A 57,671-nucleotide genomic window follows, 5' to 3' on the forward strand; every position below is an offset into this window, starting at 1 on the left:
ATTACTTTATTACTTTATTAATCTCATCTTCAACACTCCAATCTTTAAATCTAATAATTATTTTTAATATTTTTCTAAAATAAATTAAAGAAAAAAAAACTTCTGCCGTAATAGAGACTGTAATCATATAAATTCAGCTCCAACCGTGGAGTATTTAGGAGAAATATTATGGCTCTATCAATTCAAACCAATGCAACATCCCTGAATGCACAGCGTCAGTTGGGGCAAACTCAAAAAGCAGTTTCAACTTCAATGGAGCGCTTATCTTCTGGTTTACGTATCAATAGTGCGAAAGATGATGCTGCAGGTCTACAAATTTCAAATCGATTAACATCTCAAATAAATGGTTTAGGTGTTGCTGCAAGAAATGCAAATGATGGTGTATCTCTAGCGCAAACTGCTGAGGGTGCATTACAAGAAAGTACAAATATTTTACATCGTATGCGTGACTTAGCATTGCAAGCATCAAATGGTACTTATTCCAATTCAGATCGTTCTGCAATCCAAGAAGAAGTAGGTCAACTACAAAGTGAGTTAGATCGTATATCAGAAACCACTTCTTTTGGTGATAGAAAGTTACTAGATGGTTCATTTGGTTCAAACAGTTTACAAGTGGGTGCCAAATCATTTGAAACAATTAATATTAGTCTAGGTTCATTTGGGGCAGATGACATTGGCGCACAAACATTTTCATTAAATGCAGGTCAAACTTTACTTGCTTCAACTGGTGCTACAGGTCTAGGTGGAATATCTATTTCTGGTTCAGCTCAGGAGCACGCTTTCTTAGGTTCAGCAGGTACTACACAGACAATTAGTGTTTTAGGAGCGCAAGGTTCTGCAACTGCAACCGTTTCTGGTTCTGGTACTGCTGTGGATGTTCAAGATGCAATAAACCGTGCGACACCAACAACAGGCGTTGAGGCTGATGCGCGTACTGTAGTATCACTTGATTTCGCATCAGGAAATGTATCAGGTAATGTGACAGCTACTACAACGATTACTTTTGATTTACGTGGTGCAAATACTGATGAATCTATAGCAGCACCAACAATAAAAGCTGATTTTACAAATACAGAAGATTTGACTTCAATTGCTAATGCTATCAATGCTGAAACAGGTTCAACAGGGATCGCAGCAAGCATCTCAGCTGAAGGTGAGCTGGTTATGGTAAGTGAATCTGGTGATAATATTCAAATTGCTAATGTTGCTATTTCAGGTGGTGGTGCAGCGGGTACTACAAGCTTGACTATTTCTGCAACATCACATGACTATGAAGGTGATGTTTCTGATGCTACTCAGAACATAGCAACAGCAACTTTAGTTGGCTCTGGTACTGGTGCTGATACAGGTATGTCTACAACTACAAATGAAATAAACTTTATTGGAACTGTGCGCACAACTGCAAACGAGGACTTCGAAGTAGCATCAAGTCAAGCTGAAGTAACAGCTGGTGGTTTATCAACTATTGAAACAATTGATGATGTTGATGTTAGTACTGCTATTGGTGCCCAAATGTCTGTTGATGTTATTGATGGCGCTTTAGCGCAAATAGATACACAAAGAGCTCAGTTAGGTGCGGTTCAAAACCGTTTAGATTCAACAGTATCTAACTTGCAAAATGTAAGTACTAACGCATCAGCTTCTCGTTCGCAAATTAGAGATACAGATTTTGCGACTGCAACAGCTGAAATGACTAAAAATCAAATATTACAACAAGCCGGTACTTCTATCTTAGCGCAGTCAAATCAGCTACCACAGGCTGCATTAAGTTTATTAGGTTAATATTTAAATTAACTTTAAAACAATTCGGTAAAATAAGAGGAGCTAGGTTTTACCTAGCTCCATTTTTCGTTTTATACTCTACTATAGTAGGAGAGCTATAATGAATAATATAAATACATCACCACCACAATTAAATGATGTGCTAAATGGTTTGATGAAGCCTGAAAATAGCAATGTGATAGAAAATGATAGAAAATCATCTGAAAAAGTTGAAAATCAAAGCTTACCCGTTGAAATTACAGAAATAGATAAAGTAGAACCTTTATCTAAAGTTCAGCTTGAAGAGTTGGCAGTAAAATTGCAGGAGTTTGTAGGTGATCTTGATAAATCTTTAAAGTTTGAAACACATCAAGAATCTGGTCGTGATGTTATAAAGGTATTAGATGGTGAATCTGGAGATTTAATTAAACAATTTCCTTCAGAAGAGCTTTTGGGCATAATTACAAACCTTTCTAAGGCATCCGGTTTATTAGTCAATGAAAAGATTTAATTTGTATCATTACAATTTAAATTCGTTTTTAAAGGGGGATATATGAGCTCAATTTCATCACCAGGATTAGGGTCTGGATTAGATGTAAATAGTATAGTTAAGAGTTTAGTTGATGCGGAACGCGTTCCCTTTGACGCAAAAAAAGATGCCGAACAAGAAAGCAATACAGCAAAGATCTCTTCTTTTGGAAATATTAAAAGCACCCTTTCAGAGTTAGATGATATCCTATTTGACCTTAAGCTTCCTTTTACATTTAATGAACGTATTGTCGAGACAAGCTCGTCTAACTATACTGTAGAAGCAGGTTCAGCTTCCCTAACTGGAAATTATGAAATTGAAGTTTTACAATTAGCGCAAGCGCATAAAATGACTTCTGAAGCTTTTACACAAGGAGCTCCTGTCGGTGAAGGTACTATGGCTTTTACTATTGGCAGTGAAACATTTGAAGTCGAGGTTTCTGCAACAGATGATTTAGATGCTGTTAAAGCTAAAATAGCTGATGCGAGTAATGGATTAGTATCAGCGTCAATTGTAACGGCTGATGACGGTCAGCATTTAACTTTAACAGGCACCAAAACAGGTGCAGGTAATGATATATCAATTTCAATTACTGATACTGATGGAGATATAACTGATGGAGCAGGCTTATCTCGGTTAAACCATACAGGTGATCCAAATGATTCTTTTACGGTGCAAAATACAGCTCAGGATGCCTCGATTAAGATTGATGGTTTATTAACAGTTAGTAATGATACAAATAGTTTTGATTCTGTGGTTGCTGGAGCGGTTATTAACGTAACTGGCACGCATACTGCAGGGAGTAGCGATAAGTTTTCTATAAGTAAAGATGAAGAAAGCATAGTAACCCGACTAACGGAGTTTGTTGAAGCTTTCAATAAAGTTGTAGATTCTGTCGATGAAGCTTCAGCTGTAAACTCAGATTTAGGTACGGCAGGAACGCTAACTGGTGATAGCACTGTTAGAACTATGATGAATCAGATTAGAAGTGCACTTTCTACACCTGTTGAGCTGGAAGATGGTAGTGTATTTAGCTTATCTATGTTAGGTATTTCAACTAATAAAGATGGCTCTTTAGATTTAGATGCTAAAGAATTAAAAGATTCAGTGAATTCTAATTTTGATAATCTTAGTGAAATATTTGCATCATCTGAAGGCATAGGTCGAAAATTAAATGACGTTGTTTCTGAATATCGAAAGTTTGGAGGCCTCATTGATCAGAGGATTACAGGATTAGAGGATTCAAATGTTCGTTGGGATGAAGAACAAGTAAAAAATGAAAAGAAATTAACTACTTTAGAAGAAAGACTGTATGCACAGTTTTTATCTATGGATTTATTAGTTGCACAATTAAAATCAACAGGTGATTATTTAACAACTCAGTTAGATAATTTACCTGGGTTTACATCGAAAAGTTAAGATAACTCTTAATTTTTCGATTTCGAAGAGTTAGGAGTTTTCCATGTCAGAAAAAATACTGCAAGCAGAAGCTAAAGAGCAGTTAAAAACAGTTTTATCTTATACTTTATATCAAAATTTACTTGCATTAAAAGAGTATTTTCCTTCCTTTTATAATCGATTTCTAGAATATAAACCAAAAACACACGGGTTAGAGCTCACACCTGATGGCATTTTAAATATCGCGTATCCCGGTGGCTTTATTTATAACGGGGACCCACAAAAAATATGCAATGAGCAGTTTGATAACTATTTTAGCTGCACCTTAAATAGTATTTATACCATTAATGCCGCTGAAGCAGAAAAACCTAACCAATTATTTAAACATCCAGGGTTAGTCGCTGCTGTTTCTAGGGATGGTGATGAGTTCATAGCCAAGTCTTTAACAAAAAAATACCAACCGCCTAGCGTGTATCCTATCTTATCTGTAATTGGGGTAGGGATGGGTTATCACTTAGAGAGATTAGTTGAAAAAAACATTCATCATATATGCATATATGAACCTAATAATGATTTATTTTATGCTTCACTACATACAGTTGATTATAGGAAAATTTTTGAACATTTCACGCAAAAAAATAAAGGAATTACGTTAGAAATAGGTTCTAAACCTGAGTTTTTTATCGAAAGTATTCATAAAATATTACATGAGAGGGGTTTATTTAGAGCTGGCTCATTTCCAGTTTATCGTCATTATGGTAGTGATACTTCTAATGATGCTTTAAAACGCTTTTTTGATAATGTAAGTAATTTCTATAATGGGTTTGGTTTTTTTGAAGATGAAATTATAGCAACGGTTCATACATTAAAAAATATCAAAGCAGGGCATAAATTTCTTCCTAGTAACATTAAATTACCTAAAGCTTTTAATAATAAACCTGTTTTTATCTGTGCAAATGGTCCTTCTTTAGACGATAACATAGAGTTTTTAAAAGAAAATAGAGAACAGTATTATTTATTTTCAGGTGGTAGTGCATTAATGCCGCTATATAAAGCCGGTTTAACACCTGATTTTCATTTCGAGATAGAAAGAACAGAAGGTTTGTTTGAATATGTAGCGGGTATAGAAGATCGCAGTTATTATAAAAATATAACTTTAATTACAATGAACACGGTTTCACAGAAAGTAATTGATTTATTTGGCGATGTTTATATTTACTTTAAACCAAATGATGGTGGTACGGAATTAATGCGTACCGCTTTAGGGCAAGAAGACTTTAATAATTATTTACATTTATTTAGTTCTAACCCTACAGTATCTAATGCTGCATTAGTTTTTGCAATTGAGTTAGGATTCAAAAATATTTATTTTCATGGTGTAGACTTAGGCTATATAGACCCTAATTATCATCACTCTAAAGATAGTTTATATTTTGAAAATGATAAAAAGATAGCCGATTTTGATGGCCATGCACAAAATAATAAAATAGTAGCAGGTAATTTTGTTGATACTGTATTTTCAAGTATGATTTTTGATTGGTCACGTCATACATTAGAGCATGTTTTAAGATCTTCTGATAATAAAGACTTAAATTGCTTTAACTGCTCTAATGGTGTGAAAATTGATAGAGCAAAACCCTTGCCTATTAATGAGGTTAGTTTAGAGCATGGGGTTCTGCCAGATGTTGTTGAAGCTTTATCCCAGATCGTTATTCCAGATATTATGTCATTTAAAGATTTGAGTGAGAAAGTAAAGTTTTTCAGCAGTGACTTATTTAATCTTATGGATGAAATTGTTAATCCTAGTTTAGGTAGTGTGAGCATCAATCATGAGCAGCTTATTGAGCATTTTAATTATCAATATTATAAGACAAAAACAGTAGGAAAAGAAAATAATGTATTTATTTGTAGAATGTTAATTGGCAGTCTTAATTATTTACAAACAACTACAGTAGGAAAGCTACACTTCATTAGAAATCAAAAGACTAGAGATGAATATGCGACAAGTTCATTGAAGTTTTTTTGCAAGTACATGGAAGTTATGAAAGTTGAGTATAATGACAAAGTATTAAATTGGATTGAAGAAGAAAACAAATAAATCTAATCACTAAAACCAAGGGCTAAAATTTAATCGTTTAGCTCTTTTTTTATGCTGAAAAAAATATTTTGGATCGCATTTTGTTCTGTCGTTAGATTAATTATGAATTTAGAATTCATTAAACCCAGTCTATGTTCAGATAGTAAAACAAGCTCATTTTTGAGTTTTTTTTCATCTAAAACAGATTTGCTTTTATCTATTTGATCTAGAATGAAAGGAGATTTTATTTTTAAATTTAGTTGAATACTTAGTATGGGTTTATTTAGTAAAGCTGCTTCAAGTAATAAAGTTGATGACATACCCAGTACAGCATCACTTTGTAAAATAGCCTCAACTGAGTCTAATAAAATTAGTGATACAAAATTAAATTGATTACAAATCTTTGAGTAAACTTCAGTATTCTCCCTCGGATGTGGCTTTATTATAAGCTCTATCATGTTATTTGGTATTTCATTTATGGCATTACAAATCGCGTATAGAATCGACTGTTCAGTATAACCATAGAGATCAAGACCTTTCTCCTTGCCATAAACAGTGGTTATGGGTTCAGATGCAAATAACCAAGTTAGTTTTTCATTATTTCTATTTTGTGAAGTTGGCTTTTTATGTTGATTGATAAAATGTTCGAAATAGGGTTGCCCGGTCACTTTTATATATTTCGCAGGGATACCTTCTTTTATCATTGCTTGTTGAGCATATTCATCCATAACAAATATATTTTTAGGTAAAATATATTCATTTAAATTGTACTTTTCTTTTGATTGATAGCTTCTATGTGATTTTAAAAATCTAAGAGAATAATTCATCCACTGATCTAAAATGGCACCGTGATAAATCTTTCGTTTTTTTGCTGCTAACCAAAGTAATCTTTCAGTAAAATCATCAGCACTAGTGCTCGTTAGAATACCATCAAAATTTTGACTTGATACAAACTCATACACATTACCTTGTGTAATCGTAAAAATAGAGTCTTTAATATTTTTATATTCTAACTCGTTTTTTTGATAGATGTTTAATGAGGTCTCTTTTCCATATATATGAACATCAAAGGCTTCTTTTAACATTGCATGCATAGCAACTATAAGGTTAGCGCCACCAGGATCACTTGAGAATAATAATAATTTTTTCACAATACTTTACAGTATTAATATCATTTCAATAGAAGTTTCAGGGAAGTCAAAATAACCATTATCAGTATGCTCAAAACCTATTTTTTCATATGCTTTTATGGCGGCTATATTGTCTTTAGCAACACCCAAATTTATTCTTTTGATATTGGTATTCTTTTTTAAAAAATCCGTTGAGGCATGTATTACTTCACTTGCCACTCCTTTACCTTGAAAAGATTCGTCACCAATTAATATACCTAAAGTAGCAACATGCTCATGGTTTGGGTGTCTTTCATATTTTAAGTTTCCAATATGCTCTTGATTTTTTTTAGTGAAAATACCATAAAACCAGCAGTTAGGATCTTGGTCTTTTTCAAAAATATAATTTTGTAATGATTTTAAGTCTTCATTTTTATAGGTAATGTATTCAGATGTAGTTTGCTCTGAAAACCAGCTTAGATACTTTACGGATGCATCCTGAATGGTTAATTCACGTAAATGAAATCTTAACGTTTCAAGTTTTGTTTCCATTTTATGCTCCAAGTTCGCTATAGGGCTGCTTTGCTTTTCTGCCACTTCTGATTAAATTTAGCGTATTATCAAAACCATAATTAAAAAGCATATCAATGATACTTAAATGGCTTTTAAACTCCCCAAATAATTGTTCATGAATAGGGTGCTCAAACTGGTGGTAAAATAGGTTTATGTTATGTTTTACCAGTTCTCCACCTGGTGTGTTTTTATTTAAATAAACAGCTGAACCAACAGGTGATAAATAGTTTTTAACATCAAGGTTATTACAAATAGAAACTAGCCTTTCATCTTTTATGCCTTCAACATTATCAATATTCGATGATCTTATAAATTGAGTTTTGATGCCTACTTTAATGCTAATAGCTTCAATAATCGAAATTGTAAAATCACTTAAATTTTCATGATGTGTATTAATTAGCACTTCAAGAAAAGGGTAAACATGGTCAAAATATTTAGACTTCCTATAATTAGCGTAAACAGACTTTAAATGCTTTTTTTGCCAAGGGGCTTTTAGATTAAGTTTAGCTTGGTTAATCATGGTATTCATACGCCCATTAGGTAAAGTGACGTCAATGCTCAACATCGTTTCACCTGATGCTGATTTGATTCTGTTTCTCACATGCCAATCACTTTTTTCAAGTTTTACATTATCTAAAAAAACAAATTTATCAACACGATCTATCAAGTCAAAATATCCACACCAAGGAATGTATGTTGGTTGCATGATCGCACAAATCATACTTTATCCTCTTTATATAAATACATAGTATATTCAAATGGAATACTGCCTTCTTTAACAAGGTAATCATGCTTTAATACTATACGTCTTGTTAAATTTCGCTTGCAAAAATCAAACACTTTTAAAGGATCTGAGTAATATAAGTTACTATCTTGAAAATCGACATATGTTGACATAGCATTAAAAGCAATGCCTTTTTGACTACTGTCAAACATCTTTTTAATAGTCGAAAGCATAAACTCCTCATTATCTTCTTGATTATTATTAAATACTCCGCTCAACAATATATAATCATAACCTTGAGGAATGCTATCGGATAACAAGTCACAGACTTTGAATTGCGCATTTTTATGTTCTTTGAAGTGTTGATTTGAAAGCTCTACGAATTCAGGAATAAAATCTAGACCTAAATATTTACCTTTAAAGTCATTTAAATTTAGAAATTGAAACATATCACCTAAACCGCAACCTACATCTATAACTGAATCCATCTCAGGGGCAATTTCACTAAGAATTTCAAATCTTTTATATTGGGACTCGGTATTGATGTGTTGAACCGCTTCAGGTGAGGGGCCATATTGATTTAGTAAATTTTTATAGTGTTGTTTTAAATCAGAGATCATTGTGCATGCTCATTGATAAAGTTTAAGATATTTAATAATTGGCTTTGAGGTGTTTCTGGGCGAATGAAAATATTAACGATATGCTCACTAATATAGTGTGCATTTTCAAGGTGAACACCTGTCGAAAGTTGTGCTAATGATTTGTAATGAGTCGTTATAGTTATACCATGTGATTGTGCTTTTTTAACTAATTCATCTCTATTATTCTTAATTAGTAAAGGATAGCGCCAATAGGTAATATCGTCATTGTAAGGGAGTTTTGTTATGTTCTTATTTTTTAGTAAGGAATGACAAGTTTTTGTATTTTTTTGTCTTTTTGAGATAAAACTTACCAGCTGAGATAATTTTACATTGAGTTCATTTATTTGCGATTGAGAAGGTGTAAAAGCAAAGAATTCATTATTATTTATTATATTAAGGGCATTAGAATAAAAAGTATGATTATTTGTTGTTAATAAACCACCATAATTACAATTAATTGTTTTATCGTAACCAAAACTGATAATACTTATATCACCAAAGCTGCCTAAAGGTTTACCTTTATAGGTACCACCCATAGCTAAACATGCATCTTCTATTAAAACTAAGCTGTTTTGTTTTGCATATATTTCTAACTCATCAATTTTGCAGTAATGGCCGTAGCTGTGAACTGCAACTATAGCGACTGTATTTTCTGTTTTTACAGCTTCTACTTGAGGCACATTCATGCAGTAATCATCAAGACTTACATCGGCTAAAACAGGTGTAAATCCAGCTAGCTGTATTGCAAATAAAACTGCTGGGCAACAAATTGCCGGCATTATTACGTCAGAGCCTTTAGGAATTTTTGAAGCTAACAGTGCTGTTATTAAAGCTGCACTACCAGAGCTTGTCATTAAAAGGTGTTCTCTACTTAAGTTTTTACTTAGGCTAGAATTTAGCTCAGAGAAATGACTTATAACCAAATTTTTAAATCCTTACGATAATGACCCAATTGAAAGTTTTCCGGTTGTTTTAATATTTCTACTTTTGTCACTTTAGAGTTCTTTTCTAATAAAGCCTTGAGTGTATTTAAATCACAAAAAGTCCATTCAGAGTAGCGCATTATATGTGGTAATTTTTTCTCATACTCTAAGTCACTAGCACCTTTAATTATTTTTTCAAACTGTTTATCTAATAGGTCACCAATTAAAATGATTCCACCTGATTTTGTAACTCTTATAAATTCATTTATTGCTATATTTATATAACTTTCATCTGGAAAATAATGAAAAATACTATAACTTAATACTCGCTCAAATTTATTGTCAGAAAAATTAAGGTTAGCTGCATCACCAACATAAAATTGACCATTTACTATCTGTTTTTTAGCCTCTAATACCATAGATTCAGCATAATCTGTGCCGTAATAGTATTTCACTTTGGGTGTTAACTGAGAGAGTAATAATGCGTTACCACAACCGACATCAAGTATGGAATTTACTTCGCTTGTCAAATTCAGTTTATTACTGATGTCAGCCACCAGTTCCTTCCAATTCTCATTATCAATAGGACGGCATACTTGTTTTTTTAAATCATTTGTATCGAGTGCATTTTGAGACCATTCATTTTTTTTTGTTGTGAAAGTAGTCATTGTGATACCTCAATAATTCTCTGTGCTAATTTAGTTGTAGAATGTGTGGAAAAATGTTTTCTAGTTGAATTTTTTATTTTTAGTAAAATATCTTTATCTAAAAACCTCATTAACTCTTTTTTTATCATGCTTGGATTTAATTGAGTCGCTATACCTAAATCGTAGGTTAAATCTGATGCTGCTAATATTGTTGTATCTTCAGCTTGGCCTATATTTTGAGATATTGAAGCATTGGGAATACAGCAAAAGGCAACTTCATATTTACTTAATCCACCACCTGTTATGAATACATCAGCGAGTTGATAAAGTTCTTCTATTTTTTCGACTAGTGGCTGCACAGTAATATTATTATTATTTGAAATATAGCGTGTTTTAAGTTCAGTTTTTTTATCAATTAAATAAATATTTTTATTTGTGACGCATTCTATCAGTAAGTTAAGAATTTTATTTCCTACACTTGTTTGATCGTTTCCACCAATGAATATTACAATATTGCTAATCTTACTATTTTCATTTTTTAAGTTATGTTTTCTTATATCTATTAATGGTTTTTTAAATGGAAAATAGTCGAGTCCTAAGCAAGTGTTATTATTTGAATAGCTTTCTGACTCAGCACATGAACGAAAATTAATAATTAAATCTAATTGAGATAAATTAAATTCATTAAAATCATCAATTTTAATAAAAGTATTAACTTTAGTTCTTATGAGATCTATATCTTTTTGAGTAATACAGTAATCATCTAAGATCAAAGTTGCATCTTTAAATGAATCTAAATTTTCAGTATTTATTATAGTGAAATTATGATGATTAAGTTGCTCTTTTGCAAAAGTATTAAATTCACCATTAAATATAATTGGAGTACTGCTATTCTGTTCTTTTAAGGTAACAGCGATGTTTAAACATCGCATTAAATGCCCTAAACCAGATAACTCATTAGCATTGCATTGAAAGATAAATCTATGCATTACTTTTTATGTATCTTTGTATCATATTTTTAAAACCTTTCGTTTATTTCATTAAAAGCAGCTTTAATAACATCACCATGAAACCAATGCTTACCACTAAAGCGTCCAGATACCATTACATTATTAAATACTTTAGATAATTTTTCATAATTATCCTTAGTAGCTTCACTAAATTCAAATGTAGGAACTGGAAATGTATTATGAATAGTTTGCCTTAGATGGCTGATTACTTTAGTTTCATTGGAAATAAGCTTCATATCTTTTAATTCATTAAGCATATCTTCAGAAGTAATCTTATCTGAATCTTCCTTTCCTGAAAGCGCTTCAATTGTTAGGTGGTTCGTGTTTTTGTTTTTATCTAAATTCGGGTGCAGGGTAACACGAAAGCTTTTGGCTTTGAGGTCCCAATTCCAAATATAATGAGATTCAGAGTTTAAAATGGGTAAATCAAAATTATAATGGAAAATATTGGCAGTTCTAAAATCTAGTTTAGCTTTTTTACTCGTAATACCTGCTGCATTTAGAGCTAAAGCGGGAGGAGCACTCCAAAATAGAAAATCACAATCTAGGATCTTGTTACTATTAGCTAAATGAACTTTACTAATAGAACCTGTTTTATGTTCAATTTTATTGATGTATTCTTTTGTTATAAACCCAACACCTTTGTTTTTTGCTTGATCTATTAAACCATCAATCCAATATTGCACTCCTTTACCGTTAGTCGGGTAATAATATGTTGGTTCAACTGTTTCATCATTTAATATTCTTTGATCATAATCAGCGGCGCTGTGATAGCCTAACTTATCATCAAATGCGGGGATTTCTTTTAATTTTTTAGTAACTTCAGGGCTTAAGCCTATCACACGACTTAAGCCAAAATAGCTAACTGATGAGTGTGTTTTAAGAGAGCTTGGGTCAACATCTTGACCATATAGCTTTTGAATCAGCGGGAACGCAATTTCAGATGTAAAAGTAGGGCCTAAAGTATCGTTTAAATAAGTTGCTATATCTTCAGCTGTACTTTGTTCTGTTCTTGATAAAAGTTCTAGAATCCCTTTTTGATATACTTGTTCTGGTAACTTTCTTGTATCTACTACTTGAGTTTCAAGATCCCACTTCCCACCAAAATAATTACCTGTTTTTAGTTTTCCTAAACCTTGCCAATGTAGGCTTCTTTCGGGTTTAGGTCCAAAAAGGATATTATCAATTGCCTCAATACCAGTCGTATTTGGTATATGAGTACCTTGATCATAAACGATCCCTAATTCATCTTTTACTGATTTTAGAAGACCGCCACAGTGTTCCTCAGAGTCAATAACATAAACATTTTTAAATTTCTCAGCCAATAAAATAGATGAAAATAATCCACATAAACCGCCGCCTACTACAATACAATTGTTCATATTTATTTGACCTCTATTTATCATCCATAACAAACATTTCTTTAAACATATCTATTACTTGTTGTACTGTTTCTTGTGTAACATGTCGATGATCTGCTTCCCAAGGGTTTTTACTACACTCAGTTACCAGTTCATAGCTTGGCAAGTAATACATATCTTTATTATTTTGAACCAATTCTTCCGCTGCAACCCTTAATACTGCCTTAGAGTGGGTATTTGCTTCGATGACATGATGAGAATTACCTCTGCCAGTTGCCATAAATGGGATGGGAGAAAGAGTGATAACAAGCTTAAATTTTGGATTGAATTCTTTAATAATATCAAAAAACTTCTGAATATATTTTACATTATCCGAAACAGACAGGACTTTATGTTCAATTAAATGGGACATGCCGCTTTTTGGGTTTCTTGATAAAGCAGTGCCATCTTTTAACATCCAACATTCGTTCAATCCGAGTGTAATCACGAATACTTCACAAGTTAAGAATGTATGCCTAATAGCTTTTATATGTGAATCATAGTCTTGCTCGTATGCATCTATGGATTTGAAAAATACATTTTCTCTGTAAGGGTCTGTATATAGTCCCCCAGGAACATGAGCTAATATTTTTTGTGGTTTTCGTTTATCAAAAGCTTTCTCGGCAAGTTGCGTAAAACTAGGACTATTAAAAATAACGCCGTAATTGGCACTAAATTTTACAATTTCATCTCCTGGTTTATAGCCATCAACTATAACTTCAGAATTAGGGTCAATGATTCTTTCTGAAATGACATAATTGTATTTATCTTGCTGTAATACTTTCGATATTTCAAAAGCGAAGCAACTACCGGCAGAGCCAATCGGTGTTTCTTTTGTCATTATTGGGTGTTTGATAACATAAGGAAGCTGTTCAAATTTGTTTTGTGGCGCACTAGGGTGAGTTGGATTTGGCCAAAAAATAGCATTCGGGTTAGGTTTACCTTGGGCATTATAGCAGGTAGTTGATTTTATATTTGATTCTTCAAATTCAGCTAGCTCTAAAAGATTACGCGTATCAAAGCTTTTAAGTGTACCTTCCCAGGGTATAGATGCTTTAAATGAGTTTTTAAGTAGCTGTATTAATTTATTAATATCGGTTACTTGATTGAATGTTGGATCAAATTCTATAATTCTTTGATACATATCGGTAACATAAGCATCATCAGAAAATATATTTTTTAATAAATATCTTAATTCATTTTTTGTCTGAATTTTTCCTGTTCCAGATACCAAAATGGTATCTTCTTTTAGATTTGAATCATCAGGTATAGGCAAGAGAGAAATACTTTTTTGAATATCTTGAAAAGACAAACATTGATGAGCTGGCTGCCAATATGAGTGATTTATTTTATCCCAAGGTAGTGGTGAAGGAACTAAGCATAAACTAAGTGTATATCGTTTTTGACCTTTTTTTGGTACGTCACATCTATGAGCGACATCAAATGGATTAAAAATAATGGCATCACCAGATTCTAAATTAAATTGTTCAGGTACTGGATCAAAACCTAAGTAACTTAATAAAGAAGATATATCTTTTTTTCTATCATGTAATTTACAAAAAATATAGCCTTGCTCTTTTAAAGCTGAAGTCTTTTCTTTTGGGTAGAAAAAAGTATTACCACCATGCTTAGATGTTGCGTTTAAATACACAATTACTTTTAGATGTTTAGATGGGCCTCCATCACAATGCCATTTTGTATAGTAAAAAGGCTCATCATTTTCAGCCGTAACTTCAGTAAATTCATACCATGTGACTGCATATTCAGTTTTGAAATAGCTTTTAATTTGGCTATCTATTTTTTGATTTAATATTTTTGGTAATAAAGTTTGTAATCTTGTTTTATGATTAAAGTTTTCGGATTCTTGTTCTGTGATTAATAATTTACATTCTTCAGGGGACAGTACGTTTTCAATTCTATTAACTGAGTGAGTGATCAAATCATTAGTTTTAGCGAAGTTTTTATTAGCGACACAACGTTGATAAAGTTGATGTCTATCTTTATATCCTTCATTTACATCATGACCAATTCTAATAATCTCAGAACCATTCATTACAAAATTAAACTCTTCGCCATTAATGACTTTTTTAGAGCAAATAATATCCATTTTAAACCTCATAAATATTGACTTAATGATTGATTAAGCAATTATTATACCTAAATTAATAGAATTGATTACCCATTATTTTATAGATATTTGATAGTTATCAATAAAGTGTGGATGATGTCTTATTGATAACTATTTTTTATTTACTTAGATTCTAAAGTTATTTAAAAGATCCTTTAATGCAATCTAAAGTTTAATTGAGTTTTTAATTAACTCTATATTTAAAGTTTTTGAAATAACTTCCGATAAAAGTATATTCACCTACTTTTAGGTTAGCTGTATGCTTTCTATTGCTACTAATTTAAGTTCATTATTTACTCAGAGGCAATTAACTTCTGTAAGTAATGCTACTTCAAATTCGATGGAAAGATTAAGTTCAGGTCTGCGAATTAATAATGCGGAAGATGATGCCGCGGGCATGCAGTTATCTCACAGGATCACAGCTAAAATAAATGGTAATGCGGTGGCTATTAGAAACGCAAATGATGGTATTTCTATGGCACAGACTGCAGAAGGTGCGTTATCTGAAGTGACTGCAAATTTACATAGAATAAGAGATCTTTCCCTTCAAGCAGCAAATGGTACCTATAGCAGAAGTGACAGAGCATCAATCCAAGAAGAAGTTGACCAATTAAAATTAGAAATTAATCGAATTAATGAAACAACAAGTTTTGGTAGTCAAAAATTATTTGATATGGGTGATGGACGTTTGGTTGATATTGTAGAAAGGGATATGGTTAATGGTTTAGCATCCTCTTGGTTAAGAGAGTCAGAAAAAATAATTTTTGAACAATTAGGTATAGATGGTAAAGGGCAAACACTTAAAATTGATTTAGAGCAAGTCGATGGCGCAGGTGGTACCGCCGCTTATGTACAAGCTCAGAGTGTTGCTGGAATTGGAGCGTTTAATCAAGTTATGGTAATTGACTTGGATGATTTTAATGCATCAAATTTACCTAAAGGTGACCCAAATGGACTTGCATTAGACGAAGTCGTTTTACATGAAATGGTTCATGCAACTATGGGGGCTAACTTTGGTGACTGGACTAATATTCCTACTTGGTTTAAAGAAGGTGCTGCTGAAGCTATTAGAGGGGCTGATTCAAGGCTGTCTACAGATATTGCTGTTCATGGTGCAGCGGCTATTTGGACTGAACTAGATACTAATTGGCAAGGTGCAGGAGGTAATCCTGTTGGCGCGTTACCAACAGCTGGTGTTTATTCGGGTGGTTATGTTGTAATGCGTTATGTTGAAAGCAAAATTGGTAGTGATGGTATTAAAGGTTTAATGTCTGAATTAAGTAACGGTTTAACTTTAGATGCGGCCTTAGGGGCTTCTACGAGTTGGGCTAATGAAGCTGCTTTATTTACTGAATTAGGCGCAGCCCCTGCTGTGGGTGCTGAACCGACAGTTTTTGAACAGTATATTGTTGATGAAATGGACTTAACAAATAATGACTCTGGCTCATTAAGTGGTTCTGACGCAGGCGGTATTATTGATTATGAAACTGTTATGACAGGATTAGGCTCTGGAAATTCAGGCGCTAAAAGTTTTACTGAACTTTATGTAACTGGTGATGACGATAGTGATGCTGGGGGGGATTTCAATTCTGGAAATTATAACCTACCTTCAACCAATGCGGATATTACTGAGCAGCGTGTAGAATTATATCAAGCCAATATTAGTGGGGCTGGAGGAAGGGCTGTAGATCTACAAGTTGGTGCAAATGCTTTAGAGATAATTACACTTACGTTAGGCACATTTAGCACTAAAAATTTAGGGATTGATTATTTGGAGGTAACAGATAATCCTCAGTTTGCGGTTTTTGCAGCTGATGATGCAATTCGCATTGTAGATACCCAAAGAGCTCAAATGGGTGCGGTTATGAATCGTCTTGACCATACCGTGAGTAATTTACAAAATATTTCCCAAAATCTAAGTGCAAGTAACTCACGTATTGAAGATACAGACTATGCAATGGAATCTGCTATCTTAATAAAAAATCAAATTACTCAGCAAGCTACTTCAGCCATGTTAGCGCAAGCCAATAGCCAACCAAATAATATCCTCTTTTTATTAAACGCTTAAATTATAAATCTTTGGTTTTATGTATGTTATGGAGCAGTTTTTGCTTGTAAAATAACAATGAAATTGAAAGGTATTTTTTGGAGTAACTATAATGCCGGATAAAAAAAGCTTAAAAGAAAATTCAGGTGCTATGTTATGGGAGCAAGCTAAGAAGATAATTCCCGGCGGGAATCAGTTATTATCTAAACGAGCTGAAATGTTTTTACCTGAATTATGGCCTGCATATTATAAAAAATCATTAGGATGTGAGGTATGGGATCTTGATGACAATCATTATTATGATATGAGCATTATGGGCATTGGCACTTCACCTTTAGGTTATGCTCATCCTGAAGTCACCCAGGCTGTTATAAATGCAGTTTCTGATGGTTGTATGTCTAGCTTAAACTGTTTTGAAGAAGTACAGCTAGCAGAAAAATTGATTGATATACACCCTTGGGCTGGTGGCGCTAGGTTTTCACGAACGGGTGGTGAAGCATGCTCTATGGCTGTTCGAATTGCACGAGCACATACAGGTAGGGATAAAATTGCTTTTTGTGGTTATCATGGCTGGCATGATTGGTATTTAGCAACAAATTTAAAAGACGGAAAAAATTTAGATAATCAATTGTTACCAGGACTTAGTCCATCAGGTGTGCCTAAAGGTTTAGGTGGTACAGTATTACCATTTAATGCTGGAGATATAGGTGCACTTAAAACAATACTTGAAGAAAATAAAGATGAATGTGCGGCTGTAATGATGGAGATCTTTCGTCATGAAGAGCCTGATGTTGCTTTCATACAAGAAATAAAAGCTTTATGTGAAGCTAATGGTATGGTGCTTATTTTTGATGAAGTGTCTTCAGGTTTTAGATTAAACACGGGGGCAGCACATTTATTGTGGGATTTTGAGCCTGATATTTGTGTTTTAGGAAAAGCTTTAGGTAATGGTCACCCAATTTCAGCTGTGATTGGTCGAAGAGATATAATGGATGCTGCACAACTTTCCTTTATTAGTAGTTCATACTGGACTGAAAGAGTTGGATTTGTTGCAGCTTTAAAAACATTAGAGGTATTTGAAAGTGAAAATATTCCAAAAAAACTCATAGAGACTGGTGATTATATTAGGAAGGGATTACTGAAAGTTGCAAATAAAACAGGCTTTGATCTTGAAATATTAGGTGTGAATTCAGTCTTGATTTTATTATTAAAAGGTTCAGAACCGCTTGTGATCAAAACATTATTTACCCAAGAAATGTTAAAGCGTGGATTTCTAGCAAGTAATGTTATTTATGTTTGTGCTGCCCATTCTAAAGATATAGTAGATCTCTATTTTAAAAATGTTGAGGAAGTTTTTAATTTAATTTTAAAAGCTGAAAAAAGTGGTACAACAGAGTCTTTATTAGAAGGACCTGTGTGTCATAGTGGATTTAGTAGGCTTAACTAATGGAAGATAAGAAACATATAGTTGCAGTGATACAAGCGAGAATGGGATCTTCTCGTTTACCAAATAAAGTAATGAAAGAGGTTGATGGTAAACCGCTTATTGGCTATTTAATTGAGCGTTTATCATTAGCTAAACATATAGATAAAATTGTTTTAGCAACTTCAACTAATCAAGAAAATGATGGTCTAGTTAAATATGTTGAATCATTAGGAATAGATGTTTTCCGCGGAGATGAAAATGATGTGTTGTCTAGGTTTCAACAGGTTGCAAAGCTGAATAATGCAACTGACATTGTTCGTATCACTGGTGACTCACCTTTATTAGACCCTGAAATATGTGATGATTTAATAACTTATTACTTAGAAAATAAACTTGATTATGCATTTTTAAGTGAACGTTTTTGCGAAGGTGTAGATTGTGAGGTTGTTTCTTCTAGTGCTTTATTAAAGTTAGAGGACTATGCTCTTAAACCTTCTCACCATGAACATGTGACTTTATATATTTATCAGCATCCTGAGCTGTTTAATTTCTCTTTTTTAGAAAATGGCTGTGATGATGCTAAATATCGTTTTACTGTAGATAATAAAGAAGATTTATTTGTTGTAACGCATATTTTACAAGATATGAATAAAACTAATTGCTTTTATTCAACTCAAAAAGTTAAATGTTTTTTAGATAAAAATCCTGAAGTTTCAAATGTTAATAGTCATATTATCCGTAATGAAGGTTTAGCAATATCTTTAGATTCAGAAAAATAACTAAGAGAAACACTCCACAAATGGAATACTTATGAATTCATTTACGATAAACAAAACACAATTAGGCAATGATAGACCTTGCTATATTATTGCTGAAATGTCAGCAAATCATTGTGGTAATTTTGATAAGGCAATTGAAATTATTCATGCAGCAAAAGAGTGCGGTGCTGATGCAGTAAAATTACAAACTTATAGGGCTGATACAATCACTCTTGATTGTGATAAAGAAGACTTTAGATTGCCGTCAGGTAATGCTTGGGAGAGCCACAATACATTATTTTCTTTATATGAAAAAGCTTATACACCATGGGAATGGCATGAAGCACTGATTGCTGAAGGCGAGAAAATTGGTATAGATGTTTTTTCATCGCCTTTTGATATTTCTGCAGTTGAATATTTAGAAAATTTAAATATGCCAGCATATAAAATTGCCTCTCCAGAAATCACAGATGTTGCGTTAATTAAATGCGTAGCTAGAACGGGGAAACCCGTAATATTATCGACAGGGCTTGCTACCTATGAAGATATTGAATTAGCAGTTAAAACATTAATAGATAATGGTTGTAGTGATTATGCATTATTAAAATGTACAACTGCATATCCTGCGCCACCTGAAGATATTAATTTAAGGACCATTCCTGATTTAGCCGAAAAATTTAATTGTTTATCAGGTATATCAGATCATAGTTTAGGTCTTGGCGTTGCTATCTCAGCAGTAACTTTAGGTGCTAGAGTTATTGAAAAGCACTTTGTTTTAGATAAAAATGAAGAATCGGTTGATTCATTTTTTTCATTAGACCCTACTGAATTCAAGATGATGGTTACTGAGGTGAGAACCGTAGAGAAAGCGTTAGGTAAAATATCTTATGATTTATCTCCTGCCTCAAAAAAGAATTTGTTAGCCAAAAGGTCATTATACATATCTAGAAATGTTAAAAAAGGAGATATTATTACTGCTGATAATATCCAATCTGTTAGGCCATCATATGGTTTAGCACCTAAATATTATGAACAAGTATTAGGAGCTAGATTTACGGATAACTTTTCTAAAGGGACACGTCTTTCATTGGATTTAATTGAAGGTGATTTTTAAGGCCATTGACTGGGATCTATAAACTTGAGTTCATTAATTGCAAATTGATAAAATTCCTCATGATCAATCCTTGTATTTATGGCCTTAGTGAGTTCTTGTAATTGTTCTGCAGTATTAACACCACAAATAATTCTATCTATTTGTGGTGTTTGGTTTATAAATGCTAAAGCGGCTTGAGCAGGTGAAAGGTTTAATGAAAACAGTTTTTGCTTCAAGCGTACCAAGGTCGGTTTAATGGGGTGGAAAAACTCGGGTAATTCGTTTAATGGTATAAACAACAAGCCCTGTAAAAATGCTGAGCGAACATGTATTTCAATATTGTGTTGTTTTAAAAAATCGAAAGTACCGTCATGTAATAATCTTTGATCTAATAGATTAAAAGGAAGCTGAATTAAATCTATATCAAAAGTATTTACCAAGTCTTTTATTTGCTTTTTATTATAAACAGAAGCGCCAACTTTGTTTACTTTTCCTTCAGTTTTTAAAGTTTTCATAGCATTAAATAAATAATGGCCGCCAGGTTTTAACAAATCTTCAGGACCGTGAGTTAATAGGCCATATACTTGATTTATTTGTAAGTTACTTAATGAATCGTTAAAAGAGCGAATGAGCTCTTTAGCATCAAGCTGTTGGATTACATTGCTTTTAAATACCGGAGTTTTGGTAACAATATCAAATCTGTTGGGACTAGCGTAATTACCAATTATAGATTCCGCATTGCCATATGCGCATGAGGTATCCAATAATGTTGTATTTTTAATTTCCGCTAATTGAAGGATCTCTTTAACTTGATCTTGAGAGGTTTGACCCTTTTTATTACTGATCCCATAATCTAAACCAAATTGCACGGTACCGAGCCCCAGTTTCATACTAAGGCCTTTACTTGTTCTATAATATATTCTTGTTCTTGAGACGTTAATTGAGGATGCAGAGGCAATGAAATGGCTCGCTGATAGTACTCTTCTGCATTTGGTAAGTCTCCAGGGCTAAATCCGAGATCTTTATAATAAGGCTGAAGATGAACAGGTATATAATGTACGTGTGCAAATAAACCTTGCTCTCTTAATTTTATGATAGCTTGTTTATGACGTTCAATATTAGCTTCAGGCAGTAGTACTATATAGAGGTGATAAGATGATAAACGGTCACTATTAGGTGCAAGCGTTGTTAAGCTTGTCTGTGAAAAAGCATTGTCATAAATTTTTGCTAATTGGTTTCTTTTGTTAATGAAACTATCTATGCGGTCAAGCTGACTTAAACCAAGAGCTGCTTGTAAATCAGTCATTCTATAATTAAAGCCTAAAGCAATCTGTTGATAATACCAAGGACCATGACTTTGCTCCGTCATTCGATTTTGATCTGATACTATACCATGCGATCTAAATAACTTTAGTTTCTCTGCAATTTTATCACTGTTAGTCAGTGCCATACCGCCTTCTGCTGAGGTAATTATTTTCACAGGGTGAAAGCTGAAAATACAGATGTCTGAATATTGGCAAGAACCGATAGGGTTACCATGATATTGACCACCAACAGCATGAGAGGCGTCTTCTATAATTCTAAATCCATACTCTTGTGATAATGTATATATTTGTTCCATATCACATGATTGTCCGGCTAAATGTACCGGAATAACAACTTTAGGTAGAGTTTTATTATTTCTAGCAAGGATCAACTTTTTTTCTAAAGCAATAACCGACATATTACCTGAGCATAAGTCTATATCAACAAAGTCGATATTTGCACCACAATATAAAGCACTATTAGCCGTTGCAACAAAAGTAATGGGGCTAGTCCAAACAATATCTCCAGGGCCTACATCTAGCGCTAAATTAGCGATATGTAATGCAGAAGTGGCACTATTAACTGCTACAGCATGTTTGGCATTAGATTTATCTGCTATTACTTGTTCAAAATCTGGAACTTTTGGACCTTGAGTTAAAAAGTCTGATTTTAAAACATCTATAACAGCATCAACATCTTGCTGGTTAATGTCTTGCTTGCCATAGGGGATCATAGCTCTGCGTGCTTATTAAAGCTTTTAATTTCTTCAACGCTCATAAAATGTGAATTGTTACGAGAGTTATATTCAAATTCAGGTTTTACCAATACGCCTGATTCATCTAAACCATTTGTTGTAAAATCATTTGTTCGACTGCTAAACTTTATGCTCGGCGCAATTACAAAGTGATCATCAAACTCATATGTATGATATGAATCATCAGCAGGGCACATTATTTCATGTAGTTTTTCACCAGGTCTTATGCCTACTTCTTTTTGTGGCAAATTAGGTGCAATTGCTGAAGCTAAATCTGTAATTTTGATAGATGGAATTTTTGGCACAAAAATCTCTCCACCATACATGCGAGCAAAGTTTTTTAATACAAAATCCACTCCTTGCTGCAGGCTGATCCAAAAACGGGTCATCCCTATGTGCGTAATAGGTAAGTGATCAGAACCATCATTTACCATTTTTTCAAAGAAAGGTACTACAGAACCACGCGAACCAACAACATTACCGTATCTAACTACTGAAAATGTCGTTTTATGACCTCCTGATATATTATTTGCGGCAACAAAAATTTTATCTGATGCGAGTTTTGTTGCGCCATATAAATTGATTGGATTTGCAGCTTTATCCGTTGATAGTGCTATTACTTTTTCAACGTCATTATTAAGTGCTGCGTCTATCACATTTTCAGCGCCATTGATGTTTGTTTTAACACATTCCATAGGGTTGTATTCTGCAGCCGGCACTTGTTTCATTGCAGCTGCATGGATCACAAAGTCAACGCCACGCATAGCCCTATTAAGTCTTTCTTTATCTCTTACATCACCAATAAAATAGCGCATGCATGGTGCATGGAAAACTTGTTGCATTTCAAATTGCTTAAGCTCGTCACGAGAAAATATAATAATTTTGTTTGGCTGATATCTTTTTAAAAGTGTTTCAACATACTTTTTTCCAAAAGACCCGGTTCCACCAGTTATTAAAATATTTTTGTTATTGAACATAGTTATACTCTGCAAAATTAGAAAGGAGTAATTGTATTAAAAGACTTATATCATGGCATTAGCTAGATTCATAGCAATAGTGCACTTTCTGCAGCTAAACTGAACGATACTTAGCAATCGCTTTAGAATTTTGTTTTTGCTTAAGTACTTTCTTCCCTGAATACTCTCTTTTTTGTTCAGCTATTGCTGATAGTTTATTTATATTTTCTTTTAAATAGAGAACTTCACCTTGAGAGGGTTTTGTACTTGGATTTTCACATAATAGTTTAATATATAAATCTAATTCTTTTTGAATTTTTAATGATTTATCATCTTCATTCTCTATTGCCTCATATAATGAGGAAAACAGTTCATTTAATTTTTTGTTTTCAAAATGAAAGTTCATTATTAACCTGCAGCAGCTTGTGCCTGATCATTTTGCCTAATATCTTGAGGAATAGCTTCCCAGCCTTCTTTTATGTTTTTGATGATAGTTGAAACTTCAATTAAACCTTCAATATCATTATTAACATTGGCATTAACCAATTTGTACTGACAATATTCATATAACGAAGCTAAATTTGCTGAAATTTCACCGCCATCATCCATATTTAAAGCATCTTGTAATGCGCCAATTAAAGATATGCAAACAGATATATTATTGCCTTTCTTTTCAATCTCTTTACGCTCAATTGAACCTTTAGCAGCAGCAAGTTTGCCAATGATATTGACAAAAATAAGATTAACTTGTTCGTATGGAGTCATATCTTGAACATTATTAACACTAACTTGACGATATTTGTTTATAGATAAATGTGCCATAACGGGATCCTAAAAATTAACATGTGAAATTAAAAGCAAGAAAAGTGCCATAAGAAATATAAAATTTCACTTTGTACTTATAGTATCGCCCAATTATTTAATTTCTTGAATCTTTTTACTAAATTAAATATTAGTTGAGTTTTGTAGCTAAAATGGAACTTCATTTGGATCTAATAGGTAAGTTAAAATAAATACGTCAAAATAATAACATACGTCAAAAAAATGCCACTAATAACTTGCATCGTAGTTAAATCAGATTACAATCATAAACATAATAAAAATATCTAGTAGTTCTAATATATGACAGGTCCAGCAAAAGTATTAATATTTGATGAAAATCAAAGCAGGGCACAGGCATTGTCAGCTTCATTATCGTTTATTGATGAAGCGAATCAAATCGTAAGTGATAGAGATTATAAAAAATATGCTTCGCCAGTCGATTGTGTAACCGCTTTTATTTTAGGTGCTAGCAGCTCGCTTGAACATGAAGTTATTATTCGTGAAAATCCAGCTATTCCTTTTCTATTATTAGGTGAGACTTTAGAGCCGCTATTATCATTTGCTAATGTAATCGGTTTAATTAGTGAGCCTTTTAACTACGCAATAACCACGCAACTTATCCATGATTGCCAAGAATATCATCGTCTGATCCCTGGAAACAACAATTCAAGTCGTGGCTCAAAGCATTTTGATGGCTTAATAGGTGAAACACCAAGCATTAAAAATGTGCGCTTTTTAATTGAGCAAGTCGCAATAACAAATGCCAATGTTTTAATTTTAGGTGAATCAGGTACGGGTAAGGAAGTGGTTGCGCGTAATATTCATTTATTATCCAAACGTGTAAGTGGTCCTTTTGTGCCTGTAAACTGTGGTGCAATTCCAGCTGAGTTACTTGAAAGTGAATTATTTGGTCATGAAAAAGGTGCATTTACCGGTGCGATTTCTGCGCGTAAAGGTCGCTTTGAATTAGCACAGGGCGGTACTTTATTTCTTGATGAAATTGGTGATATGCCGCTGCAAATGCAAGTTAAATTATTACGTGTATTACAAGAGCGTACCTATGAAAGAGTGGGTGGTAATAAATCAATTTCTGCTGATGTACGTGTCATCGCAGCAACTCATCGCAACTTAGATGAAATGATTGAAGCTGGCTCATTTAGAGAAGATTTGTACTACCGATTAAATGTTTTTCCTATCGAGAATCCCGCTTTAAAAGAGCGAAGAGAAGACATTCCATTATTACTTAAAGAATTAATGAAAAGAAACAGTGAACAGGGGGGTTATTCTGCAAAGTTCACTGAGCAAGCTTTAGATAATCTCAAAGAGCATAATTGGCCTGGCAATGTCAGAGAATTAGCTAATTTAGTTGAACGCATGGTGATCATGTTTCCTGATAAAGTGATTGATGCACAAGATTTGCCTAAAAAATATCAACATTTAGAAGTTGATGCGTTCGTACCTGAATACCCAGAAGAGATTTTAGAGCGACAAGCATTAAATGATATATTTGGCTCTGGTTTTTCTGATGGTGCGGATTATGACGATGATGAAGCTGAGTTTGAGCAACCAGATAATATTATGGGTTTATTACCTGATGAAGGTATTCAGCTTAAAGAGTATTTAGGTGAGCTGGAAGTGAGCTTAATAACACAAGCCTTAGAACGTCATGATTTTGTTGTTGCCAGAGCAGCTGAAATTTTAGGCGTTAGACGCACAACTTTGGTTGAAAAAATGAAAAAATATAATTTAACTAAAGATTAGCGTTTAATTATCTTTATAAAAAAGGGCTATTTATAGCCCCTTTTTATATCCTTCAATAATATCTGCTCTTCTATGGCAATTGAAACTATGATCGTTCACCATACCACAAGCCTGCATATGCGCATAAACGGTAGTGGGACCTAAAAATTTAAACCCTCTCTTTTTTAAATCTTTAGCAAATAATTCTGACTCTTTACTGGTTGCCACATAATCATCGGCTGTTAAAATTTCGTTTACTATGGGTGTATGGTTTACAAATTGCCATTGATACTTAGCAAAGCTGCCAAACTCATTTTGTATTGCGATAAACTTAGCTGCATTATTAATGGTTGCCAGAATTTTTAATCTATTACGAATAATACCTGCATTTTTTAATCGTTCTTCGATTTTATTTTCATCATATTTAGCAACTTTAATAGGATCAAAATTGTCGAACGCCTTACGATAATTCTCACGTTTTTTTAAAACTGTATACCAACTTAGGCCTGCTTGAGCTGATTCTAATGTAATAAACTCAAATAGCTTTTGATCATCAAATAAAGGCACACCCCATTCTTCATCATGATATTTTATATAATCGGTTTTTGTTAAATCTAACCAAGGGCAGTATTCACACATTAAATGGCTCGCTAATTAAATTTTATAGTAATACCTTAACATAGCTAAAAATAGCCTGATATAGCTCACGCCATTTTATTGACCAGTCTAAATTGATGGCAACTCATTGTATTTAAAGATTTATTTTTTGGCACGATCTCTGCTTTAGTCAATGTAGATTTTTATTTTTGTCAGGTTTAAAAGTTATGGCGCTAGCACAAGTATTTCAAAATGATTATACAAGTTCGCAATATAACCCTTGTTTAATGCAAGAGTCATATGTGGGTGAGTTAAATGAATTAAGACAGCAATCAAGTTGGCTTAATCATTTAGTCGATACTTTACCTGCTGGTGTTATTGTACTTGATGGCCGAGGCATGATAGCTCGGGCAAATCAAATTGCTATTGATATGCTAGGAGAACCACTTGAAGGTGAAAAATGGTTAACGATCATTCAAAGATCATTTTGTCCAAAGCAAGATGATGGCCATGAAGTATCATTAAAAGATGGTCGTAAAGTAAAGCTAAATATTTCAGCTTTATCGCCAGAACCTGGCCAACTCATTTTAATGACTGATTTGACAGAAACCCGTTTATTACAAGAGCGGTTAGCGCATATGCAAAGGCTTGGTGCGTTAGGAAAAATGGTTGCATCATTAGCCCATCAAGTTCGTACGCCACTTTCTGCTGCGATGCTATATGCCGATCATTTAGGAAATCAAAACTTAAAAGCGCATTCTAGAGACAAGTTTCATACAAAGCTGATGTCACGATTGCAAGATCTTGAAACACAAGTAAACGATATGCTGTTATTTGCAAAAAGTGGTGAGCAACAAGTTGTTGAAAAAGTGTCGATGCAGCAACTATTAACAGAAGTAAAAGCAAGCTCTGAAGCGATGGTTACACAACATAATGGTGAGTTGAACATTGAATTACCTGAGCCGGATATTGAAATTACCGGTAATAAAACCGCTTTAGCCAGTGCAATTGCTAATTTAATCCACAATAGTATTCAAGTGAAAGGCCCTGGTTCTAAAATTTTATTATCAGCAAAACGAGATGAAATAGAGCCTGATATGGTGTGCATATGTGTATCAGATAATGGACCAGGCGTACCAAAAGAATTAGTCAGTAAGATATTTGAACCGTTTTTTACTACAAAAAGCCAAGGTACAGGGTTAGGTTTAGCGGTTGTAAATGCAGTAGCCAATAGCCACCAAGGTAAAGTAAGTTTAATGCAAGATCAAATTGAAGGCGCTGCGTTTAATATTCATTTACCGATTTTCTTACATGATCTGTAAATAACATCAATTTAGTAGTGATAACAATGAATAAAATGAAGTGTGATAATTGAAACTAATGAGAAGATAGTAAAATGTTTAAAGAGCCAAATTTGATAGTTTCAACAACACTAATTTCAATACAACCCAAAATAAACAAAAGGGTTTTGGAGAAATCATGAGCGACAATAAAATATTAGTAGTTGAAGATGACGCGGGTTTACGTGAAGCACTCATTGATACCTTACAGTTGGCTGGTATAGATTGCATCGAGGCAGACAGTGCAGAACAAGCAATCATGTTACTTAAAAAAGAAAAAGTATCTTTGGTTGTCAGTGATGTGCAGATGGGTGGTCTTTCAGGGATCGATTTACTTAAAAGCATAAAGCTAAATCAACCAGATTTACCCGTTCTTATGATGACTGCTTATGCAACAATCGATGATGCTGTTGAAGCCATGCGTTTAGGTGCTATCGATTACATGGCAAAACCTTTTGCGCCTCAAGTACTACTTAATATGGTAAGTCGCTATTTACCTGAAAAAGAAAAAGAAACAGATGGCCCAATAGTAGCCGACAAACAAAGCTTAGCATTATTAGATTTAGCTCAAAAAGTGGCTAAATCTCAAGCGAGTGTGATGGTGTTAGGACCTAGTGGCTCTGGTAAAGAAGTATTAGCAAGATATATTCATGATCATTCTGATCGTGCTGAATCTCCTTTTATCGCCATCAACTGTGCTGCAATTCCTGAAAATATGCTGGAAGCGACTTTATTTGGTTATGAAAAAGGAGCGTTCACAGGTGCAATAGCTGCTTGTCCTGGTAAGTTTGAACAAGCACAAAAAGGCACTATATTACTTGATGAAATCACGGAAATGGATTTGAGCTTACAAGCTAAATTATTACGTGTATTGCAAGAGCGCGAAGTTGAAAGATTAGGTAGCCGAAAAACAATTAAACTTGATGTCAGAGTATTGGCGACAAGTAATAGAGATTTAAAAATAGCAGTTGCTGAAGGTAAGTTTAGAGAAGATTTATACTATCGTTTAAATGTATTTCCTTTACAGTGGTTACCACTTAAAGACAGACCCGATGATATATTACCTCTAGCGGAACATTTAATTGCGAGACATTGTGAAAGAGCTGAACAAATAAAGCCTAATTTAACTGATGCAGCTAAACATAAGTTATATCAACACTCATGGCCAGGTAATGTGAGGGAGCTCGATAATGTTATTCAGCGAGCTTTAATTCTGCAATCAAGTGATGTAATCGATGAGAATGAAGTATTTTTAGAGCTGATACAACCGACTATTACTGAAAACCAAGTAATAGAAGAAGCTGTAGCTGAAGTAACGGTCGCTACTGTGCAAAATATAGCGCCAACTTTTAGTGAACCTAGCTTTAAAGATGAGTTAAAAGATCAAGAAAACAAGATTATATTGGAAACTTTAGAATCTTGTCAGGGTCGTCGTAAAGATGTGGCTGAAAAGCTAGGTATTAGCCCCAGAACTCTACGTTATAAATTAGCAAAAATGAGAGACTTAGGTATTCAAGTACCCGCATAATATTTAAAAATATATAAAGAAGACTAAAACCCATTTAGTCTTCTTTCTTCAGTTAAAACGCTTTAAATAACCTCCTTACAATTAGCCAGTCTCCAGACTGAGTCAAAACTCTGACAATAAAAACCATACTCAAAAATAAGCATCTAACACATTGAATTATAATGCTATATTGTTATTGGCAAGTATATTGCATTTTATTCGTTATAGTGTTTATAAGTAATGGAAAAATAATGAAAATACCAGCAAATTCGATATTCCAAGAAATGCAATCTATGGCTGTTGAAGCCGGGACTAAAACACAAAATAGATTACCAGTTCAAGGTAATTCTAGTGCAGAGTTTGGTGACTTATTAAAAAGTGCCATAGACAATGTTGCAGGTTTACAAGCAGACGCTAAAGATAAAGTGACAGCTGTTGAAATGGGTGATAGACGCGTATCACTTGCTGAAGCTATGATTGCATCACAAAAGTCGTCAGTGGCATTTGAGGCAACTGTTCAAGTTCGTAATAAACTCGTTGAAGCTTACAAAGATATAATGAATATGCCTGTTTAGAGTAATAATCAATACTCTAAACACGATAAGTGATAAAATAGCGTTAACGAATTAATATGCGTAAAAATATGAATAATATGGCCATTAAATATAGGCTATGGAGTTATTTTGAACCAAGCTAACCAGAGTACAGATCTCTCAATCCCAGATGCTGGCGGCACATTAGATGCTGGCGGTGTGCCAGATTCGGGACAAGAGCAAAAATCAGGGTTTTTAAGTGCCCTCAGTGGAGTTGATGTTTTACGTCAAGTCACATTAATTATTGCTCTGACTATCTGTTTAGCGATTGCGGTATTTATTATTATTTGGGCGCGCCAGCCAGATATGCGTCCACTAGGAAAAATGCCTACCAATGAGTTAATTCAAACATTAGATTTCTTAGATGCGCAAAAAATTGAATATAAACTTGATGGCAATATCGTTTTAGTACCAGAAACAGATTACCAAACGATTAAACTTTTAATGCAAAGAGAAGGGTTAGAGCAAGAGCCTAACTCTGGCACCGATATTTTAATGCAAGATATGGGTTTTGGTGTAAGCCAAAGATTAGAGCGTGAGCGCTTAAAACACGGTAGAGAGCAACAATTAGCACGTACAATAGAAGAATTAAAAAATATAAATCGTGCAAAAGTTTTATTAGCAATACCGAAAGAAAATGTGTTCGCTCGATTAGAAAAAAAACCTTCTGCAACGGTTGTATTAACTTTAAAGCGTGGACGTATATTACGTGGCGAAGAAGTTGATGCAATCGTTGATATTATCGCATCTGCAGTACAAGGCTTAGAGCCATCTAGAGTAACAGTAACAGATCAAAATGGACGATTATTAAACTCGGGTTCTCAAAATTCATTATCAGCTCGTTCTCGTAAAGAATATGATATAGAACTGAAACGTGAACAAGCTTATTTAGAGAAGATAGATACCATTCTTATACCTGTAGTAGGTTTAGGTAGTTATACTGCGCAAGTTGATTTAATGATGGACTTTAGTGCTGTAGAAGAAACGCAAAAACGTTTTAATCCAGATTTACCAGCCATTCGTAGTGAAATGACCATAGAAGAAAATAATATAGGTGGTTTAGCTGTAGGTATTCCAGGAGCTTTGTCTAATCAGCCGCCTGTAAACTCTAATATTCCAGAAAATGCGACTGATGGCAATGCTTCAACAAGTGCGCCAAGTCGTAATCATAAAGAAGCAACACGTAATTACGAATTAGATACAACCATATCTCATAAAAGGCAACAAACCGGAGTAATACGTAGAATTAGTGTTGCTGTAGCAATTGATTATAAGTCAGCAACAAATGCTGAAGGTGCCACCTCTCAAGTGCCTCGTACCCAGCAAGAGTTAGCAAATATTCGCCGATTATTGCAAGGCGGCGTTGGCTTTAATATGCAACGAGGTGATGTACTTGAAGTTGTTACTGTGCCATTTGTAAAAGCAGCAACATCTGAAATAGTAGAATTACCCATATGGGAACAACCATGGTTTATTAAGGTTATTCGCTTAGCGCTAGGTGCAATTGTCATTATTGTATTGATTTTAGCTGTTGTACGTCCAATGTTGAAGAAACTGATTAACCCAGATGATACACTTGAAGAATATGATGAAGACTCGTTAAGCTCTGGTGTAGATTTAGGCGATAGTACTATTGACATGTTGTCTCAAGAATTTGATGAGTCAGCTGTCGGCTTTGCACCAGATGGTACTTTACAGTTACCAGATTTACATGGTGATGAAGACTTATTAAAAGCAGTTAGAGCACTGGTTGCAAATGAACCTGAATTATCCTCTCAAGTAGTGAAAGCGTGGTTGACCGAAGATGACTGATGAAGAAACACAAGAAGCAACAGGTAGTTTTGATGTTGATAAATTAGACGGTGTAGAGAAAGCGTCAATTTTATTACTAAGCTTGTCTGAAGAAGATGCTGCACAAATTTTAAAAAACTTAGAGCCAAAGCAGGTTCAAAAAGTGGGCATGGCAATGGCTGGATTAGCAGACTTAAGCCAAGATAAAATCACTGCTGTGCATAAACTTTTTATCGATCAGATCCAAAGCTTCAGTAATATTGGTTTCCAATCTGAAGATTTCATCAAAAAAGCATTAACAGCAGCACTAGGTGAAGAAAAAGCAGCAAATATTATTGACCAAATTATAATGGGTTCAGGCGCAAAGGGCCTAGATTCACTTAAATGGATGGACTCTAAGCAAGTTGCTAATATTATTAGAAATGAGCATCCTCAAATACAAACAATTGTATTGTCATACTTAGACCCTGAACAATCAGCTGAAATTGTTGCGCAATTCCCTGAAAAAGTACGTTTAGACTTAACAATGCGTATTGCTAACTTAGAAGAAGTTCAACCTGCTGCATTACAAGAATTAAATGAAATAATGGAAAAACAATTTGCAGGACAAGCAGGCGCACAAGCAGCTAAAATGGGCGGATTAAAAGCAGCCGCTGACATCATGAATTACCTTGATACGAATATTGAGGGTCAATTGATGGATTCAATCCGTGAGCATGATGAAGATATGTCACAGCAGATTCAAGACTTGATGTTTGTATTTGATAACTTAATTGATGTAGATGATCGTGGCATTCAAGCTATTTTACGTGATGTGCAACAAGATGTACTAATGAAAGCAATTAAAGGCGCTGACGAAGGTCTTAAAGATAAGATACTTAAAAATATGTCAAAACGTGCAGCAGAAATGCTTGCCGATGACTTAGAAGCGATGGGCCCTGTTCGTATAAGTGAAGTAGAAGCAGCTCAAAAAGAAATCTTAGCCGTATCTAGAAGATTAGCTGATGCGGGCGAAATAATGCTCGGCGGCGGCGGCGGCGAAGAATTCTTATAATGAAGATATTTAGGCGAGGAGCCTCCAAGTTAAATGAAGTTAGGTAAATATCGTAATGGTCACCCTATTCAATCTGAAGAGGCTGTCAGAGAGCTATTAAAAAACTGGTCAGCCCCAGAAGTGAGTGATGAAAGTAAAGAACAAGACTTTACTGGTCGCTCAACTGCTATGGGTACGTCATTAGAAGATTTGTATAATCCTCCTGTAAAACAGACAGAAGTAATTGAAATTGAGGAAGAAGAGCAAGTTGTAGCACCTATGACTTTGCAAGAGTTAGAAGATATTCGTCAAGCGGCATATGACGAAGGTTTTAACCAAGGTAAAGAGGAAGGTTATCCGGTTGGTCTTGAAGAAGGAAAAACAAAAGGAATACAATCGGGATTTGAAGAAGGCTTAACCCAAGGCAAAGAGCAGGGGATTGAACTCGCTCAACCTATGGTTGATGAAAAGCTGGAACAACTAGACACTTTATTTAATGCTTTAAATACACCTTTAAGACACTATGATGAAGCAGCAGAAAAGCAACTAATCGCATTAACAACTATGTTAGCTGAAGCGGTTATTTATACCGAAGTAAAAACAAATCCAAAAGCCATATTATCGACCTTAAAACAATGTATGGATGCGTTACCTTTAATACAACAGCAATGTGAAATACAGCTTCATCCTGATGACTTTACAAATATAGTTTCTAGTTATGGTCAAGATGAGATAGATAAAAGAGGTTGGCGATTAAAATCGGAACCAAGTTTAGAGCCAGGGGGCTGTATTGTTAACGCCAATAACTCATCAATAGACTTTAGCTTACAAAGTCGCATATCTGATACATTAAATAGCTTTTTACATGCTTCAGGCATAGATAAAACATCTGAAGACTAGTTGTATTTTAAGTACTGAGGTAATTCATGCAGTCTATTGACTTGGCAGAGAAGTTAGCAACTTATAAAAAGAATATTCAAAAAGTGCCACCCGCTATTGCAGGCAGCTTAACGCGAGTTGTTGGCTTAACTCTTGAAGCACAAGGTGTAAAAGCACCAATAGGCAGTCATTGCCAAATAGAAACGCTTCATGGTTTAGTTGATGCTGAAGTGATAGGTTTTAATGGCGATACTTTGTATTTAATGCCAAATGATACCATTTCGGGCATGTTACCTGGCGCAAGAGTGATCCCCCAAGTAAAAGATCAAGGTCTGCCTGTTGGCATGGGCCTATTAGGGCGAGTTGTTGATGGTTTAGGCAGGCCATTGGATGGTTTAGGTCCAGTGGTCAGTGAAAAAAAATTAAAATTTGCTCAAGACCAAATTAACCCTTTATCAAGACGACCTATTACACAGCCTATGGATGTTGGCGTTCGTGCAATAAACTCAGTCATTACTGTAGGCCAAGGTCAAAGAATGGGTTTGTTTGCCGGTAGTGGTGTGGGTAAATCTGTATTGCTGGGCATGATGACGCGAGGCTCTACCGCAGATGTCACTGTTGTGGGGCTCGTGGGTGAACGTGGTAGAGAAGTAAAAGAATTTATTGAAGAGATTTTAGGTGAAGAAGGGCGAAAACGCTCCGTTGTTGTTGCAGCTCCTGCTGATTCTTCACCATTAATGCGACTTAAAGGCTGTGAAACCGCAGTAACGATAGCTGAGTACTTTAGAGATCAAGGTTTAAATGTTTTGCTGTTACTTGATTCTGTGACGCGATATGCCATGGCGCAAAGAGAAATAGCGTTAGCGGTTGGTGAGCCGCCAGCTACAAAAGGCTATCCACCTTCTGTTTTTGCAAAACTACCAGCTTTGGTTGAGCGAGCTGGTAACGGTGGTGAAGGACAAGGCTCGATTACTGCATTTTTTACGGTATTATCGGAAGGCGATGATATGCAAGACCCGATTGCTGATGCTGCAAGAGCAATATTAGATGGTCATATTGTATTATCAAGAGAGCTGGCTGATAGTGGCCATTACCCTGCAATTGATATTGAAAAATCGATTAGTCGTGTAATGCCACAGGTTGTATCTCAAGCGCATATGCAACAAGCAAGAGTCATAAAACAAGTTTATTCAATGTATCAACAAAATAAAGATATGATCACCCTAGGTGCTTATCAAAAAGGAACTGATCAGGTATTAGATAAAGCGATTTCAATGATCCCAACTGTAAATCAATTTCTTCAACAAGGTATGACAGATGTCATTCCATATGATGAAGGGCTGCAAGGTTTAGCACAGCTGCTAGGTCAGGCTTAATTACTTAAGGAAAATTAATGGCATTAAAACAACTCAAATTAGTTTTAAAAGTAACTTCTGACAAAGAAGAGAAGTTACGCTTAGAATATATTAAGTCACAACAATACTTGAATGATAGTCAAGAGAAGTTAAACGGTTTATCTGAGTTTAAATTTGACTATATGAAACAATTACAAGCCAAGGGGGAATCTGGATTAACGGGTGCAAACTATAGCCATTATCAATCATTTATAGCTAAAATTGAGAATGCGATGGATCAACAAATTCAAGTTATTAATACCGCCAAACAAGTTGTTGCACAAAGAAAAGAAATTTGGCTAGAGCAACAAATTAAAGCGAAAGCAATTGAAAAATTAATAGAGAAAAAGAATGCTCAGCTATTACATAAATTAAATAAAGCTGAACAAATCAGTTTAGATGAATTTACCACCAACCAATTTATACAACGCCAAAACCGATTATAAAATACTTCAGGTAACACACTGGCTTAGTTATTGCTTTTAAACCTATAGCACCTTTATAAAGTTAAAATTAGATTTAAACCATATTCGTTGAATAACTGCGATTTATAAATGAGGTAAATATGGTAAGCATAGATACAGGACTTCCAATTTCAAATAATTCACTTTCAAAACAAAGTATTGAAAATGGTATTGGCAATAAGCAAGACAGTGACGATTTATTTGCAACTATGTTTAGTGCACATGTAAATGATGACCAAAGTGGCAACAAGTTGCCTAAACCTTCTGATATAGACCTTTTGAAGCTTGATAATGATATTAAAATCCCAAAGGCTCTGATTGCTGATGATTTAAAAAACGATGGGTTATTAAATAAAGCAATAGACGTAGGTACGCAAGTTGAAGCACTTGACGCTAAAGTTGACTCAGATGATTCATTTCTATCGCAAATTCAAGCATCAAATAAAATGAATTTAACTGTGTCTGATGAAGTAGTTGCTAATAATGAGCTAAAAAAAACAAAGTTGAACTTAGGTCAATCTATTGATGTCTCTAAAGCCGCTGTTAAAGTAGTTGAAGAAAAAACAGATGAAACAACAATTATTAATGATTTAAAAAACAGTACCAATACAAAAGAGGCTGCATTTTTAAAAGGTGAATTACCTTTAAATAATAGCAACTTAAATGAGGTCTCACCTTTAAAAGGTACCGATAATTTTAAAGATTCTAGTATTATTTTAAAAAGTGATATCAAGGAAAGTGAAAATAATTTAGAACTAGGGAAACTAGATACAATAAAAAGCGAAGCAGAATCTAGTAGTCAAGCCACTAAAAATGATTTACCAAAAATTAAACTTGATGCTTCACTGAATAATCAATTAAATCAGGTTTTACCAGAACTTTCAGAGGAACAAAAAAATCAGTTAAAGAAGAGCTTAGAATCGGTATTAGCTGAATTAGATAAATTAAATCCATCAACTGAAGTTGTAAGTGAAGTAGAAAAACTCAGTGCTCTTTTATTACAAGTAGATGAGTTAATAACCAAAGATAAAATCAGTCCAGATCATTTAATAAAAACAGACCCTTTAAATGAAGAGTCAAAAAATAAAACTAATGAGCTTGTAAAAGAAGAAGTTCAGATTATTGAAAAAAATGTAAAAACGCAGTCAAAATTTACTGAAAATATAACCTCTGAAAATAGTATAGCAACACCGAGTATTCCGGTTAAAAATGCGACTCCTATAGAGAGCAATATTTCAAATTTAACACCTAAAAGCCAAGAACAAAATTTTGCATTAGGTAAAGATAAAAATGACACTGCAAACCTTCAAAATGCGTATACATCAGAAATTAATGATTTAGTCGCTGAAGAAGATAGCCTAGTTAATATTAAATCTTCAGCTGAATTGAGCAATACAGCTAAAGTAACCAGCCCTAACAGCGACACTACAGCGGTAGCACAAATAAATAAATCAAATGTAAATTCAATTTTTAATGATGTGATCAGACAATTAGAACCTCAGCCTGTTATGGGTGTAGAGTTTGACCCTGTGAGTGATTTAACTAATTCAATCACTTCAACCCAAACTAGCACATCATTAAATCAGAAATTAGAAAATGATAAATTATTACAGCAGCCAATTAATATAGCGCGTTCAGATGCTGCTAAATTGCTTAATGAACGTGTCACATTTATGTTAAGCCAGCATAATCCTCAGGCAGATATTCGGTTAGACCCACCTGAATTAGGCAGTATGATAATCCGAATTCGTACGGATGCAGAGCAAGCTCAAATTAATTTTTCTGTTCAAAACCAAGAGGCTAAAGAGTTATTAGAAGACTCAATGCCTAAATTAAAAGAAATGTTGGCTGAACAGGGAATTGATTTAGGAGAGAGTAATATAGAGCAACAGCAGCAAGGTCAAAACGAGCAGGCAAGTTCAAATGATAATCAAAAATCAGGGCCATTAAGCAGTACTGAAAATGATGAAGCGATAGCGTCAGTGAAAGTTGCAGGAAATAAACTGGGCGGAGTTGATTTTTATGCTTAAAATATTCAATGAAATTGGTATGATAGCCGTTATAATTAATGAATAACACGATAAAACTCTATCAGGGAATATAAATGGCTGAAGAAAATGATTTAGAAATAGAAGCAGGCGGTGGTAAAAGTAAAAAAATGCTTTTCATTATAATCGCTGTCGTTGTTTTAATTGCTGGTGGCGCAGGTGCTTTTTTCATGATGTCTGGTGATGATGCTCCTGAAACAGAGGAAACATTAGCTGAAGAATCATTAGAAACACAAAGTGCAGTACCATCAGGTAAAACTGCAGAAATGGGGTCAGCACTTTATGTTGGTATGCCAAGACCATTTGTTTTTAATGTACCTGGTGCTGGACGAGATCGTTTAGTGCAAATTAAAGTACAACTATTGGTTCGCGGTGATGCAAATGAAGAAGCAGCTAAAAGACATATTCCTTTAATTGAAGGCACATTATTAAGCATTTTTTCTACTGCTAATGCAGATGCATTAAGTACAAGTGCAGGTAAAGCCGATTTAAGAACAAAGTCTTTACAAGAAGTTCAACAGTCACTAAGTGAAATTGAAGGCAATAAAGTTGTTGAAAAAATACTCTTTACTGGTTTTGTAATGCAATAATGAGGATATAGGGTGAGCGATTTATTATCCCAAGACGAAATTGATGCGCTATTACATGGTGTTGATGAGGTCGAGGAAGACGAAGAAGATGCCGGCGGTGAATCCGGAGACGGGAATACGCTACAGTATGACTTTTCTTCTCAAGACAGAATTGTTCGTGGGCGAATGCCTACCCTGGAAATTGTAAATGAACGATTTGCACGTCATATGCGGATCAGTTTATTTAATATGATGCGTCGTACAGCCGAGGTATCGATTAATGGTGTACAAATGATCAAGTTTGGTGAATATATCCATACTTTATTTGTACCAACAAGCTTAAATATGGTGCGTTTTAGACCTTTAAAAGGTACTGGTTTAATTACCATGGAAGCACGTTTAGTATTTATTCTTGTTGACAACTTCTTTGGCGGTGATGGCCGATACCACGCCAAGATTGAAGGTCGTGAATTTACACCAACCGAACGTCGTATCGTTCAGATGCTACTTAAAATTATTTTTGAAGATTATAAAGACGCTTGGGCACCTGTTATGGATGTCTCGTTTGAGTACCTTGATTCAGAAGTTAACCCTGCTATGGCTAATATTGTAAGCCCAACAGAGGTCGTTGTTATTAGCTCTTTTCATATTGAGTTAGACGGTGGTGGTGGTGATTTTCATATTGCCTTACCTTATTCTATGCTCGAACCTATACGTGAATTACTTGATGCGGGTGTGCAATCTGATACTGAAGATACGGATTTACGCTGGAGTAAAGCGTTAAGAGATGAAATTATGGATGTTGAGGTTGACTTATCAACACGTATGCTTGAAGTTGATTTATCCTTATCTCAAATAATGGAACTAGAAACGGGTGATGTCATTCCTGTTGATATGCCTGAGCATATTACGATATTTATAGAAGACTTACCGACATATCGCGCTAAAATGGGTCGCTCAAGAGATAATATTGCAGTTCAAATTAGTGAAAAAATAAAACGACCAGAGTCAGTTAAGTCTGAATTACATGTATTTACCAAAGGCGGCAAAAAGCTTGATTCAGATGCGGAGTTATCATTGTTAGAAGATGATTTGCATTTATCTGAAGGTGTTGATTTAGACTGGTAGCGCACAAAAATTAAGTTTAGACAGTTATTTTAGAAAGTTTTAGAGGTTTTTTATATGAGCGATGATCAAGATACAATGGATGAATGGGCTGCAGCCCTAGCCGAAGCGGAAGGTGATGACGAAGGTGGCCAAGGTGGTGAAGCCGAAGTTGCCCAGTTAGAAGAATTAACCGATGAAAAAGCCGACTTAACTGTTGATGAAAAAAGAAAGCTGGATACTATTTTAGATATTCCAGTGACTATTTCAATGGAAGTAGGGCGTTCTCGCATTAGCATAAGAAATTTACTGCAATTAAACCAAGGCTCGGTTGTTGAGCTTGACCGTGTTGCAGGTGAGCCTTTAGATGTGTTAGTTAATGGCACTTTGATTGCGCACGGTGAAGTAGTTGTTGTAAATGATAAATTTGGTATTCGTTTAACAGATGTAATTAGCCAAATTGAAAGGATCAAAAAATTACGATGATAAAGTACCTCGCTTTTCTTGGTATATTTTTGCAATCAAATTTAGTATTTGCGGCGAATGAAGGCATGCAAAACTTGATGTCGATGGCAATGTCCCTTGCGCTTGTTATTTGCATTATAGTAATTTTGGCTATTTTGATTAAAAAGTTTAACCCACAGCTGACTAATCTGGATGAATTTAAGGTTATTCGCTCTATTCCACTTGGAAGTAAAGAGCGTTTAATTGTGATTGAAATAGACGATAAACAGCATTTATTAGGGGTGACACCTCATACAATTAATTACTTGTATCAGTTGGAAAAACCACTAGAAGCAAAAGAGATACCGCAATTGGCAAAGTCATTTAGTCAATTACTCAATCCGAAAAAAACAAATTTACAACAAAAGAATAATAAAAATGTATAAAATTATAATGGTGACTCTGTTGTTTTTTGTCTGTGGCAATGCCGTTGCAGATCAAGGACTACAAGCTTTAACTATTACTTCAAATCCTGATGGTTCACAAGACTATTCAGTAACGTTGCAAGTATTGGCTATGATGACAGCGCTGAGTTTTATTCCAGCAGCTGTTATTATGATGACATCATTTACTAGAATAATCGTTGTTTTAGGTATATTGCGACAAGCCATTGGTTTACAGCAAACGCCTTCAAACCAAATACTTGTTGGTATGTCATTGTTTATGAGTTTATTTATTATGGCGCCTGTTTATAATCAAATAAATGATCGTGCAATCACGCCGTATTTAAATGAGGAAATGACATCAATACAGGCGCTATCAGAAGCTAAAGAGCCATTAAAAGCATTTATGCTATCGCAAACAAGAATTAAAGATTTAGAAACCTTTGCTCAAATTGCAGGCCATACTAAATTAGATAAACCTGAAGATACGCCTTTTTTAGTCATTATCCCGGCATTCATTACCAGTGAATTACAGACTGCATTTATTATTGGTTTTATGTTTTTCATTCCATTTTTAATTGTAGATTTAGTGGTTGCTAGTATCTTGATGGCAATGGGTATGATGATGCTATCCCCAATGATTGTTTCTATGCCATTTAAAATTATGTTATTTGTTTTAGTCGATGGCTGGGGACTTGTTATGGGCACGCTCGCAAAAAGTTTTGGTTTGGGAGTTTAAATGGAACCAGAAGTTATTGTTGAAATAATGAGCAATGCTTTGTTTTTAGTTATAAAGCTTGTTTCAGTGATTATAGTGCCAAGCTTACTGATAGGTTTAGTTGTTGCAGTATTTCAAGCTGCAACTTCTATCAATGAGCAAACCCTAAGTTTCCTACCTCGCTTAATAGTTACTTTAGTTGTATTGATTGTTGGTGGTCATTGGTTAACCCAAGAACTTATCGACTTTTTTAAAACTATAATCATGAATATCCCTTCAGTAATGGGGTAATTTAAGTATCATGGAATATCCTGTATCTATTATAATACAATGGCTTTCTGATTTTATGTTACCTTTTATACGTATTTCTAGCATGTTGATGGTAATGGCTGGCATAGGTGCAAAAAATGTATCAAGTCGCATTAAAATTTCCTTAGCTATGTTAATTACTTTTGTTGCAATGCCAACAATACCACCCTCTGAATTCACTAATTTAATGTCATTAGAAATGGTGTTAGTTGCCATACAGCAATTGCTGATAGGTGTTGCTATCGGTTTTGCTTCTATTTTGTTGTTAAATACCTTTGTTTTAGCCGGCCAAATTTTGGCGATGCAAACAGGTCTAGGTTTTGCATCAGTAATAGACCCTTCAAATGGTCAAAGTGTACCTGCTGTAGGTCAATTTTATTTGATTTTGGCTACTTTACTTTTTTGGATATATGGTGGTCATTTAATGATGATACAAATGGTAGTAAGTAGTTTTATTATGATCCCAATTGATGGCACTTGGTGGAATATCGAAAACTATAGAACAATTGCTAATTGGGGCGGTTGGTTATTTGCCACTGCTCTCGTTTTATCTTTAGCACCATTAACAGCTATGTTGATCATTAGTATGTCATTTGGTGTGATGACTCGTGCAGCACCCCAGTTGAATATATTCTCTATCGGTTTTCCATTTACCTTAGTAACAGGTTTAGTCATCATATGGGCTACATTAGGTAACTTCACCGCACAGTTTGATCTTCAGTGGCATCAAATGGTCCAATTGATATGTGGCATGGTAGGCTGTAGTTAAAGAGCTAAAAGCTAAAGAATTAAAATTACAGCGTAAGTCAGATCTACAATGGCATCAAATGGTTCGATTAATATGTGATTTAGTAGGTTGTAGTTAACTTTTAAAATATTGATAAAAGGTAAGGTATGGCTGAAGATTCCGGTGCAGAAAAAACAGAAGACCCCACCGCCAAGCGTTTAGAAGACGCAAAAAAGAAAGGTCAAATAGCCCGCTCTAAAGAAACGGGTACTGCATTTGTTTTAATTATGTCTGCTGTTTCTTTAATTATATACGGGCCTGATATTGGTAAAGCATTATTAAAAGTAATGAAAAGAATGCTGAGTCTAAATCATAATGAAACTTACGATACTACTAAGATGTTTTCTGCCTGGGGTGAGGTTGCAGGAGAGCTTTGGTTTGGTTTAGCCATGTTTGTTTCTATTATTTTAGCGGCCGCATTTATAGGAAATACTTTTTTAGGTGGTTTTAATTTTAGCTGGGGCGCAGCTGCACCTAAAGCAAGTAAAATGTCTATTTACAAAGGTTTTGGTCGTATGTTTGGGCCTCAGGCTGCGATTGAATTGACAAAAGCATTATTAAAGTTTGGTCTGGTCGCTGGCGTCGCAATTTTTATTATTATGGGCTATTTTGATGAAATATTACATCTAAGTATAGAGTCAGCCCCAAGTAATATAGAGCATTCTCTTACTATTCTAGCTTGGGTCTTTTTAGGTTTATCTTGTACTTTAACTATCGTTGCTCTAGTGGATGCGCCATTTCAAAAATGGAACCATAACAAGCAGTTAAAAATGAGTTTGCAAGAAATTAAAGATGAGTATAAAAATAGTGAAGGTGACCCGCAAATTAAAGCAAGGATCAGACAAACACAAAGAGAAATGTCACAGCGACGCATGATGCAAGATGTACCTGATGCTGATGTTATCGTAACTAACCCTACTCATTATGCTGTCGCTATTAAATATGATACAGACAAAGCTGGGGCGCCGATAGTTTTAGCTAAAGGCATAGACCAAATGGCATTACAAATACGAAAAATAGCAAAAGAGCATGAAGTGCCAGTTATAGAATCACCGCCATTAGCGAGATCTTTACATCACTTTACAGATGTAGGAGCACAAATTCCAGATCAGCTATTTGTTGCAGTTGCACAAGTATTAGCATATGTTTTTCAGCTAAAACAATATAAAAAAGGACGAGGTCAACGACCTACTAAATTAAGTAAAAAGCTTCCAATCCCAGATGAGTTTAAGCAGTAATTATACCAATTATAATAAATAATCTAAATGGTCTAAATATACAATAGGTACGTTGCTTTCATGAAGGTACTTAGGTTTAGTCTGGAGCTATAAACCTGTGCTTTCATCCCAATAGTAAGCTATTACTCAATCAAGCGTCTAACTCTTGAGAATTTATCCAAATTTATATTTGCTCACTATCCCATAAGAACTGGTATGAACTTTAATTTAATACTTTATAAAGATGGAATGATAATTGCCTTTACTCAGGCAAGTGTCAATTTTTTGTAATTGTAGTTGTATGGATTTGAAAGCAGTTTTTACTCAGTTAAATAATGAAAAAATGGATTACCTCAAGGGTGTTGGTACGCCTTTATTGGTTTTAGCAGCGCTTGCTATGGTGGTATTGCCTATGCCTCCATTTTTATTGGATATGCTGTTTTCTTTTAATATCGCTTTAGCATTACTCGTATTATTAATCACTGTTTATACACTTAAACCCGTTGATTTTGGTGCTTTCCCTACCGTAATTCTTATCGCAACAGTATTAAGGCTAGCCTTAAATGTTGCTAGTACCCGAGTTGTATTATTAGAAGGTCATAATGGCCCCGACGCCGCAGGTCAAGTAATTGCAGCATTTGGTAATGTTGTGATTGGTGGTAACTATGCTGTAGGTTTAGTTGTATTTATAATCCTGATCATTATTAACTTTGTTGTAATTACAAAAGGTGCAGGACGTATATCTGAAGTATCTGCACGTTTTACATTAGATGCTATGCCAGGTAAACAAATGGCAATTGATGCAGACTTAAATGCGGGTTTTATTACTGCGGATGAAGCGAGAGACCGACGTGGAGAAGTAACACGAGAGGCTGATTTTTATGGTTCAATGGATGGTGCAAGTAAATTTGTAAAAGGCGATGCTATCGCGGGTATCGTGATATTAGTGATCAACATTGTAGGTGGCTTGTTTATTGGCATGATCCAGCATGACTTGTCATTTAGTGTTGCTATGGAAGTATATACGCTACTAACAATTGGTGATGGTCTGGTTGCTCAGCTGCCATCTCTACTATTGTCAATTGGTACAGCCATTGTTGTAACCCGCCAAAATGAATCACATAAAATGGGTGAGCAAATATCTAAGCAATTAGGTAATGAAAAAGCACTTTATATTGCATCAGGTATAATGATCACTATGGGCTTAGTGCCTGGTATGCCGCATTTAGCTTTTATTTCTTTAGGATTAATCATTGGTGCTATTGGTTATTATGGACATAAACAAGCTAGTGAACAACAAGCACAAACAGAGCAAAATTCTGCAGGTGGGCAGTTAACTACAAATACACCTGGGGCAGCTGTACCGGCAGCACAAGAGCAAAAAGAGCTTGGTTGGGATGATGTTCAACAAGTTGATGTAATTGGTTTAGAGGTAGGATATAGACTTATACCTATGGTAGATCAAGCACAAGGCGGTGAACTATTAAGTAGAATCAAAGGCGTACGTAAAAAGCTATCACAAGAATTGGGGTTTTTAGTACCACCAGTGCATATTAGAGATAATCTTGAATTAGATCCAAACGCATACCAAATTACCTTAATGGGTGTTTCTACTGGTGTTGGTGAGCTTAAACATGGCAATGAGCTTGCGATTAATCCAGGTCAAGTATTTGGTCCTGTCGCCGGAATTGAAACGAAAGATCCTGCATTTGGCTTAGATGCAGTCTGGATTGCACCTGAGCAAAAAGATGAAGCGCAATCTTTAGGATATACAGTTGTAGATGCTGCAACGGTTGTTGCAACTCATATAAGTCAGCTTTTACATAACAATGCCTCTTTATTGTTAGGTCATGAAGAAGTACAAAACTTATTAGATATGCTTGAAAAAAGTCATCCTCGTTTAGTTGAAGGTTTAGTGCCAGATGTATTACCGCTGACAACTATCGTAAAAGTATTACAAAACTTATTGAATGAAGGTGTGCCAATTAGAGATATGCGTTCAATTGTACAAACCCTTGTTGAATACGGACCAAGAAGCCAAGATGCTGATGTACTAACGGCTGCAGTGCGTATTTCACTAAGAAGATTAATAATCCAAGACGTTGCTGGCGCATCAAATGAAATACCTGTCATAACTTTGGCTCCTGAGTTGGAACAGATGTTGCATCAATCACTTCAGAATGCAGGCGATGAAGGTGCTGGCATAGAACCTGGGCTTGCTGAGAGGTTGCAAAACTCACTTAGTGAAGCACATAAAAACCAGGAAATGTCAGGTGAACCTTCAATATTGTTGACCTCAGGTATGTTAAGAACGGTTTTATCACGATTTGTTAAAAATACAATTCCTGGTTTACGCGTGGTTTCTTATCAAGAAGTACCAGATGAAAAGCAAATTAAAATTATCAGCTCTGTTGGTCAGCAATAATAAAGATAAGGGGTAGAATGTGAAGATTAAACGTTTTTTTGCAAAAGATATGCGCACAGCACTGAATGAAGTTAAAGAAGAGCTAGGTGTAGATGCTGTTATTATGTCAAATAAAAAAATGGCTGATGGTGTTGAAATCGTTGCTGCCGTTGATTACGACAAAACGCCAGCTCAGGCTAAGCCTGCAGCTCGAGTTGAAACACCAGCTGCACAGCATCTGGCTAATCAGACAAGAACACGTGCAAATCTAAACGCTCACTCACAAATGGCCTCACAATATAGTTCAAAGGTTAATAACTTTGTTCGCCCTAAACCATTAGCAGCAAAACCTGAGCCTGAAGCAAAAATTGCGGATAGTTTAGAGGCCTTATTAAATAGACAGTCTACTCAGTCTAGAGAAAACGAACAGTCAAATATGTTTAATAACAAGTTTGATGAACCTATCGAGGAAATAAATGATGATTCATTTGAATCTCCTTGGTATAACAAGTCAAATGCTCCAGAGAAAAAAGCTGTTAAATCAGAACATAAAGAGATAAAAGAGCAAAATAATAAAGAAATGCAAGCGATGCAAGATGAAATGGCTGCAATTCGCCAATTATTAGAGCATCAAGTATCAGGTTTAATGACACAAGATTTAGCGCGCAGAGACCCAACTCGTGCATATATGATAGAAAGACTTAAAGGCATGGGCATCAATGATGATGTCGCAGATCAAATGGCATGTTTTATTCCTGATGATGTATCAGAAAAAAAAGCATGGGAAGCTTTGTTAGAAATGGTACAAAGCCAGCTTTATACAACGAATAATGAAATATTACGCCAAGGCGGAGTTTTTGCACTTGTAGGGCCAACAGGTGTTGGTAAAACAACGACAGTCGCAAAGCTTGCAGCTTTAGGAGCACAAAAATTTGGCGCTGATAAAGTTGCGTTAATTACAACGGATACCTATCGTATTGGTGCATATGAACAACTTGCAACTTATGGCCGAATTATAGGTTGTCCAGTCAAGCAAGTTAAAGATGCTAATGAATTAGCTGAAGTTTTATACCATTTACGTGGTAAGCGACTAGTATTAGTAGATACGGCTGGAATGAGTCAAAGAGATTTACGTCTGACCGAACAGTTAAATACATTAATGAGAAATGTTAGAGTTGATATCCGTAGTTATTTGGTTTTAAGTGCTACGGCACAGATGGGCGTTTTGCAAGAAACAGTAAAACACTTTAAAAAGGTACAGTTAAGTGGTTGTATTTTCACCAAACTTGACGAATGTCTAAGTTTAGGAGAAATTATCAGTATTGCGATTCAAAATCGTCTGCCGATAGGGTATCTTACTAATGGTCAGCGCGTACCTGAAGACATTCGAGTTGCAAATGCTGAAAAATTGGTTAAAAAAGCAGAACAATTGTATGCTAAAAAGACTAACGCACAATATCACAGAGATTCAACGGTAGAATCTCAAACAGTAGGAATGTATGATTAATACAGTTATGGATCAAGCAAGTGGCCTGCGTAAAATGAAACAGAATAATAATGCAGTTAAAGTAATCTCAGTAACTGGCGGCAAAGGCGGCGTAGGTAAAACAAATGTCTCTTTGAATATGGCAATAGCCATGGGACAACAAGGTAAACGTGTTCTTGTATTAGATGCCGATTTAGGTTTAGCTAACTGTGATGTCATGCTAGGTCTACGTGTAGAAAAAAATTTATCACACGTGCTTTCTGGCGAGTGTGAATTAGAAGATATTTTAGTTGAGGGACCTCACGGCATTAGAATTGTGCCTGCAACATCAGGCTCGCAAACGATGGTTGAGCTTTCACCTTCAGAACATGCAGGGTTAATTCGTGCATTTAGTGAACTTAATGCCGATTATGATGTATTAATTGTTGATACTGCAGCAGGTATTTCTGAAATGGTATTAAGCTTTTCTCGTGCAGCACAAGATGTGTTAATGGTGGTGTGTGATGAGCCAACTTCAATTACAGATGCATATGCCTTAATTAAGATATTAAGCAGAGAACATGGTGTTTATAAGTTTAAAATTATTGCAAATATGGTAAGAAGTTTAAGAGAAGGGCAAGAACTATTTGCTAAGCTGTCTAAAGTAACAGATAGGTTTTTAGACGTTTCATTAGAATTAGTGGCAACAGTACCTTTTGATGAAAATATGAGAAAGTCAACGCGTAAGCAAAAAACAATTGTTGACCTTTTTCCTAAATCTCCCGCCGCAATCGCATTTAAGACTTTAGCTACAAAAGCAGCTAAATGGCCAATTCCAAATCAGCCTTCGGGGCATCTGGAATTTTTTATTGAAAAATTAGTAAACCGCTAAAGGCATTTTTGTTAGTGAATAAAGTAGCCGGATACAGTGATAATAACCATATTGCACAAGTTGTAGAGCGTCATACGCCTTTAGTTAAGCGTATCGCTTATCATATGTTGGCGAGACTCCCCGCAAGTGTGCAGTTGGATGATTTAATTCAATCAGGCATGATAGGTTTGATTGAAGCTGCTAAAAACTTTGATGGCACAAAAGGCGCTAGTTTTGAAACATTTGGTGGCATAAGAATCAGAGGTGCTATGCTAGATGAAATTAGGAAAGGCGATTGGGTACCAAGGTCTGTTCACAGAAACAGTCGCCAGGTTGCTCAAGCCATTTCAGAATTAGAATCTCAGCTAGGCCGAGAAGTAAAAGACATAGAAGTTGCTGAAAAACTTGATATTACACTCGATGAATACCATCATATCCTTAATGATGTGAATTCAGGTAAAATTCTAGGAATAGAAGATCTCGGTGTTGATGAAGATGTGCTGCAAATATCATCGGATAAATCATCAAGTGATTCGCCTTTTGCGTCAATAAAAAATGATAAGTTTAATGTTTCATTAGTAAAGGCAATAAAAACATTGCCTGAAAGAGATGCTCTTGTATTATCTCTCTACTATAATGAAGAAATGAATTTAAAAGAGATTGGACAAATACTTGATGTAAGTGAGTCTCGTGTTAGTCAGATACATGGACAGGCAATGATAAGGCTTAAAGCTAAAATCAGTGACTGGGTTTAAATAAAGTGGTTGTAACCTTGAGTTCGTACCTCACAGGAGGATGTTTTGGATAAAAATATGAAAGTTCTTGTAGTTGATGACTTTTCTACTATGAGAAGAATCATTAAAAATTTGCTAAGAGACTTAGGCTTTACTAATGTCCAAGAAGCAGATGATGGTAGTACTGCACTACCTATGCTACAAAACCAAGAGTTTGATTTTGTAGTAACCGATTGGAATATGCCAGGTATGCAAGGTATAGACTTACTAAGAGCGATTCGAGCTGATGATAGCTTAAAGCATATACCAGTATTAATGGTAACTGCTGAGGCTAAAAAAGAACAAATAATAGCTGCTGCACAAGCTGGCGTTAATGGTTATATTGTTAAGCCCTTCACAGCTGGCACGCTTAAAACTAAATTAGAAAAAGTGTTTGAGCGCTTAGGTTAAATTATGGATGAGTTAATAATTTCAACTGATTCACCTCAAATTACACTTGAACAAGCTAGACAACTTGTATCATTACTTGAAAGTAATGAACAAGCACAAGCTGATGAATTGCTATTGCAAATAACAACACAAATGCAATCTGAGCTATTTGAAGAGGTTGGTAAGTTAACTCGTCAATTACATGACTCATTAAATAACTTTCAGTTAGATTCAAAGCTTACCGATTTAACGCAAGACGCATTACCAGATGCAAAAGAGCGTTTAAATTATGTCATAAAAATGACAGAGCAAGCTGCGAATAAAACCATGGATGCGATAGAAGCAGGTTTACCAATAGCTGATGAGCTAACAAGCGAACTTGATAACATTAAACCTTCATGGGATCGACTTATGAGTCGCGACCTTAAATTAGGCGAGTTTAAATCCTTATGTCATGGGTTAGATTCGTTTATTTTAAATACGCAGGGTAATACTCAAAAGCTACAAGGCTTAATGACAGAGGTCTTAATGGCCCAAGATTTTCAAGATTTAACAGGGCAAGTTATTCGCAGAGTGATAGAGCTTGTGCGTGAAGTTGAAGAAAGCCTTATTCATATGTTGAAAGTTTTTGGCTCGCCAATTGATGGTGAGTTACCTGTAAAAGAAGTTATTGAAGAAAAAAATATAGAATCATCTCTACAAGTTGAAAAAGAATTAGATCAAGTTGCAGAGGGTCCGATTATAGATGCATTAGAACGTGATGATGTTGTATCAGATCAAGATGATGTTGACGACTTATTATCAAGTTTAGGTTTCTAAAAGGGAGAACTGCTGCATGAGTTTTGAACTAGATGAAGATATTTTGCAGGATTTTTTGGTTGAGGCCGGAGAAATTCTCGAATTATTATCTGAGCAGCTTATAGAATTAGAAAATAACCCTGAAGATGCTGATTTATTAAATGCAATATTTAGAGGTTTTCATACTGTCAAAGGTGGCGCTGGATTTTTAGCAATGACAGAGCTTGTTGATGCTTGTCATGGTGCCGAAAATGTTTTTGATATTTTACGTCAAGGGCAAATAAGTGTCACTCCAGAATTAATGGATGTTATTTTACAAGCGCTAGATTGTATAAATATTATGTTTGCTTGTATACAAAATCGTGAGCAACCAGATGCGGCCGATCCTAATTTGCTAAAAGCGATGCATGACCTTTGCAAACCTCAAAGTGAAGGCGAAGCTTCATCTCCTCAAGAAGCCACAGCTCCAGAAGTAGAAAATTCTGTCACACCAAGCCCTGAAGAAGATTTAAGCTCTGATTTTGATGACGTATTGTTTGATATGGATGATACAAGTTCAGATGATTCAAATATTGATGATATATCAGAAGATGAATTTGAAAGCTTATTAGATGAACTTCATGGAGCAGGAAAAGGCCCTGTAGCTGAAGAGTCAAAAGCGGCACCAGAAATCACAAATGATGCACCTGATGGCGATATTACAGATGATCAATTTGAAAATTTATTAGACGAGTTACATGGTGTTGGCTCGTTTGGTGAAACCCAAAGTGCAGCTCCAGAAGAGAAAAGTAATGTCGTTGAAAGTACGCCTATAGCGAGTTCAGATTCTGAAGATATTTCAGATGATGAATTTGAAGCTTTATTAGATGAACTTCATGGCAAAGGACAGGGTCCTAAAGCGGTAGAGTCCGAGCCAACTCCAGCTCAAAAACCTGCAGTTGCAAGTAAACCTAAAGTTGAGAAAAAAGTAGAAAAACCAGTTGCGAAACCGGTAGCAAAACCACAAGCAAAAGCAGAAGAAAAGCCTAAACCAGTATCAAAACCAGCTGCAGAAAAACAAGCAGCTAAATCTCCTGCAGTACAAGCTGAAACAACGGTTCGAGTAGACACTAAACGTCTTGATCAAATAATGAATATGGTTGGTGAACTTGTTTTAGTTAGAAATAGATTAGTAAGCCTAGGTGCGACTAATAGTAGCGAAAGCATGAATAAGGCAATTTCAAATCTTGATGTTGTGACAGCTGATTTGCAAAGTGCTGTGATGAAAACACGGATGCAACCTATTAAAAAGGTATTTGGTCGTTTTCCTCGCGTTGTTCGTGATTTAGCACGTAGCTTGAAAAAAGATATTAACCTTCAATTAGTTGGGGAAGATACTGATTTAGATAAAAACTTAGTTGAAGCACTTGCAGATCCTTTAGTGCATTTAGTTAGGAATTCAGTTGATCATGGTATTGAAATGCCAGATGAACGTGAAGCAACAGGTAAGTCAAGAACCGGTACAGTTACACTTTCAGCCTCCCAAGAAGGTGATCATATACTTTTAACCATCGAAGATGATGGTGCAGGTATGGATCCAGATAAACTAAAAGATATTGCAATAGGCAAAGGTGTTATTGATGCCGATTTTGCATCAAGAATGACTGACAATGAAGCATTTAATTTAATATTTGCACCAGGGTTTTCGACCAAAGAAGAAATATCTGATATTTCAGGTCGTGGTGTGGGTATGGATGTTGTTAAAACAAAAATCACTCAGCTTAATGGTTCAATAAATATTGAATCTCAAAGAGGTACAGGTACAACATTAGAAATTAAAGTACCACTGACTTTAGCAATATTACCAACATTAATGGTACTTGTTGAAGAACAAACATTCGCACTTCCTTTAGCCTGTGTAAATGAAATATTCCATCTCGATTTATCGAAAACAAATATAGTTGATGGTCAATTAACGATTATTGTTAGAGATAAGGCAATTCCATTATTTTATCTTGAAAGTTGGCTTGTTAAAAACCCAGCTTCAATAGCAGATCAACGTAGTGGAGATGGACATGTTGTTATCGTTCAATTAGGAACGCAGCAAATAGGCTTTGCCGTTGACTCATTAATAGGTCAAGAAGAAGTAGTAATAAAACCCTTAGATGCTTTGTTACAAGGAACTCCTGGTATGGCAGGTGCTACAATAACGTCTGATGGTGGAATTGCTCTAATACTAGATGTACCTAATTTATTAAAGCACTATGCTGGCAAAGTAAAATAACTAAATGAGTAAATTGAATGACAATTAAAGTTTTAGTTGTTGATGATTCAAGTTTTTTTAGACGAAGAGTCAGTGAAATATTAAATCAAGATCCAGAATTAGAAGTAATCGATACAGCAAATAATGGTAAAGAAGCGGTTGAAAAAGCGGCTGAAATAAAACCTGATGTGATTACTATGGATGTTGAAATGCCTATACTTGATGGTATCAGCGCAGTAAAACAAATAATGAAGGCATCTCCGGTGCCAATATTAATGTTTTCTTCTTTAACGCACCATGGCGCAAGTGCAACTTTTGATGCACTTGACGCGGGTGCTTTAGACTTTTTACCTAAAAAGTTTGAAGATATAGCGCGAGATAAAGAAGAAGCAATTAAATTATTGCAACAAAAGGTAAAGGAGATAGGTCGACGAAGACTAAGTCGCTTTGTAAGAAAACCATCCGCAGTAGAAAAGCCAGTTATTAAATCTCGCCTAGTAAAACCTGCTGAGAATAACTTTGAGACTAGAAGAAAAACAACGCAAGATGTAAGAGCTTCAGGAAAAACATATAAAATAGTAGCGATTGGTACATCAACAGGGGGACCGGTTGCACTACAAAGTATACTGACACAGTTACCATCAAACTTCCCTCATCCGATTCTTTTAATACAGCATATGCCGGCTGCTTTTACGCCTGCATTTGCAGTTCGTCTGAATTCCTTATGTAAAATTCAAGTGAAAGAAGCGCAAAATGGTGAGGCATTAAAAGCTGGCACCGCTTATTTAGCACCTGGTGGTAAGCAGATGTTGGTTGAAGGTCGAGGAACTGGCCAAAAGATACGAATTTATGAAGACGAAGGAACCAGAGTCACTTATAAACCGAGTGTTGATATCACGTTTGCAAGTGTGGCAAAAAGCTACACAGATTCGGTTTTAGCCATCGTATTAACTGGCATGGGAGCTGATGGTAGAGATGGTGCTAGATTGTTAAAACAAGCAGGCTCTAAGATATGGGTTCAAGATGAAAAAACCTGTGTTGTATATGGTATGCCTCAAGCGGTTGCCAACGCAGGGCTTGCTGAAGCAAGTATTGCATTGCCAGATGTCGCGAGTCGCATAACAAGAGAAGTCGGTTGTGGATAAACTATCAATTTCAGGCTTGTTAATTGCTATATTTGCAATTGGTTTTGGTTATTGGTTTGAAGGTGGATTATTATTAAGTTTAGTGAACTATTCAGCCCTTTTGATTGTAATAGGCGGCACATTAGGTGCTGTTATGCTGCAATCTCCTGCGGGAATTTTCCTGCAAGGAATAAAAATGTTTACCTGGATAATAATACCGCCGAGTTATCCAGTAGATAAGGGCATTTCTCAAATAAAGTCATGGTCAAATAAAGCACGTCAAGACGGTTATTTATCATTAGAAAATGAAGCTTTAAATAGTAAAGATTATTTTGTTTCTAAGGGTCTTAATATGATGATTGATGGTGTTGCACCTGAGCAATTTCGAGAGACAATGGAAGTTGAACTTATTTTACACCGAGAAGCCTTAATTAAATCTTCAAAAATTTATGAAGCTATGGGCGGGTATAGTCCGACAATTGGCATTTTAGGCGCTGTTTTAGGCTTAATACAAGCTATGAACTTTATTAAAGAGCCTGAGTTACTTGGAGCAGGGATCGCAACGGCATTTGTTGCAACAATTTATGGTGTGGGTTTTGCTAATTTACTTTTTTTACCAGTTGCAAATAAGCTCAAATATATTGTAGAAGAGCAGATGATGTACCATGAATTACTAGCCGAAGGTATGTTGTCTATATTACAAGGAGAGAGTCCTAGTAATATAGAATTAAAGCTTTCTGCATATCAAACACAAAAGCATTACTCTCAAGTAAACACGATTATAAAAAGTTGAGCTACTAAGTATTATGAGGCGATATCGTAAATCTGCATCAGAAAATAACCATGAAAATTTAGATCGTTGGTTAGTTTCTTATGCCGATTATATGACACTCATGTTTGCTTTTTTTGTGGTTTTATATTCTTTGGCTATTACCAATGAAAATGAATTTAAGATTTTATCAGACTCACTTGAGCAAGTATTTGATAAAACCGCTAATCAGCATGAACAGCAAGATGCGGGGGTTAAAGGCGAAGGGCTGTTAACAAAAAATTCGGTTGATACTGAGTTTGTATTATATGGTAATTCAATCATTAATGAGGAAAAAGGTCCTGAGTTAGTTGATGGTTTTGGTGATTTAGCTAATCTAAAACAAAAAAAGCTAGGAAGCCCTTTAGATTCGCTAGAACAAGATCTAAAAACTGCGCTATCGGATGAAATTGAAAAAGGGCAAGCTAAGTTAGAGTTAAATCAAGATTGGTTAACAATAGAGCTTAATTCAGGTTTGTTATTTGGAAGTGGCAGCTCGGCTTCCACCCCTGCAATTGAGCAAGTTGTTTCTAAAGTTTATAATGTAATCAATGGTGTAGAAAATTACATTCGCGTTAGGGGTTATACTGATAATCAGCCTATCAATAATGAAGTATTTAGTTCTAACTGGCAGTTATCAGTCAGTCGTGCCACGCAAATGCTCCTAGCACTTGAGAGTGAGGGGATTAATCCAGCAAGAATGGCGATTGAAGGTTATGGGCAATACGCACCATTTGCCAGCAATACCTCACCGAAAGGGCGTGCAGAAAATAGAAAGGTAGTAATTGCACTTTCAAAGTTTGGAATGTTTTCCCAGAGTAATTCTCTGGTGATTGCCACAGAAAATCCAGAACAAGATAAACAAGAATTAGAAGCTCAATTAAAAAAAATAGAACAGCAAGCAATAGATGATAAAACTATCAAGATTATTAATTTACCTGATGGTGGGATAAGAATTACAACTCGAGAAAAAGAGCAGTAGAAAGGATCAAGTTTGAAAATTTGGACAGTTGCGAATCAAAAAGGTGGTGTAGGTAAAACAACTACCACAGTAACTTTAGGTGGCATTCTTGCATCTCAAGGTAAGCGAGTATTACTCATTGATACTGATCCTCATGCATCACTCACCTATTATTTTGGCATTGATTCTGAAGAATTAGAAGTGAGTGTGTACGATGTTTTCTCTCGAAGTAAAGGTATGAATAAAGAAGAGATATTGCAAGCTTTATGTCCTTCAACAATGGAAAATTTAGATATCTTACCTGCAACCATGGCGATAGCAACTTTAGATCGTAGCATGGGTAATAAAAGTGGTATGGGCTTAATTTTAACTAAAGCTTTGGCCAAAATTGCAGATGAATATGATTATGCCATTTTAGACTGCCCTCCTGTATTAGGCGTTTTGATGGTTAATGCGTTGGCGGCAAGTGAAAGAGTTTTGATCCCTGTACAAACAGAGTTTTTAGCTTTAAAAGGTTTAGATCGCATGATGAGAACAATGCAGTTAATGCAAAGCTCACAATCTAAGAAATATCAATATACGATCATTCCTACCATGTATGATAAGCGCACTAAAGCTTCATTAGAGGCGTATAAAACATTACGAGCAACATATAATGAAAAAGTATGGCCAGGGGTGATCCCAATAGATACTAAATTTAGAGATGCCAGCTTAGCGATGAAATCACCGGTAATCTATTGTCCCAAGGCAAGAGGGGTTTATGCATATATGACATTATTAGAACATCTATTAAAGCTCGATAAAAAAACTTGCTCTGAGGCAATCAATGAATAAACCTTTATTTGCTAATGAACAAATAATGAAGCAATACCTTACTGCTCTGTTAACAGAAGATGAGGTATTAAATAAAGCCGTATTACAGCCAGTTGAAAAGCTACTTGAACAAGTTGTTGAACCAAAAAAAGTTCAAGTGACTAAAAAAGTAACTAAACCCGCGGAAATTAAAGTTAAGTCTAAGCAAGATGTTGAAAAAGCACCTACAATCTCTATATTAGTAGATGAAATAAATGAATTACAAAAGCAAGAAAGTATTGCGAGTGTAAAGCAAGAAGCAGAATACCGAACGGGTGAATTTCAGGCCTTGTTTTTCAAAGTTGCTGGACTCACTTTAGCTGTTCCACTAAAGTCTTTAGGCGGTATTCATAAGCTTGAAGAAATAAATAAAGTATTCGCTAAACCAAAGTGGTTTAAAGGTGTCATGTTAAACCGTGGTACTAAATTGAATGTAATTGATACGGCGCAATGGGTTATGCCTGAAAAGTTTAATACAGAACTTGAGGAAAGCTTAAATTATCAATATCTTATAATGCTAGGTGAAACAAGTTGGGGTTTACAGGCTGAAAGTTTAATTAACAATGTTACGTTACAAAGTGATGATGTTAAATGGCGAGAGCAATCAGGAAAACGCCCTTGGTTAGCCGGCTTAATAAAAGAAAAAATGTGTGCTTTGATTGATGTTGATTCATTAACTGAATTACTCGAGCAAGGGTTAGATAGCAGAGAATTTGAAAAATAAATATCACGAATGAAAATAATCGCGTGGGAGCATGAATATGAATGAACAAAGAATTACATCAGTAAATGCAGCAGATGCAAGTGATGATGTCCTACAGTGGGTGACATTTCGACTAGAGAATGAAACTTATGGTATTAATGTAATGCAAGTACAAGAAGTATTACGTTATACAGAAATAGCTCCTGTTCCTGGCGCACCAAGTTACGTACTTGGGATTATAAACTTACGTGGTAATGTAGTAACTGTAATAGATACAAGTACACGTTTTGGTTTATCAGGCTTAGATGTAACTGATGACTCTCGCATTGTTATTATTGAAGCCGAAAAGCAAGTGATTGGTATCTTAGTTGATAGTGTTGCTGAAGTAGTTTATTTAAGACGTTCAGAAATAGATAGTACACCAAACATTGGTACAGAAGAAAGTGCTAAGTTTATTCAGGGCGTATCCAATCGCAATGGTCAATTATTGATTTTAGTTGATTTAGACAAGTTATTAAGTGAAGAAGAATGGAGAGATTTAAATGACTTTTAGTGTTTTTTCTCTAACATTAAGTCAATATTGCATAGGTTGTTAGAGTTGGAAAATATTTTACTAATTTTAACTATTATAAGCTTTGTATTCTCGTTCAGTATTATAGTTTTTTTATTTTTATCGAATAAAAAAGTTAAAATTTTAAATAGTGACTTAGATAAAAGGTTTTCAGATTTAAAGCAGCAAAATACAATTTTACGCAGTGAAATAGATGAGTTACGAGGTGGTCTATTGAATATGGGTAAACGTATTTTGCAACAAGAGAAACTAAGTCAAGAATTATCAGAAAACCAACAAGCGCTGCAATATAGTGATCCGGACTCTAAAATGTATTCTCGCGCAGTCAAGATGGTTGAGCTTGGTGCACAATTAGACGAAGTTATGAAAGAGTGTGAATTGCCAAGAGCTGAAGCAGAATTGTTGCTCTCTTTGCATCAACAAAAATAAAGACACTTGATTGGCTTAGTTACTGCTACTTCCATTACCTCATTCGTTTTGGAAGTAGTGAGCATTTAAGCTTTTATGTTTAAATTACCTGTAAGCCCTTGCCATCCAGGGGGAAACTTCCCTTGCATTACGTATGAAAAAGCGATTAACTCTGCAATAATAATATAAAGTTCTTTTGGGATCTCTTGTCCTAACTCTAATTGTTTTAATGTATCTGCTAGC

General features: G+C 35.0%; 56 protein-coding genes (1 of these 56 running past the window's edge). 40 read left to right on the forward strand and 16 right to left on the reverse strand.

What is annotated here, in order from left to right; all coding sequences use genetic code 11:
- Window positions 1–168: 168 nt before the first annotated feature.
- The 4 genes from KO527_RS06500 to KO527_RS06515 all read left to right on the forward strand — a co-directional run bounded on the left by KO527_RS06500 (window position 169) and on the right by KO527_RS06515 (window position 5,786).
- The gene (locus KO527_RS06500; RefSeq protein WP_216039535.1) at window positions 169–1,782 is read left to right on the forward strand and encodes a flagellin; all 1,614 of its coding nucleotides are present in this window, start codon (window positions 169–171) and stop codon (window positions 1,780–1,782) included.
- A gap of 100 nt (window positions 1,783–1,882) precedes the next feature.
- A complete protein-coding gene (locus KO527_RS06505) occupies window positions 1,883–2,272 on the forward strand; it encodes a flagellar protein FlaG (RefSeq protein WP_216039536.1) in 390 nt (129 codons plus the stop codon).
- A gap of 42 nt (window positions 2,273–2,314) precedes the next feature.
- Window positions 2,315–3,709, forward strand: coding sequence for a flagellar filament capping protein FliD (gene fliD / locus KO527_RS06510; protein WP_216039537.1), 1,395 nt, complete (start codon window positions 2,315–2,317; stop codon window positions 3,707–3,709).
- A gap of 43 nt (window positions 3,710–3,752) precedes the next feature.
- Complete coding sequence (locus KO527_RS06515) at window positions 3,753–5,786, forward strand: 6-hydroxymethylpterin diphosphokinase MptE-like protein (RefSeq protein WP_216039538.1); 2,034 nt, start codon at window positions 3,753–3,755, stop codon at window positions 5,784–5,786.
- A gap of 29 nt (window positions 5,787–5,815) precedes the next feature.
- Here the strand turns inward: KO527_RS06515 and KO527_RS26370 are convergent, their stop codons facing one another.
- Genes KO527_RS26370 through KO527_RS06560 form a run of 9 tightly spaced genes read right to left on the reverse strand, consistent with a single transcriptional unit; the run spans window position 5,816 to window position 14,899 of the window.
- Window positions 5,816–6,916 carry a UDP-N-acetylglucosamine 2-epimerase gene (locus KO527_RS26370; protein WP_216039539.1) on the reverse strand — a complete coding sequence of 367 codons (1,101 nt, stop codon included), beginning with the start codon at window positions 6,914–6,916 and terminating at the stop codon, window positions 5,816–5,818.
- A gap of 6 nt (window positions 6,917–6,922) precedes the next feature.
- Window positions 6,923–7,426 carry a GNAT family N-acetyltransferase gene (locus KO527_RS06525; RefSeq protein ID WP_216039540.1) on the reverse strand — a complete coding sequence of 168 codons (504 nt, stop codon included), beginning with the start codon at window positions 7,424–7,426 and terminating at the stop codon, window positions 6,923–6,925.
- Between the two features lies 1 nt (window position 7,427).
- Entirely contained in the window at window positions 7,428–8,168 is a 741-nt protein-coding gene (locus KO527_RS06530; protein WP_252733489.1) for a WbqC family protein, read from the reverse strand.
- Window positions 8,165–8,791: a class I SAM-dependent methyltransferase gene (locus tag KO527_RS06535; protein WP_216039541.1), complete on the reverse strand. Its 627-nt coding sequence runs from the start codon at window positions 8,789–8,791 to the stop codon at window positions 8,165–8,167. Before KO527_RS06535 ends, KO527_RS06530 begins: the two co-directional genes overlap by 4 nt.
- Window positions 8,788–9,735, reverse strand: coding sequence for a DegT/DnrJ/EryC1/StrS family aminotransferase (locus KO527_RS06540; protein ID WP_252733491.1), 948 nt, complete (start codon window positions 9,733–9,735; stop codon window positions 8,788–8,790). Before KO527_RS06540 ends, KO527_RS06535 begins: the two co-directional genes overlap by 4 nt.
- On the reverse strand, window positions 9,726–10,403 hold the full coding sequence (locus KO527_RS06545; protein ID WP_216039542.1) for a methyltransferase domain-containing protein: 678 nt from the start codon (window positions 10,401–10,403) through the stop codon (window positions 9,726–9,728). The genes KO527_RS06540 and KO527_RS06545 overlap by 10 nt, the downstream gene beginning before the upstream one ends.
- Entirely contained in the window at window positions 10,400–11,371 is a 972-nt protein-coding gene (locus KO527_RS06550) for a hypothetical protein (protein WP_216039543.1), read from the reverse strand. The genes KO527_RS06545 and KO527_RS06550 overlap by 4 nt, the downstream gene beginning before the upstream one ends.
- 29 nt (window positions 11,372–11,400) lie before the next feature.
- On the reverse strand, window positions 11,401–12,774 hold the full coding sequence (locus KO527_RS06555) for an FAD/NAD(P)-binding protein (RefSeq protein ID WP_216039544.1): 1,374 nt from the start codon (window positions 12,772–12,774) through the stop codon (window positions 11,401–11,403).
- A 13-nt stretch (window positions 12,775–12,787) separates the two neighbouring features.
- Window positions 12,788–14,899 carry a GSCFA domain-containing protein gene (locus KO527_RS06560; protein ID WP_216039545.1) on the reverse strand — a complete coding sequence of 704 codons (2,112 nt, stop codon included), beginning with the start codon at window positions 14,897–14,899 and terminating at the stop codon, window positions 12,788–12,790.
- Window positions 14,900–15,179: 280 nt separating this feature from the next.
- Here KO527_RS06560 and KO527_RS06565 point away from each other — a divergent pair, with 280 nt between their 5' ends.
- From KO527_RS06565 to pseI, 4 genes are all read left to right on the forward strand, one after another.
- On the forward strand, window positions 15,180–16,988 hold the full coding sequence (locus KO527_RS06565; protein ID WP_216039546.1) for a flagellinolysin: 1,809 nt from the start codon (window positions 15,180–15,182) through the stop codon (window positions 16,986–16,988).
- A 91-nt stretch (window positions 16,989–17,079) separates the two neighbouring features.
- Complete coding sequence (locus KO527_RS06570; RefSeq protein ID WP_216039547.1) at window positions 17,080–18,414, forward strand: aminotransferase class III-fold pyridoxal phosphate-dependent enzyme; 1,335 nt, start codon at window positions 17,080–17,082, stop codon at window positions 18,412–18,414.
- Window positions 18,414–19,172, forward strand: coding sequence for a glycosyltransferase family protein (locus tag KO527_RS06575; RefSeq protein ID WP_216039548.1), 759 nt, complete (start codon window positions 18,414–18,416; stop codon window positions 19,170–19,172). The genes KO527_RS06570 and KO527_RS06575 overlap by 1 nt, the downstream gene beginning before the upstream one ends.
- Before the next feature lie 31 nt (window positions 19,173–19,203).
- On the forward strand, window positions 19,204–20,265 hold the full coding sequence (gene pseI / locus KO527_RS06580; RefSeq protein WP_216039549.1) for a pseudaminic acid synthase: 1,062 nt from the start codon (window positions 19,204–19,206) through the stop codon (window positions 20,263–20,265).
- On the opposite strand, the gene KO527_RS06585 is transcribed toward pseI, so the two are convergent.
- From KO527_RS06585 to fliS, 5 genes are all read right to left on the reverse strand, one after another.
- Window positions 20,262–21,134 carry an aldo/keto reductase gene (locus tag KO527_RS06585; protein WP_216039550.1) on the reverse strand — a complete coding sequence of 291 codons (873 nt, stop codon included), beginning with the start codon at window positions 21,132–21,134 and terminating at the stop codon, window positions 20,262–20,264. The genes pseI and KO527_RS06585 overlap by 4 nt on opposite strands.
- Window positions 21,131–22,282 carry a UDP-4-amino-4,6-dideoxy-N-acetyl-beta-L-altrosamine transaminase gene (pseC, locus tag KO527_RS06590; RefSeq protein ID WP_216039551.1) on the reverse strand — a complete coding sequence of 384 codons (1,152 nt, stop codon included), beginning with the start codon at window positions 22,280–22,282 and terminating at the stop codon, window positions 21,131–21,133. Before pseC ends, KO527_RS06585 begins: the two co-directional genes overlap by 4 nt.
- Window positions 22,279–23,280, reverse strand: a complete 1,002-nt coding sequence (pseB, locus tag KO527_RS06595; protein ID WP_216039552.1) for a UDP-N-acetylglucosamine 4,6-dehydratase (inverting) — start codon at window positions 23,278–23,280, stop codon at window positions 22,279–22,281. The genes pseC and pseB overlap by 4 nt, the downstream gene beginning before the upstream one ends.
- 94 nt (window positions 23,281–23,374) lie before the next feature.
- Entirely contained in the window at window positions 23,375–23,665 is a 291-nt protein-coding gene (locus KO527_RS06600) for a hypothetical protein (RefSeq protein WP_216039553.1), read from the reverse strand.
- A gap of 2 nt (window positions 23,666–23,667) precedes the next feature.
- Window positions 23,668–24,081 carry a flagellar export chaperone FliS gene (gene fliS, locus KO527_RS06605; protein WP_216039554.1) on the reverse strand — a complete coding sequence of 138 codons (414 nt, stop codon included), beginning with the start codon at window positions 24,079–24,081 and terminating at the stop codon, window positions 23,668–23,670.
- 300 nt (window positions 24,082–24,381) lie between these two features.
- Between fliS and KO527_RS06610 the strand changes: the two genes are divergently transcribed.
- Entirely contained in the window at window positions 24,382–25,842 is a 1,461-nt protein-coding gene (locus tag KO527_RS06610; protein WP_216039555.1) for a sigma-54 dependent transcriptional regulator, read from the forward strand.
- A gap of 30 nt (window positions 25,843–25,872) precedes the next feature.
- On the opposite strand, the gene KO527_RS06615 is transcribed toward KO527_RS06610, so the two are convergent.
- A complete protein-coding gene (locus tag KO527_RS06615) occupies window positions 25,873–26,460 on the reverse strand; it encodes a DNA-3-methyladenine glycosylase I (protein WP_216039556.1) in 588 nt (195 codons plus the stop codon).
- A 185-nt stretch (window positions 26,461–26,645) separates the two neighbouring features.
- Here KO527_RS06615 and KO527_RS06620 point away from each other — a divergent pair, with 185 nt between their 5' ends.
- From KO527_RS06620 to KO527_RS06770, 31 genes are all read left to right on the forward strand, one after another.
- Complete coding sequence (locus KO527_RS06620) at window positions 26,646–27,740, forward strand: ATP-binding protein (protein ID WP_042142975.1); 1,095 nt, start codon at window positions 26,646–26,648, stop codon at window positions 27,738–27,740.
- 157 nt (window positions 27,741–27,897) lie between these two features.
- Window positions 27,898–29,286, forward strand: coding sequence for a sigma-54 dependent transcriptional regulator (locus KO527_RS06625; protein WP_216039557.1), 1,389 nt, complete (start codon window positions 27,898–27,900; stop codon window positions 29,284–29,286).
- Window positions 29,287–29,516: 230 nt separating this feature from the next.
- A complete protein-coding gene (gene fliE / locus KO527_RS06630) occupies window positions 29,517–29,840 on the forward strand; it encodes a flagellar hook-basal body complex protein FliE (RefSeq protein ID WP_216039558.1) in 324 nt (107 codons plus the stop codon).
- Window positions 29,841–29,948: 108 nt separating this feature from the next.
- Entirely contained in the window at window positions 29,949–31,670 is a 1,722-nt protein-coding gene (gene fliF / locus KO527_RS06635; RefSeq protein WP_216039559.1) for a flagellar basal-body MS-ring/collar protein FliF, read from the forward strand.
- Complete coding sequence (gene fliG / locus KO527_RS06640) at window positions 31,663–32,703, forward strand: flagellar motor switch protein FliG (protein WP_216039560.1); 1,041 nt, start codon at window positions 31,663–31,665, stop codon at window positions 32,701–32,703. Before fliF ends, fliG begins: the two co-directional genes overlap by 8 nt.
- Window positions 32,704–32,736: 33 nt before the next feature.
- The gene (gene fliH, locus KO527_RS06645; RefSeq protein WP_216039561.1) at window positions 32,737–33,582 is read left to right on the forward strand and encodes a flagellar assembly protein FliH; all 846 of its coding nucleotides are present in this window, start codon (window positions 32,737–32,739) and stop codon (window positions 33,580–33,582) included.
- Between the two features lie 26 nt (window positions 33,583–33,608).
- The gene (fliI, locus tag KO527_RS06650; protein WP_216039562.1) at window positions 33,609–34,937 is read left to right on the forward strand and encodes a flagellar protein export ATPase FliI; all 1,329 of its coding nucleotides are present in this window, start codon (window positions 33,609–33,611) and stop codon (window positions 34,935–34,937) included.
- Window positions 34,938–34,954: 17 nt separating this feature from the next.
- Window positions 34,955–35,401, forward strand: coding sequence for a flagellar export protein FliJ (gene fliJ / locus KO527_RS06655; RefSeq protein ID WP_216039563.1), 447 nt, complete (start codon window positions 34,955–34,957; stop codon window positions 35,399–35,401).
- A 119-nt stretch (window positions 35,402–35,520) separates the two neighbouring features.
- The gene (locus KO527_RS06660) at window positions 35,521–37,449 is read left to right on the forward strand and encodes a flagellar hook-length control protein FliK (RefSeq protein WP_216039564.1); all 1,929 of its coding nucleotides are present in this window, start codon (window positions 35,521–35,523) and stop codon (window positions 37,447–37,449) included.
- Window positions 37,450–37,523: 74 nt separating this feature from the next.
- Window positions 37,524–38,057 carry a flagellar basal body-associated protein FliL gene (gene fliL / locus KO527_RS06665; protein ID WP_216039565.1) on the forward strand — a complete coding sequence of 178 codons (534 nt, stop codon included), beginning with the start codon at window positions 37,524–37,526 and terminating at the stop codon, window positions 38,055–38,057.
- Window positions 38,058–38,069: 12 nt separating this feature from the next.
- The gene (gene fliM / locus KO527_RS06670; RefSeq protein WP_216039566.1) at window positions 38,070–39,164 is read left to right on the forward strand and encodes a flagellar motor switch protein FliM; all 1,095 of its coding nucleotides are present in this window, start codon (window positions 38,070–38,072) and stop codon (window positions 39,162–39,164) included.
- 54 nt (window positions 39,165–39,218) lie between these two features.
- A complete protein-coding gene (gene fliN, locus KO527_RS06675) occupies window positions 39,219–39,626 on the forward strand; it encodes a flagellar motor switch protein FliN (RefSeq protein ID WP_216039567.1) in 408 nt (135 codons plus the stop codon).
- A 65-nt stretch (window positions 39,627–39,691) separates the two neighbouring features.
- Entirely contained in the window at window positions 39,692–40,030 is a 339-nt protein-coding gene (gene fliO / locus KO527_RS06680; protein WP_216039601.1) for a flagellar biosynthetic protein FliO, read from the forward strand.
- Complete coding sequence (gene fliP, locus KO527_RS06685) at window positions 40,023–40,766, forward strand: flagellar type III secretion system pore protein FliP (RefSeq protein WP_216039568.1); 744 nt, start codon at window positions 40,023–40,025, stop codon at window positions 40,764–40,766. The genes fliO and fliP overlap by 8 nt, the downstream gene beginning before the upstream one ends.
- Window positions 40,767–41,036 (forward strand): flagellar biosynthesis protein FliQ, encoded by a 270-nt coding sequence (gene fliQ, locus KO527_RS06690; protein WP_216039569.1) that lies wholly within the window; start codon window positions 40,767–40,769, stop codon window positions 41,034–41,036. It begins immediately after the preceding gene.
- A gap of 10 nt (window positions 41,037–41,046) precedes the next feature.
- Window positions 41,047–41,823 (forward strand): flagellar biosynthetic protein FliR, encoded by a 777-nt coding sequence (fliR, locus tag KO527_RS06695; RefSeq protein WP_042142947.1) that lies wholly within the window; start codon window positions 41,047–41,049, stop codon window positions 41,821–41,823.
- Between the two features lie 125 nt (window positions 41,824–41,948).
- The gene (gene flhB, locus KO527_RS06700) at window positions 41,949–43,079 is read left to right on the forward strand and encodes a flagellar biosynthesis protein FlhB (protein WP_216039570.1); all 1,131 of its coding nucleotides are present in this window, start codon (window positions 41,949–41,951) and stop codon (window positions 43,077–43,079) included.
- A gap of 280 nt (window positions 43,080–43,359) precedes the next feature.
- Window positions 43,360–45,483 carry a flagellar biosynthesis protein FlhA gene (flhA, locus tag KO527_RS06705; protein WP_216039571.1) on the forward strand — a complete coding sequence of 708 codons (2,124 nt, stop codon included), beginning with the start codon at window positions 43,360–43,362 and terminating at the stop codon, window positions 45,481–45,483.
- 19 nt (window positions 45,484–45,502) lie between these two features.
- Window positions 45,503–46,969: a flagellar biosynthesis protein FlhF gene (gene flhF, locus KO527_RS06710; protein WP_216039572.1), complete on the forward strand. Its 1,467-nt coding sequence runs from the start codon at window positions 45,503–45,505 to the stop codon at window positions 46,967–46,969.
- Window positions 46,962–47,819 (forward strand): MinD/ParA family protein, encoded by an 858-nt coding sequence (locus tag KO527_RS06715; protein ID WP_216039573.1) that lies wholly within the window; start codon window positions 46,962–46,964, stop codon window positions 47,817–47,819. The genes flhF and KO527_RS06715 overlap by 8 nt, the downstream gene beginning before the upstream one ends.
- Window positions 47,820–47,833: 14 nt before the next feature.
- Window positions 47,834–48,553 carry an RNA polymerase sigma factor FliA gene (locus tag KO527_RS06720; protein WP_216039574.1) on the forward strand — a complete coding sequence of 240 codons (720 nt, stop codon included), beginning with the start codon at window positions 47,834–47,836 and terminating at the stop codon, window positions 48,551–48,553.
- 45 nt (window positions 48,554–48,598) lie between these two features.
- Window positions 48,599–48,982: a chemotaxis response regulator CheY gene (gene cheY / locus KO527_RS06725; RefSeq protein ID WP_059364952.1), complete on the forward strand. Its 384-nt coding sequence runs from the start codon at window positions 48,599–48,601 to the stop codon at window positions 48,980–48,982.
- A 15-nt stretch (window positions 48,983–48,997) separates the two neighbouring features.
- Window positions 48,998–49,780, forward strand: coding sequence for a protein phosphatase CheZ (locus KO527_RS06730; RefSeq protein WP_216039602.1), 783 nt, complete (start codon window positions 48,998–49,000; stop codon window positions 49,778–49,780).
- 16 nt (window positions 49,781–49,796) lie between these two features.
- Window positions 49,797–52,022, forward strand: a complete 2,226-nt coding sequence (locus KO527_RS06735; RefSeq protein WP_216039575.1) for a chemotaxis protein CheA — start codon at window positions 49,797–49,799, stop codon at window positions 52,020–52,022.
- Between the two features lie 17 nt (window positions 52,023–52,039).
- Window positions 52,040–53,146 (forward strand): chemotaxis response regulator protein-glutamate methylesterase, encoded by a 1,107-nt coding sequence (locus tag KO527_RS06740; RefSeq protein WP_216039576.1) that lies wholly within the window; start codon window positions 52,040–52,042, stop codon window positions 53,144–53,146.
- Window positions 53,139–53,918, forward strand: a complete 780-nt coding sequence (locus KO527_RS06745) for a flagellar motor protein (protein WP_216039577.1) — start codon at window positions 53,139–53,141, stop codon at window positions 53,916–53,918. Before KO527_RS06740 ends, KO527_RS06745 begins: the two co-directional genes overlap by 8 nt.
- 13 nt (window positions 53,919–53,931) lie before the next feature.
- On the forward strand, window positions 53,932–54,915 hold the full coding sequence (locus KO527_RS06750) for a flagellar motor protein MotB (protein WP_216039578.1): 984 nt from the start codon (window positions 53,932–53,934) through the stop codon (window positions 54,913–54,915).
- A gap of 12 nt (window positions 54,916–54,927) precedes the next feature.
- Window positions 54,928–55,728, forward strand: coding sequence for a ParA family protein (locus KO527_RS06755; protein ID WP_216039579.1), 801 nt, complete (start codon window positions 54,928–54,930; stop codon window positions 55,726–55,728).
- Window positions 55,721–56,470, forward strand: a complete 750-nt coding sequence (locus KO527_RS06760) for a chemotaxis protein CheW (RefSeq protein ID WP_216039580.1) — start codon at window positions 55,721–55,723, stop codon at window positions 56,468–56,470. Before KO527_RS06755 ends, KO527_RS06760 begins: the two co-directional genes overlap by 8 nt.
- A 37-nt stretch (window positions 56,471–56,507) precedes the next feature.
- Window positions 56,508–57,002, forward strand: a complete 495-nt coding sequence (locus tag KO527_RS06765; RefSeq protein WP_216039581.1) for a chemotaxis protein CheW — start codon at window positions 56,508–56,510, stop codon at window positions 57,000–57,002.
- A 45-nt stretch (window positions 57,003–57,047) separates the two neighbouring features.
- Window positions 57,048–57,449 (forward strand): DUF2802 domain-containing protein, encoded by a 402-nt coding sequence (locus KO527_RS06770; RefSeq protein ID WP_252733497.1) that lies wholly within the window; start codon window positions 57,048–57,050, stop codon window positions 57,447–57,449.
- Between the two features lie 65 nt (window positions 57,450–57,514).
- Here the strand turns inward: KO527_RS06770 and KO527_RS06775 are convergent, their stop codons facing one another.
- Window positions 57,515–57,671, reverse strand: the end of a protein-coding gene (locus KO527_RS06775) for an EscU/YscU/HrcU family type III secretion system export apparatus switch protein (RefSeq protein WP_216039582.1). Its footprint extends 164 nt past the window's final position; the window shows 157 of its 321 coding nt (coding positions 165–321); the start codon falls outside the window, past its right edge — the gene reads right to left on this strand; its stop codon occupies window positions 57,515–57,517.

This window comes from Pseudoalteromonas sp. C2R02 (genome assembly GCF_018860845.1).
Classification (GTDB): Bacteria; Pseudomonadota; Gammaproteobacteria; order Enterobacterales; family Alteromonadaceae; genus Pseudoalteromonas.

Coding starts and splice junctions, on each gene's coding strand:
- KO527_RS06625 (WP_216039557.1), top strand. CDS start 27,898: ATGAGCGACAATAAAATATTAGTAGTTGAAGATGACGCGGGTTTACGT.
- KO527_RS06765 (WP_216039581.1), top strand. CDS start 56,508: ATGAATGAACAAAGAATTACATCAGTAAATGCAGCAGATGCAAGTGAT.
- KO527_RS06750 (WP_216039578.1), top strand. CDS start 53,932: ATGAGGCGATATCGTAAATCTGCATCAGAAAATAACCATGAAAATTTA.
- fliI (WP_216039562.1), top strand. CDS start 33,609: ATGCAGTCTATTGACTTGGCAGAGAAGTTAGCAACTTATAAAAAGAAT.
- pseI (WP_216039549.1), top strand. CDS start 19,204: ATGAATTCATTTACGATAAACAAAACACAATTAGGCAATGATAGACCT.
- fliL (WP_216039565.1), top strand. CDS start 37,524: ATGGCTGAAGAAAATGATTTAGAAATAGAAGCAGGCGGTGGTAAAAGT.
- KO527_RS06525 (WP_216039540.1), bottom strand. CDS start 7,426: ATGGAAACAAAACTTGAAACGTTAAGATTTCATTTACGTGAATTAACC.
- fliN (WP_216039567.1), top strand. CDS start 39,219: ATGAGCGATGATCAAGATACAATGGATGAATGGGCTGCAGCCCTAGCC.
- flhB (WP_216039570.1), top strand. CDS start 41,949: ATGGCTGAAGATTCCGGTGCAGAAAAAACAGAAGACCCCACCGCCAAG.
- fliJ (WP_216039563.1), top strand. CDS start 34,955: ATGGCATTAAAACAACTCAAATTAGTTTTAAAAGTAACTTCTGACAAA.
- KO527_RS06545 (WP_216039542.1), bottom strand. CDS start 10,403: ATGACTACTTTCACAACAAAAAAAAATGAATGGTCTCAAAATGCACTC.
- KO527_RS06585 (WP_216039550.1), bottom strand. CDS start 21,134: ATGAAACTGGGGCTCGGTACCGTGCAATTTGGTTTAGATTATGGGATC.
- fliD (WP_216039537.1), top strand. CDS start 2,315: ATGAGCTCAATTTCATCACCAGGATTAGGGTCTGGATTAGATGTAAAT.
- fliH (WP_216039561.1), top strand. CDS start 32,737: ATGAAGTTAGGTAAATATCGTAATGGTCACCCTATTCAATCTGAAGAG.
- KO527_RS06715 (WP_216039573.1), top strand. CDS start 46,962: ATGATTAATACAGTTATGGATCAAGCAAGTGGCCTGCGTAAAATGAAA.
- KO527_RS06620 (WP_042142975.1), top strand. CDS start 26,646: ATGGCGCTAGCACAAGTATTTCAAAATGATTATACAAGTTCGCAATAT.
- KO527_RS06610 (WP_216039555.1), top strand. CDS start 24,382: ATGACAGGTCCAGCAAAAGTATTAATATTTGATGAAAATCAAAGCAGG.
- flhA (WP_216039571.1), top strand. CDS start 43,360: ATGGATTTGAAAGCAGTTTTTACTCAGTTAAATAATGAAAAAATGGAT.
- fliS (WP_216039554.1), bottom strand. CDS start 24,081: ATGGCACATTTATCTATAAACAAATATCGTCAAGTTAGTGTTAATAAT.
- KO527_RS06530 (WP_252733489.1), bottom strand. CDS start 8,168: ATGATTTGTGCGATCATGCAACCAACATACATTCCTTGGTGTGGATAT.
- pseB (WP_216039552.1), bottom strand. CDS start 23,280: ATGTTCAATAACAAAAATATTTTAATAACTGGTGGAACCGGGTCTTTT.
- fliR (WP_042142947.1), top strand. CDS start 41,047: ATGGAATATCCTGTATCTATTATAATACAATGGCTTTCTGATTTTATG.
- KO527_RS06555 (WP_216039544.1), bottom strand. CDS start 12,774: ATGAACAATTGTATTGTAGTAGGCGGCGGTTTATGTGGATTATTTTCA.
- KO527_RS06570 (WP_216039547.1), top strand. CDS start 17,080: ATGCCGGATAAAAAAAGCTTAAAAGAAAATTCAGGTGCTATGTTATGG.
- KO527_RS06660 (WP_216039564.1), top strand. CDS start 35,521: ATGGTAAGCATAGATACAGGACTTCCAATTTCAAATAATTCACTTTCA.
- fliO (WP_216039601.1), top strand. CDS start 39,692: ATGCAAAACTTGATGTCGATGGCAATGTCCCTTGCGCTTGTTATTTGC.
- KO527_RS06560 (WP_216039545.1), bottom strand. CDS start 14,899: ATGGATATTATTTGCTCTAAAAAAGTCATTAATGGCGAAGAGTTTAAT.
- KO527_RS06615 (WP_216039556.1), bottom strand. CDS start 26,460: ATGTGTGAATACTGCCCTTGGTTAGATTTAACAAAAACCGATTATATA.
- pseC (WP_216039551.1), bottom strand. CDS start 22,282: ATGATCCCCTATGGCAAGCAAGACATTAACCAGCAAGATGTTGATGCT.
- KO527_RS06740 (WP_216039576.1), top strand. CDS start 52,040: ATGACAATTAAAGTTTTAGTTGTTGATGATTCAAGTTTTTTTAGACGA.
- KO527_RS06600 (WP_216039553.1), bottom strand. CDS start 23,665: ATGAACTTTCATTTTGAAAACAAAAAATTAAATGAACTGTTTTCCTCA.
- KO527_RS06735 (WP_216039575.1), top strand. CDS start 49,797: ATGAGTTTTGAACTAGATGAAGATATTTTGCAGGATTTTTTGGTTGAG.
- KO527_RS06550 (WP_216039543.1), bottom strand. CDS start 11,371: ATGCATAGATTTATCTTTCAATGCAATGCTAATGAGTTATCTGGTTTA.
- KO527_RS06575 (WP_216039548.1), top strand. CDS start 18,414: ATGGAAGATAAGAAACATATAGTTGCAGTGATACAAGCGAGAATGGGA.
- KO527_RS06515 (WP_216039538.1), top strand. CDS start 3,753: ATGTCAGAAAAAATACTGCAAGCAGAAGCTAAAGAGCAGTTAAAAACA.
- fliE (WP_216039558.1), top strand. CDS start 29,517: ATGAAAATACCAGCAAATTCGATATTCCAAGAAATGCAATCTATGGCT.
- fliP (WP_216039568.1), top strand. CDS start 40,023: ATGTATAAAATTATAATGGTGACTCTGTTGTTTTTTGTCTGTGGCAAT.
- fliQ (WP_216039569.1), top strand. CDS start 40,767: ATGGAACCAGAAGTTATTGTTGAAATAATGAGCAATGCTTTGTTTTTA.
- KO527_RS06565 (WP_216039546.1), top strand. CDS start 15,180: ATGCTTTCTATTGCTACTAATTTAAGTTCATTATTTACTCAGAGGCAA.
- KO527_RS06505 (WP_216039536.1), top strand. CDS start 1,883: ATGAATAATATAAATACATCACCACCACAATTAAATGATGTGCTAAAT.
- KO527_RS06500 (WP_216039535.1), top strand. CDS start 169: ATGGCTCTATCAATTCAAACCAATGCAACATCCCTGAATGCACAGCGT.
- fliG (WP_216039560.1), top strand. CDS start 31,663: ATGACTGATGAAGAAACACAAGAAGCAACAGGTAGTTTTGATGTTGAT.
- KO527_RS06535 (WP_216039541.1), bottom strand. CDS start 8,791: ATGATCTCTGATTTAAAACAACACTATAAAAATTTACTAAATCAATAT.
- KO527_RS06760 (WP_216039580.1), top strand. CDS start 55,721: ATGAATAAACCTTTATTTGCTAATGAACAAATAATGAAGCAATACCTT.